We start from the raw sequence: 57,397 nt of genomic DNA on the forward strand, positions 1-57,397 counted from the left end.
GTCGCCCTTGGCGGTGAGCATGATGATCGGGATCTGGTTGTTCGCCTCGCGCAGGCGCTTGCACGCCGAGAGGCCGTCTTCGCCGGGCATCATCAGGTCGAGCACCACCAGCTGGAACAGCTCGCGGGCCAGCAGGCGGTCCATCTGCTCGGTGTTCTCCACGGCGCGCACGCGGTAGCCCTGCTCGTCGAGGAAGCGCTCCAGCAGGCGGCGCAGGCGGGCGTCGTCGTCGACGATGAGGATCTTTTCACCTTCGGGCAGGGTGGACGGGTTCGACATAGAAACTCCAGGTTCGGGTCAGGCCGGCAATTATCGCCCAGCCTCGGTTGGCCACGGATTGTCCATTGTTAGCAGATTTTTCCCCGACCGACCGCCCTCTCGCGCGATTTTGCCTGGGTATAATGCGGCGCTTTTGCGGCGGGGCGTTGTCATAGACGCCTGCCGGACGCCCGAGCGAGCCGGCCGGCGCTAGCGCCACACCCCGTATTCTCGTTGGTTTCACCAGGTGGATTCATGGACAGCATCAACACCCGTATCGCCGAAGAGCTCTCCGCACTGCCCTCCGGCCGTGTTCAACCGCAGCAGGTGGCCGCCGCCGTGGCCCTGCTCGACGAAGGCAGCACTGTCCCCTTCATCGCCCGTTACCGCAAAGAAGTGACCGGCAGCCTCGACGACACCCAGCTGCGCCTGCTGGAAGAGCGCCTGCGCTACCTGCGCGAGCTGGACGAGCGCCGCGCCAGCATCCTCGCCAGCATCGAGGAGCAGGGCAAGCTGACCCCCGAGCTGGCCCGCGAGATCAAGCTGGCCGACACCAAGACGCGCCTGGAAGACCTCTACCTGCCGTACAAGCAGAAGCGCCGCACCAAGGGCCAGATCGCCCTGGAGGCCGGCCTGGGCGAGCTGGCCGACGCGCTGTTCGCCGACCCGACGCTGACCCCGGAGACCGAAGCCGCGCGTTTCGTCGACGCCGAGAAGGGCTTCGCCGACATAAAGGCCGTGCTCGAAGGCGCCAAGTACATCCTCATGGAGCGCTTCGCCGAGGACGCCACCCTGCTCGACCGCCTGCGCGTGTTCCTCAAGGACAACGCCACCCTCACCGCCCGCCTGGTGCCGGGCAAAGAAACCGAAGGCGCCAAGTTCAGCGACTACTTCGAGCACGACGAGCCCTTCAAGGGCGCGCCCTCGCACCGCGCCCTGGCGATCTTCCGCGGGCGCAACGAAGGCGTGCTGAGCGTGGCGCTGAAGGTCGGCGAGGAGCTGCCGGGCACCAGCCACCCGTGCGAAGCGATGATCGCCGAGCGCTTCGGCATCTCCAACCAGGGCCGCGCCGCCGACAAGTGGCTGGGCGAGGTGGTGCGCTGGACCTGGAAGGTCAAGCTCTACACCCACCTGGAGACCGACCTGCTGGGCGAGCTGCGCGAAGGCGCCGACGCCGAGGCGATCAACGTCTTCGCCCGCAACCTGCACGACCTGCTGCTGGCCGCCCCGGCCGGCCCGCGCGCCACCCTGGGCCTGGACCCTGGCCTGCGCACCGGCGTGAAGGTGGCCGTGGTCGACGCCACCGGCAAGCTGCTGGACACCGCCACCGTCTACCCCCACGCGCCGAAGAACCAGTGGGACCAGACCATCGCCGTGCTCGCCGCGCTGTGCGCCAAGCACCAGGTCGAGCTGATCGCCATCGGCAACGGCACCGCCAGCCGCGAGACCGACAAGCTGGCCGCCGAGCTGATCAGGAAATACCCGGCGCTCAAGTGCACCAAGATCATGGTCAGCGAGGCCGGCGCCTCGGTGTACTCGGCCTCCGAGCTGGCCGCCCGGGAATTCCCCGACCTCGACGTGTCGCTGCGCGGCGCCGTCTCCATCGCCCGCCGCCTGCAGGACCCGCTGGCCGAGCTGGTGAAGATCGAGCCCAAGTCCATCGGCGTCGGCCAGTACCAGCATGACGTGTCCCAGCTGCAGCTGGCGCGCAGCCTGGACGCGGTGGTGGAAGACTGCGTGAACGCCGTGGGCGTGGACGTCAACACCGCCTCCGCCGCCCTGTTGGCGCGCATCTCCGGCCTCAACAGCACCCTGGCGCAGAACATCGTGGCGCACCGCGACGCCAACGGCGCCTTCAAGTCCCGCGACGACCTGAAGAAGGTCAGCCGCCTGGGCGAGAAGACCTTCGAGCAGGCCGCCGGCTTCCTCCGCGTGATGAACGGCGACAACCCGCTGGACGCCTCCGCGGTGCACCCGGAGACCTACCCGCTGGTGCAGCGCATCGCCGCCGACACCGGCCGCGACATCCGCTCGCTGATCGGCGACTCGGCCTTCCTCAAGCGCCTGGACCCGAAGAAGTTCACCGACGAGCAGTTCGGCCTGCCCACCGTCACCGACATCCTCAAGGAACTCGACAAGCCCGGCCGCGACCCGCGCCCGGAGTTCAAGACCGCCGAGTTCCAGGACGGCGTCGAGAGCCTCAAGGACCTCAAGCCGGGCATGGTGCTCGAAGGCGTGGTGACCAACGTCACCAACTTCGGTGCCTTCGTCGACATCGGCGTGCACCAGGACGGCCTGGTGCACATCTCGGCGCTGTCGGAGAAGTTCGTCAAGGACCCGTACGAAGTGGTCAAGGCCGGCGACATCGTCAAGGTCAAGGTCATGGAAGTGGACATCCCGCGCAACCGCGTCGGCCTGTCCATGCGCATGGGCGACACCCCCGGCGAGAAGGTCGAGGGCCCGCGCGGCGGCGGCCGTGGCAACGGCGGCCAGCGTGGCGAGCGCAGCGCCCCGCGGCAGCAGGAGAAGGCCCCGGCGAACAACGCCATGGCCGCGCTGTTCGCCAATGCCAAGCAACTGAAGAAGAAGTAGGGAAGCCCCATGAGCGAGATGCCCAGCCGCGACGTCATGATCAGCGCCTTCAGCGAGAACATCGGCCTTGAGCCGGTGCGCCTGGGCGATGGCGAGGCCGAAGTGAGCCTGAAGATGGCCGAGCACCTGCGCAACCGCGGCAATGTGATGCACGGCGGGGCGATCTTCTCGCTGATGGACGTGACCATGGGCCTGGCCTGCTCCAGCGCCCATGGCTTCGACCGCCAGAGCGTCACCCTGGAATGCAAGATCAACTACATACGCGCAGTCGCCGAGGGCGAGGTGCGCTGCGTGGCCAAGGTCCTGCACGCCGGGCGCCGCACGCTGGTGGTGGAGGCCGACGTGCTCCAGGGCGACAAGCTGGTCGCCAAGGGACAAGGCACCTTCGCCCAGCTGTAAGCCCGAGCCCCTTTCCTGCTCTATCCTGACCATCGGCAGCCCGCGCGCCACGCGGGCTCCGGTGAGTCGCAGCCCGCCAGGCGACAACGCCGGCCGCCCACCCCCTTGTAGACCGCCCGGTCCACCCCCATAGTGGGGCGACTGCCGCGTGAAGGACATCAAATTGAGCGACCTACTCTCCCGCCGCCTGGCGCTGCTCGGCGACGCTGCCAACCTGCCCCTGCTCAGCCAGTGTCTGCACGGCATCGAGCGCGAGTGCCTGCGCGTCGACGGCAATGGCCGCCTGGCCCTGAGCCCGCACCCCAAGGCCCTGGGCTCGGCCCTGACCAACCCGCAGATCACCACCGACTATTCCGAGGCGCTGCTGGAGTTCATCACCCCCACCAGCACCGGCGTCGAGCAGACCCTGGCGTCCCTGGAGAGCATCCACCGTTTCGCCAGCCAGCGCCTGGACGGCGAGCTGCTGTGGAGCCCATCGATGCCCTGCGAGCTGCCCGACGAAGAGAGCATCCCGATCGCGCGCTACGGCAGCTCCAACATCGGCCGCCTCAAGTACGTCTACCGCAAGGGCCTGGCGCTGCGCTACGGCAAGACCATGCAGTGCATCGCCGGCATCCACTACAACTTCTCCCTGCCCGAGGGGTTGTGGCAGTTGCTGCAGCGCCACGAGGACGGCGGCATGGCGCTGCGCGACTTCCAGTCGGCGCACTACATCGCCCTGATCCGCAACTTCCGCCGCTACAGCTGGCTGCTGATGTACCTGTTCGGCGCCTCGCCGGCGCTGGACGCCGGTTTCCTGCGCGGCCGCCCGCACCAGTTGCAGCAGTTCGACGAGCACACCCTGTACCTGCCCTGGGCCACCAGCCTGCGCATGAGCGACCTGGGCTACCAGAACAACGCCCAGGCCGGCCTGACGCCCTGCTACAACGACCTCGAAAGCTACGTCGAGAGCCTGCGCAGCGCGGTGGGCACGCCCTACCCGCCCTACCAGAAGATCGGCACCAAGCAGGACGGCGAGTGGGTGCAGCTGAACACCAACGTGCTGCAGATCGAGAACGAGTACTACTCCAGCATCCGCCCGAAGCGCGTGACCTACAGCGGCGAGCGGCCGATCCAGGCCCTGGAGTCGCGCGGCGTGCAGTACGTCGAGGCGCGCTGCCTGGACATCAACCCCTTCCTGCCGCTGGGCATCGACGCCGCCGAGGGCCGCTTCCTCGACGCCTTCCTGCTCTACTGCGCGTTGCAGGACAGCCCGCTGCTGGCCGACGGCGAATGCGGCGCGGCCACCAGCAACTTCCTCAAGGTGGTCAAGGAAGGCCGCCGCCCGGGGCTGCACCTGCAGCGCGGCGGGCAGACCGTGCCGTTGCAGGTCTGGGCCAGCGAACTGCTGGAACGCATCGCGCCCATCGCCGAACTGCTCGACCGCGCCACCGGCGGCGACTCCCACGCGCAGAGCCTGGCGCAGCAGCGCGAGAAGGTGGCCGATCCGGAGCGCACGCCGTCCGCGCAGGTCCTGGCGGAAATGCGCGAGCGCGGCGAAAGCTTCACCGCCTTCGCCCTGCGCAAGAGCCGCGAACACGCGGAAACCCTCGCCCGACCGCTGCCGGCCATCGAGCAGGAAGCCTTCGAGGCCATGGCGAAGATCTCCCTGGCCGAACAAGAGGAACTGGAACGCCAGCCGGAAGGGGATTTCGACACCTTCGTGGCGGCCTACCAGGCGAGCATCCTCGGGGTGATCGGCGTTTAAGCCCCCGCAGGAGCGGACCTTGTCCGCGATAGCCGGACGCCCCGGCGCGATTCGCGGATAAGATCCGCTCCTACGCCGCCCCACCCATACCATTCCCCTGTAGGAGCGCGCCCTGCGCGCGAAATCGCGGGCAGGGCCCGCGCCTACAGGTTGTGCCGGGAAGCACGGTATTCCTCCCCCGTAGGAGCGGACCTTGTCCGCGATAGCCGGACGTATCGGCGCGATTCGCGGATAAGATCCGCTACGCCGCCCCACCCGCACCATTCCCTGTAGGAGCGCGCCCTGCGCGCGATTCGCGGGCAGGGCCCGCGCCTACAGGTTGTGCCGGGAAGCACGGTATTCCTCCCCCGTAGCGGACCTTGTCCGCGATCGCCGGACGTCCCGGCGCGATTCGCGGATGGGATCCGCTCCTACGCCGCCCCACCCACACCATTCCCCTGTAGGAGCGCGCCCTGCGCGCGAAATCGCGGGCAGGGCCCGCTCCTACAGGTTGTACCGGGAGGCACGATATTCCTCCCCCGTAGGATCGGACCTTGTCCGCGATAGCCGGACATCCCGGCGCGATTCGCGGATAAGATCCGCTCCTACGCCGCCCCACCCGCACCATTCCCCTGTAGGAGCGCGCCCTGCGCGCGATTCGCGGGCAGGGCCCGCTCCTACAGGTTGCGATATTCCTCCCCCGTAGCGGACCTTGTCCGCGATAGCCGGACGCCCCGGCGCGATTCGCGGATAAGATCTCCTACGCCGCCCCGCCCACACCATTCCCCTGTAGGAGCGCGCCCTGCGCGCGAAATCGCGGGCAGGGCCCGCTCCTACAGGTTGTGCCGGGAAGCACGGTATTCCTCCCCCGTAGGAGCGGACCTTGTCCGCGATAGCCGGAACCACCGGCGCGATTCGCGGATAAGATCCGCTCCTACGAAAGGCAGAGGGCGCTGAACTACAGGCTCTTCTCGAACACCTGCGAATTGCGCTGGTAGTTGTACAGCGACGCCCGCGCCGCCGGCAGGCGTTCGACGCTGCTGGGCTGGAAGCCGCGCTCGCGGAACCAGTGGGCGGTGCGGGTGGTGAGCACGTAGAGGGTCTTCACGCCCAGGGCCCGGGCGCGCTTCTCGATGCGCTCCAGCAACTGGTCGCCGCGCCCGCCGTGGCGGTATTCCGGGTTGACCGCCAGGCAGGCCAGCTCGGCGGCGTCGGAATCGGCGATCGGGTACAGCGCCGCGCAGGCGATGATCAGGCCCTCGCGCTCGACGATGCTGAACTGCTCGATCTCGCGCTCCAGCACCTCGCGCGAGCGGCGCACCAGGATGCCCTGCTCTTCCAGCGGGCGGATCAGCTCCAGCAGGCCGCCGACGTCCTCGATGCCTGCCTCGCGCAGTTGCTCGAACTGCTCCTGGGCCACCAGGGTGCCGTTGCCGGTGCGGGTGAACAGCTCGCTGAGCAGCGCGCCGTCCTCGGTGTAGCTGACGATGTGGCTGCGCCGCACCCCGGCGCGGCAGGCCTGGGCGGCGGCGTCGAGCAGCTCGGCCTGGTAGCTGTTGCCCAGGCGCTGCAGGTGCGCCGGCACCTGTTGCGGGCGCAGTTCGCGGACCAGCTTGCCGTCCTCGTCGAGCAGGCCGCGCTCGCCGCCGAACAGGATCAGCTTGTCGGCGTCCAGCTCGATGGCCGCGCGCATGGCCACGTCCTCGCAGGCGAGGTTGAAGATTTCCCCGGTGGGCGAGTAGCCCAGCGGCGAGAGCAGCACGATGGAGCGCTCGTCGAGCAGGCGACCGATGCCCTTGCGGTCGATGCGCCGCACCTCGCCGGTGTGGTGGTAGTCGATGCCCTCGACCACGCCGATCGGCCGCGCCGTGACCAGGTTGCCCGCGGCCACGCGCAGGCGCGCGCCCTGCATGGGCGAGGCGGCCATGTCCATGGACAGCCGCGCCTCGATGGCGATGCGCAGGCTGCCCACGGCGTCGATCACACATTCCAGGGTGGGCGCGTCGGTCACCCGCAGGTCGCGGTGGAAGCGCGGCGCCAGGCCGCGCTGGGCCAGGCGCGCCTCGATCTGCGGGCGCGAGCCGTGGACCAGCACCAGGCGCACGCCCAGGCTGTGCAGCAGCACCAGGTCGTGGACGATGTTGCCGAAGTTCGGGTCTTCCACACCCTCGCCGGGCAGCATGACCACGAAGGTGCAGTCCCGGTGGGCGTTGATGTAGGGAGAAGCGTGACGTAACCAGGTGACGTAGTCTTGCATTGTCCAGGTGGCCTGTGAGCGGGCGATGAAGGGTCGTCGAGTGCGAAGGGCCGCAGGGGCGGCGGGAGCGGCGGTTATCGTCGTCGCATGCACATCGACGGGTTTCTCCTCTTCAGGGCGGTTACAGGCAGTAATGCTGGATCAAGCCGCGCAGCAGTTCCACGGTCGGCGGGATGCGCGCGAGTTCCAGATGTTCGTCCGGCTGGTGGGCGCAGGCGATGTCGCCGGGGCCCAGGACCAGGGTCTGGCAACCAAGCTGCTGAAGATACGGTGCTTCGGTGCCAAAGGCTACCGCTTCCGCCGAATGCCCGCTGAGGCGCTCGGCCAGGCGCACCAGCTCGCTGTCCGCGGCCTGCTCGAAGGGCGGCACGGCGGGGAACAGCGGCTGGTAGTCCAGGCGCACCGCGAAGCGCTCGGCCAGGGGCGCCAGGCGCTCATTGATGGCCCGGCGCAGGGCCTGCGGATCCATCCCCGGCAGCGGCCGCAGGTCGAACTCCAGGGCGCACTGGCCGCAGATGCGGTTGGGGTTGTCGCCGCCGTGGATGCAGCCCAGGTTCAACGTCGGCTGCGGCACGCCGAACTGCGGGTTGTTGAATTCCTTCTGCCACTGCGCGCGCAGCGCCAGCAGCTCGCCGATGGCCGCGTGCATGGCCTCCAGGGCGCTGTGGCCGAGGCTCGGGTCGGAGGAATGGCCGCTCTGCCCGAGGATGTCGATGCGCTCCATCATCACCCCCTTGTGCAGGCGGATCGGCCGCAACCCGGTGGGCTCGCCGATCACCGCGGCGCGCCCCAGCGGCCGGCCAGCCTCGGCCAGGGCGCGGGCGCCGGCCATGGAGCTTTCCTCGTCGCAGGTGGCGAGGATCAGCAATGGCTGGCGCAGGGGCTTGTCCAGCAGCGGCAGCAGCGCCTCGATGGCGATGGCGAAGAAGCCCTTCATGTCGCAGCTGCCCAGGCCGTACCAGCGCCCGTCGCGCTCGTCCAGGCGCAGCGGGTCGCTTTTCCACAACGACTCGTCGTAGGGCACGGTGTCGGTGTGCCCGGCCAGCACCAGGCCGCCGGGGCCGCTGCCCAGGCTCGCCAGCAGGTTGAACTTGCCCGGGGCGATCTCCTGCAATTCGCAGGCGAAGCCCAGGTCGCCCAGCCAGGTGGCCAGCAGCTCCACCACCGGGCGGTTGGACTGGTCCAGGGCGGGCTGGGTACAGCTCACCGACGGCAGGGCGAGCAACTGGGCGAAACGGTCTTTCAGGCTCGGCAGGGGCATGGGCGTCTCCGGAAGCGTTGTACCCATCATGGCCCAGGATGGCGTGCAATTGAACCGCCGCTGTCGCGTGGAACAGCGGCGCGGCGACGCGGTCCTGTACACTAGCGGGCTTCGACGAACGCTCCCGCGCCAAGCCCTGCGGGCCCGTCTACCCTTTTCCTTCCCGGACTCCGCCATGCAGAAAGAAACCGAAATCAAGCTGCGCGCCAGCCGCCAGACCCTCGAGGCGCTGCGCGACCACCCGCTGCTGAAGAAGCGCAACAAGTCCGGCTGGCAGCAGAGCGAGCTGTACAACCAGTACTACGACACCCCCGGCCGCGACCTGGCCCGGGCCAAGGTGGCGCTGCGCCTGCGCCGCGACGGCGAGCAGTACATCCAGACGCTGAAGAGCCGCGGCCACAGCGTCGCCGGGCTGTCCGAGCGCAACGAGTGGGACTGGTACCTGGACAAGCCCGAGCTGGACCTGGGCAAGCTCGACGACTCCTGCTGGCCGGCGGCCCTGGCCGACCTCGACAAGCAGCAGCTGCAGCCGATCTTCAGCACCGACTTCACTCGCCAGCGCGCCGAGATCGCCTGGGGCCGCGGCAAGACCAAGGTGGCGATCGAAGCCGCCCTCGACCTGGGCAAGGTCGTCGCCGACCAGCAGGAAGAGGAAATCTGCGAGCTGGAGCTGGAACTGCGCCAGGGCGAACCCGCCGCGCTGCTGGAACTGGCCGCCGAGCTGGCCGCCGACCTGCCGCTGATGCCCTGCGACATCAGCAAGGCCGAGCGCGGCTACCGGCTGTTCGACCCGGCCAGCTACACGGTGCACCCGGACACCCAGAAGCTGCTGGCGGAAACCCCGCTGGACGGCGCCTTCGCCGCCATCGCCTGGTCGCTGCTGGGCAGCAGCCAGCGCCTGGCCGAGCAGTACCGCTTCAACGGCCACTGGCGCCTGCTGCAGGAGTGGCTGCAGCAGTTGGTGGACCTGCGCGCCCTGCTCGGCAGCCTCGGCCAGGCCGCGCCGCGCGCCAGCAGCCGCGAGTTGCGCACCGCGCTGGACGCGCTGATCGGCGATTGGCGCCCGCGCATCGAACAGGGCGAAGCTGACGAAGCCGCGCGCCAGCAGGCGCCGGAAGCCTTCCGCGCCGAACTCGGCCAGACGCGCTGGGGCCTGTTCTCGCTGCAGGCCTCGCGCTGGCTGCTGGCCCGCGCCTGGCAGGAAGGCCGCAACGAGCGCGGCAACCGCCAGGGCGCCGCGGCCCTGGGCAAGTGGCTGCCGCGCCTGCTCGCCGAGGAGGCCGAGGGCCTGCCCCTGGCCCGCGCCCAGCAGCAGCCGGAACTGCTCGCCGAACAACTGCCGCGCCTGCAACGCCTGCTGGTGTGGCTGCGTCTGGCCCGCGGCGTGCTCGACCTGCCCGAGGCCGACCGCCTGTACGGCGAGCTGGCCAAGCTGGAACAGGCCCTGCACCGGCGCGACAGCGCGGACCTGGATGCCCTTGCCGCCCAGGCCCATACTGTGCTGACCCTCAAGCCTTGGAAGGCGCTTTTGAAATAAGCTGGGGAACCCGACGGCGCGGGCCGGACTCAGACCAGCTCCACCCGCAGCCGTCCGCGGCACACACGAACGCAGGGAGTCCGAATGTCCGTCTTCGCTTCGCCCGCCCAGGATCGCTGGCTTGACCTGGCCGATATCCTCCACGAGCTGGTCGCCCAGGGCCGCGTCGCGCAGAACGACGCCGAACAGTGCCTGGCGATCCGCCGCAGCGCGGTGAAGAACCAGCAGCACCCCCTGGAATTCCTCGCCGCCCAGCAGGTGCCGGACCAGCACCGCCCCGGCCGCCACCTGGACCTCGACGCCCTGGTGCACTGGCTGGCCGAGTATTCCGGCCAGCCCTACCTGCGCATCGACCCGCTGAAGATCGACGTCGCCGCGGTCACCCCGCTGATGTCCTACGCCTTCGCCCAGCGCCACAAGATCCTCGCCGTGGCCGTGGCGCCGGACAGCGTCACCATCGCCAGCGCCCAGCCCTTCGTGCACAGCTGGGAAGGCAACCTGACCCACGTGCTCAAGCGCCCGATCAAGCGCGTGGTGTGCAACCCGCAGGACATCCAGCGCTTCACCACCGAGTTCTACCGCCTGGCCAAGTCGGTCAGCGGCGCCTCCGCCCAGGACATGAAGACCAGCGGCGTGGGCAACTTCGAGCAACTGCTCAACCTGGGCGCCAGCGACCAGGAGCCGGACGCCAACGACGCGCACATCGTCACCATCGTCGACTGGCTGTTCCAGTACGCCTTCCAGCAGCGCGCCAGCGACATCCACATCGAGCCGCGGCGCGAGCAGGGCACGGTGCGCTTCCGCATCGACGGCGTGCTGCACAACGTCTACCAGTTCCCGCCGCAGGTCACCATGGCGGTGGTCAGCCGCCTGAAGTCCCTCGGCCGCATGAACGTCGCCGAGAAGCGCAAGCCCCAGGACGGCCGGGTGAAGACCAAGACCCCGGACGGCGCCGAGGTGGAACTGCGCCTGTCGACCCTGCCCACCGCCTTCGGCGAGAAGATGGTGATGCGGATCTTCGACCCCGAGGTGCTGCTCAAGAGCTTCGACCAGCTGGGCTTCTCCCCCGAGGACCTGCGCCGCTGGCAGAGCATGACCAACCAGCCCAACGGCATCATCCTGGTCACCGGGCCCACCGGCTCGGGCAAGACCACCACCCTGTACACCACGCTCAAGCAACTGGCCACGGACGAGGTGAACGTCTGCACCATCGAGGACCCGATCGAGATGATCGAGCCCTCGTTCAACCAGATGCAGGTGCAGCACAACATCGACCTGACCTTCGCCAGCGGCGTGCGCGCCCTGCTGCGGCAGGACCCGGACATCATCATGGTCGGCGAGATCCGCGACCTGGAGACCGCCGAGATGGCCATCCAGGCGGCGCTGACCGGCCACCTGGTGCTCTCCACCCTGCACACCAACGACTCGCCCACGGCCATCACCCGCCTGCTGGAACTGGGCGTGCCCTACTACCTGATCCGCGCCACCGTGCTCGGCGTCATGGCCCAACGCCTGGTGCGCACCCTGTGCCCGCACTGCAAGGCGCCGCTGGAGCTGGAGGAGAGCGACTGGCAGGAGCTGACGCGCCCCTGGAACGCCCCGCTGCCCACCGGCGCGCAGCAGGCGGTGGGCTGCCTGGAATGCCGCGACACCGGCTACCGCGGCCGCGCCGGGGTGTACGAGATCATGCTGCTGACCGACAGCCTGAAGGAACAGATCACCGCCGACACCGACCTCATCCCGCTGCGCCGCCAGGCCTTCAAGGAAGGCATGCGCAGCCTGCGCCTGTCCGGCGCGCAGAAGGTCGCCGCGGGCCTGACCACCATCGAGGAAGTGCTGCGGGTGACGCCGCAGAGCGAGCAGAAATAGGAAATCTCCGAGCCCGACAGGGCTCGCGGGATGACACGGGAAAGGGTTAGCTTTTCCCGCCGCCCCGCTCCTTTGGGAGCCGGGCGCCACGGAAGTCCCAATCGACCAAGGAGTGCAGCAAATGGAAACCGGCAGTGTCCTGATCCTCTTCGTCATCCTCGCGGTGGCGATCGTGTTCATGGGCTTCAAGGTGGTGCCCCAGGGCAACGAGTGGACGGTGGAACGCTTCGGCCGCTACACCGGCACCCTCAAGCCGGGGCTGAACATCATCGTCCCGGTGATGGACCGCATCGGGCAGAAGATCAACATGATGGAGCGGGTGCTGGACATCCCCCCGCAGGAGGCCATCAGCGCCGACAACGCCATCGTGCAGATCGACGCGGTGTGCTTCTACCAGGTGGTCGACGCGGCGCGCGCGGCCTACGAGGTCAGCGGCCTGGAGAACGCCATCCGCAACCTGGTGATGACCAACATCCGCACCGTGCTCGGCTCCATGGAGCTGGACCACATGCTCAGCCAGCGCGACGCCATCAACGAGCGCCTGCTGCGCACCGTCGACGAGGCCACCGCGCCCTGGGGCCTGAAGGTCACCCGCATCGAGATCAAGGACATCAGCCCGCCGGCCGACCTGGTGGAAGCCATGGCCAGCCAGATGAAGGCCGAGCGCCTCAAGCGCGCGCAGATCCTCGATGCCGAGGGCAAGCGCGCCGCGGAAATCCTCACCGCCGAGGGCGAGAAGCAGGCGCAGATCCTCAAGGCCGAGGGCCAGCGCCAGGCCGCCTTCCTCGAAGCCGAGGCCCGCGAGCGCCAGGCCGAAGCCGAGGCGCGGGCGACCCAGGTGGTCTCCGAGGCCATCGCCAGCGGCAACGTGCAGGCGGTGAACTACTTCGTCGCGCAGAAATACGTCGACGCCCTCGGCCAGCTGGCCGCCTCGAACAACAGCAAGATAGTGCTGATGCCGCTGGAGGCCAGCCAGGTGATAGGCGCGGTGGGCGGCATCGGCGAGATCGTCAAGGCCACCTTCGGCGATGGCGCCCCGGGCGCCAAGGGCCGGGGCTGAGCCATGTGGGGCTATCTGCAACACCTGAGCTTCTGGGACTGGCTGGCCTTCGGCACCCTGCTGCTGATCCTCGAGGTGTTCGGCGCCGGCGGCTACCTGCTGTGGATCGGCATCGCCGCCGCGGCCACCGGCGTGCTCGCCTTCTTCGCCCCGGCCCTGGCCTGGACCTGGCAGTTCCTCGCCTTCGGCATCCTGGCGCTGCTCACCGTGGTGTTCTGGTGGCGCTACCAGCACCGCGCGGGCGCCGGCGAAGCCGCCAGCGGCCTGAACCGCCGCGGCAGCGAGCTGGTCGGACGGCAGTTCGCCCTGCACGACGCCATCATCGGCGGCCGCGGCAAGATCCGCGTCGGCGACAGCCTGTGGCTGGTCAGCGGCCCCGACCTGCCGGCCGGCGCCCAGGTGAAGGTCACCGGGCAGGATGGCGCGGTGCTGTTGGTCGAGCCGGCCTGAGGTAACGCGGCAGGTCGGCCGGGCGTTTCGGCCGACCCCGAAGCGCGCGCCAAACGGCGGATAACCTCATAGGTGTCTGCGCCCCGGCGACGGTGGGCAAGGCCCCGGGCAAGGCCTAAGATGGGCGCCTCTATCCCATGGAATGGATGTCCCCCGACGATGCTGCGCCTGCTCAAAGACGAGAAATTCCTCCTCCTCGCCCTGCTCCTGGCGGTGCTGGTCTACCCCCTGGAACACAGCCTGCTCGAAGGCGGCAAGGCCCTGGCCGGGGTGGCCGCCACTGTCCTGCTGGCCTCGATCATCAGCGTCTCGCTGCGCGTGGCGCACCATGCCGAGATTCTTGCGGAGAAGGTCGGCGAGCCCTACGGCACCATGATCCTGACCCTCGCCGCGGTGCTGGTGGAGGTGGTCATCCTGGCCATCATGATGGGCCACAACCACTCCCCCACCCTGGCCCGCGACACCATCTACGCCGCGGTGATGCTGGACATGAACGGCATCCTCGGCCTGGCCGCGCTGCTCGGCGGCCTGAAGCACGGCGAGCAGTCGTACAACGACGACTCGGGCAAGACCTACGTGACCATGATCCTCACCGCGGTGGGCATCTCCATGGTGGTCCCGGAGCTGATCCCGGCGGCGCAGTGGAAGCTCTACTCGCTGTTCACCATCGGCTGCATGGTCATGCTCTACGGCCTGTTCCTGCGCATGCAGACCGGCCAGCACAGCTACTTCTTCGCCTACAACTACGCGGTGCACGGCGAGCAGCAGCACGGCCACGAGGCCCACGGCAGCACGCGCCAGTCCATGGCCCTGCTGGTGGCCGGGGTGGTGCTCATCGGCGCGCTGGCCGAGGTCATGTCCAAGGCCCTGGACGTCAGCCTGGAAGGCAGCGGCGTGCCGCCGATCGTCCCGGCGCTGCTGGTGGCGGCCATCTCCGCCAGTCCGGAAATCCTCACCGCGCTGCGCGCCGCGCTGGCCAACCGCATGCAGCCGGTGGTCAATATCGCCCTGGGCGCCTCGCTGTCCACGGTGATCCTCACCGTGCCGGTGATCGAGGCCCTGGCGCTGTTCAAGGGCCAGCCGATCCAGATGGCGATGACGCCGCTGCAGACCGGCATGATGTTCATCACCCTGATAGTGGCGGGCTTCAACCTGCACGACGGCAAGACCAACGCCATCGAGGGCATGACTCACTTCGTGCTCTTCGCCACCTTCCTGATGCTGTCGTTCATGGGATTGTGACCATGCTGAAGATCTACCTCGCCGGCCCCGATGTGTTCCGCCCCGACGCCGCCGGGCACGGCGCGCAGCTCAAGGCGCTGTGCGCGGAATACGGGTTCGAGGGGCTGTTCCCGCTGGACGTCCAGGTGCCGGCGGCAATCACCGAGCCGCACCAGCAGGCGATCTGGATCTACCGCGCCAACCTGCGCCTGATCGCCGAGGCCGACTGCGTGCTGGCCAACCTGGCGTCGTTCCGCGGCAGCGAGCCGGACAGCGGCACCTGCTTCGAGGTCGGCTACGCCGCGGCCCTGGGCAAGCCGCTGTACGGCTACCTGCCGGACGCCGGCAGCTACGCCGAGCGCATGCGCCGCAAGTACCCGGAATGGCTCGGCCAGCAGCCCGGCCGCGACCGCGACGGCAACGTCCTGGAAGCCTTCGGCCTGCCGCTGAACCTGATGCTGGCGGTGCCCACCCAGATCGTCTCCGGCGGCCCGCGCGAAGCCCTGGAGCTGCTGCGCCAGGACCTGCAGCCGGCGGAATAGCGCGCGCTGCGCGCGATTCGCGGGCAGGGCCCGCTCCTACGCGACTGCGCCGAGGCGCTTTTTCGTAGGATGGCGTTGAGCGAAGCGATACCCATCACCGTGACCGCATGGGTTTCGCAAGCTCAACCCATCCTACGAAAAGCCGTGCATCCTGGAACCGTAGGAGCGGACTCCGTCCGCGATCGGCCGGGCCCGTGCGCGGCGATCGCGGATGAATCCGCGCCTACAAAAGCCGAGGTGGCTCAGACCTTCTTCACGAACTCCGACTTCAGCTTCATGGCGCCGATGCCGTCGATCTTGCAGTCGATGTCGTGGTCGCCGTCCACCAGGCGGATGTTCTTCACCTTGGTGCCGACCTTGACCACCAGGGACGAGCCCTTGACCTTCAGGTCCTTGATCACGCTGACGGTGTCGCCGTCCTGCAGCACGTTGCCGACGGCGTCCTTGATCACCTTGGCATCGCCCTCGCCTTCGACGGCGGCATCGGCCGACCATTCATGGGCGCATTCCGGGCAGACCAGCAGCGCGCCGTCCTCGTAGGTGTATTCGGAATTGCATTTGGGGCAGGGTGGCAGGCTCATGGTCTCTATCACTGACGGTGGGAAAAGACCGTGCATTATATAAGGATTTGCCCGCCTCAGGGGTGCAATTGCTGCAGGTAGGCCGCCAGCGCCTCGATATCCCCGGCCTGCAGCTGCGACGCCACCGCCAGCATGGTCGAGCCGGCGCGGCGCGGATCCTTGTCGCGGTAGGCCTCCAGCGTCCGCTGCAGGTAGGTCGCCGGCTGCCCGGCGATACGCGGCACGCCCTGCTGGCCGAGCCCCTGCGGGCCATGGCAGGCCACGCAGACCTGCCCGAACAGCGCCTCGCCCCTGGCGCGCAGCGCATCGTCCACCGCGCCCTGGCGCGGCAGCACCTGCTGCTGGCTGTAGTACACGGCGATGTTCACCCGCTCGTCGAGGCTCAGCATCCGGGCCGCCTGGTTCATCACGAAGTCGCTGCGCTGCCCGCTGGCGTAGCGCTCGAAGGCAGTGAACAGGTAGCCCGGGGCCTGCGCGGCCAGGTTCGGGATGTAGTCGCGCCGGCTGTTGCCGTCGTCGCCGTGGCAGTTGCGGCACAGCACGATGCGCTCGTGGCCGGCGGCATAGGCCTGCTCGCGCTTGGCGGGGTCGGCCATGATGGCGTCGAAGCGCGCCTGGGCGGCCTCGTCGCCCAGGGCGGTACAACTGACGGTCAACAGCAGAGCAATCGCGAAACGCATCGCCTCCTCCCCGGAACTCGGCCTGCGGCCTGCCGTTTATAGGCGTGCGCGCGGCGAAGGGCCTGGATGCAGGTCAATGAAGCGGCGAGCCGGCCGCGCCGGAAGGTGATGGCTTTCGCAAAGGCAAAAAAAGGGGGAGCATCGTGCTCCCCCGGGGACTGAACCTTGAGACCCGTCTGTCCGTCGGTCAGCCTTCAATCTCGATCAGCACCTCGCCCGGGTTGACGCGGTCACCCTTGGCTACGTGGATCGCCTTGACGGTGCCGGCGATGGGCGCCTGCACCTCGGTTTCCATCTTCATGGCTTCGGTGATCAGCACGGCCTGGCCGGCCTTCACGCTGTCGCCTTCCTTCACCAGCACGTCGACGATGTTGCCCGGCATGGTGGTGCTGACGTCGCCCGGCGCGCTGGCGTGCTTGCGCTTGTTGCCGCCGCCGCCGATGAACTCGTTGAGCGGCTCGAACACCACTTCCTCGGGCATGCCGTCGATGGACAGGTAGAAGTGGCGCTTGCCGTCGGTCTTAACGCCAACGCCGGTGATGTCCACGCGGTAGCTCTCGCCGTGCACGTCGACCACGAACTCGGTCGGCACGCCTTCGCCGCCGGCCGCGGCCACGCCGTTGCCGGTGGGGATCGGCAGCAGTTCCTCGGGCTTCAGCGCGCCGGCCTCGCGTTCCTCGAGGAACTTGCGGCCGATGTCCGGGAACATGGCGTAGGTCAGCACGTCCTCTTCGGACTTGGCCAGCGCGCCGATCTCGCCGCGCAGCTTGTCCAGCTCGGGCTTGATCAGGTCGGCCGGGCGCACGTCGATGACTTCCTCGTTGCCGATGGCCTGGCGCCGTAGTTGCTCGTTGATCTGCCCCGGGGCCTTGCCGTAGCGGCCCTGCAGGTACAGCTTCACCTCGTTGGTGATGGTCTTGTAGCGCTCGCCGGCCAGCACGTTGAAGAACGCCTGGGTGCCGACGATCTGCGAGGTCGGGGTGACCAGGGGCGGGAAGCCCAGATCCTCGCGCACCCGCGGGATCTCTTCGAGCACTTCGGCCATGCGGTTGAGGGCGCCCTGCTCCTTCAGCTGGTTGGCCAGGTTGGAGATCATGCCGCCGGGCACCTGGTTGACCTGCACGCGGGTGTCCACGCCGGTGAATTCGCTTTCGAACTGGTGGTACTTCTTGCGCACGGCGTGGAAGTACATGCCGACTTCCTGGATCAGCTCCAGGTCCAGGCCGGTGTCGTAGGGGGTGTTGCGCAGCGCCGCGACCATCGACTCGGTGCCCGGGTGGCTGGTGCCCCAGGCCATGCTGGAGATGGCGGTGTCGATGCGGTCGGCGCCGTTCTCCACGGCCTTGAGCTGGCACATGCTGGCCACGCCGGCGGTGTCGTGGGAGTGCACCACCACTTCCAGGGGCAGGGCGTCCTTCAGAGCCTTGACCAGGTCGCCGGTGGCGTAGGGGGTCAGCAGGCCGGCCATGTCCTTGATGGCGATGGAGTCCACGCCCATGGCCGCCATGGCCTTGGCCTGGGCGACGAAGGCGTCGATGGTGTGCACCGGGCTGGTGGTGTAGCAGATGGTGCCCTGGGCGTGCTTGCCGGCGGCCTTCACCGCCTCGATGGAGACGCGCAGGTTACGCACGTCGTTCATCGCGTCGAAGATGCGGAACACGTCGATGCCGTTGACCGCGGCCTTGGCCACGAAGGCGCGCACCACGTCGTCGCTGTAGTGGCGGTAGCCCAGCAGGTTCTGCCCGCGCAGGAGCATCTGCAGGCGGGTGTTGGGCAGCGCGGCCTTGAGCTTGCGCAGGCGCTCCCACGGGTCTTCCTTGAGGAAGCGCACGCAGGCGTCGAAGGTGGCGCCGCCCCAGACTTCCAGCGACCAGTAGCCGACCTTGTCGAGCTTGTCGCAGATCGGCAGCATGTCCTCGGTGCGCATGCGGGTGGCCAGCAGCGACTGGTGCGCGTCGCGCAGGATGGTATCGGTAACGGAAATTTTCTTGCTCATGTTCTGAATCCTTCCCCTACAGGCCAGCGTGGGCGGCAATGGCGGTAGCGATGGCGATGGCCAGGTGCGACGGGTTGCGCTTGATCGAGTACTGGGTCAGCTCCGGGTGGCTTTCGACGAAGCTGGTGTTGAACTGGGCGCTGCGGAACTCCGGGTTCTTGAGGATTTCCTGGTAGTAGGGCGCGGTGGTCTTCACGCCTTGCACGCGCATGTCGTCCAGGGCGCGCAGGCCGCGGTCCAGGGCCTCTTCCCAGGTCAGTGCCCAGACGATCAGCTTCAGGCACATGGAGTCGTAGTACGGCGGGATGGTGTAGCCGGTGTAGATCGCCGTATCGGTGCGCACGCCGGGGCCGCCGGGCGCGTAGTAGCGGGTGATCTTGCCGAACGAGGGCAGGAAGTTGTTCTTCGGGTCCTCGGCGTTGATGCGGAATTGCAGGGCATAGCCGCGGTGCTGGATGTCTTCCTGCTTGACCGAGAGCGGCAGGCCGGAGGCCACGCGGATCTGCTCGCGGACGATGTCGATGCCGGTGATTTCCTCGGTGATGGTGTGCTCCACCTGCACCCGGGTGTTCATCTCCATGAAGTACACCTCGCCATCGGCGAGCAGGAACTCCACGGTGCCGGCGTTCTCGTAGCCCACGGCCTTGGCCGCGCGCACCGCCAGGTCGCCGATGTAGGCGCGCTGCTCGGGGGTCAGCTGCGGGCTGGGGGCGATCTCGATGAGCTTCTGGTTGCGGCGCTGGATCGAGCAGTCGCGCTCGAACAGGTGCACGGTGTTGCCGAAGGAGTCGGCGAGGATCTGCGCCTCGATGTGCTTCGGGTTGACGATGCACTTCTCGAGGAAGACTTCCGCGCTGCCGAAGGCCTTGGTGGCCTCGGAGATGACGCGGGGGAAGTTCTGCTCCAGCTCCTCGCGGCTGTTGCAGCGGCGGATGCCGCGGCCGCCGCCGCCGGAGGTGGCCTTGAGCATCACCGGGTAGCCGATGCGCTCGGCCTCGGACAGCGCCTCGGCGAGGTCGGCGACGTTGCCCTCGGTGCCCGGGGTGCAGGGCACGTCGGCGGCGATCATGCTGCGCCGCGCCTCGGTCTTGTCGCCCATGCGGCGGATCACTTCCGCCGACGGGCCGATGAACTTGATGCCGCGCTCGGCGCAGATTTCCGCAAGCTCGGCGTTCTCGGAGAGGAAGCCGTAGCCCGGGTGCAGGGCGTCGCAGCCGGTTTCCACCGCCAGGTTCACCAGGGCGCGCGGGTTGAGGTAGCCGGCCAGCGGGTCGGCGCCGATGCTGTGCGCCTCGTCGGCGCGCTTCACGTGCAGGGCGTGGCGGTCGGCGTCGGAGTAGACGGCCACCGAACGGATGCCCATCTCGGCGCAGGCACGCACGATGCGGACAGCGATCTCCCCACGGTTGGCGATCAGGATTTTCTTGATCACTTGCGGTTTCCCTCGACCGGGGCTCGTGGACCCGGCACTTGAACCAATCGGCAATCCGCCGCGGAGCGATCCACGGCGGTTCGGCGCAATGCCGGAGCAGGGTTCCGGCGTTTTTTTACCCTACGCGGGATCGAGGATTACCCAAAATCAATATTTATTGGGATAGCCATAATTTTTGACTTATAGTCGAGCGAACTGACCCGTGCGGGAGCCGGTGCGAATGCGTAAGTCCTTGATGCGAATGACACTTCGCCAACTGCAGGTGTTCCGTGCGGTGTGCGAGAGCCGTTCCTACAGCCGCGCCGCGGAGGAAATGGCGCTGACCCAGCCGGCGGTCAGCCTGCAGATCCGCCAACTGGAGGAGCTGGTCGGCCAGCCGCTGTTCGAGTACATCGGCAAGAAGCTCTACCAGACCGACGCCGCCGACGCCCTGCTGCGCGCCAGCACCGACATCTTCCAGCGCCTGGAAGTGCTGGACATGCAGCTCTCCGACCTCAAGGGCTCGCTGCAGGGCCAGCTGCGCCTGGCGGTGGAGTCCAGCGCCAAGTACATCACCCCGCACCTGTTCGCCGCCTTCCAGAAGCAGCACCCGGACGTCAGCCTGCACCTGACCGTGGTCAACCGCGCCCAGGTGATCAAGCGCCTGTCGGACAACCGCGACGACCTGGTGATCATGTCCCTGGTGCCGCAGGACATGGCCCTGGAATTCCTGCCCTTCCTGAACAACCCGATAGTCGCGGTGGCGCCGCCCGACCACCCGCTGTGCAGCGCCGCCAAGCTGTCGCTGAAGGACCTGGAATCCTGGCCGCTGCTGATTCGCGAGCCCGGTTCGGGCACGCGCAAGGCCTGCGAGGAACACTTCCAGCAGAAGCGCGCGCACTTCCCGCAGACGCTGGAATTCGCCTCGCTGGAAGGCTCACGGGAAGGGGTATTGGCCGGCCTCGGCCTGGCCCTGCTGCCGCGCCACGCGGTGAGCCGCGAACTGCGCGCCGGGCTGCTGCGCGAACTGCCGGTGGAGGAACTGCCGCTCTACCGCAGCTGGTGCCTGGTGCACGCCCGCGGCAAGCGCCTGAGCCCGGTGGCCCAGGCGTTCGTCGCCTTCATCCGCGAGGAGCGCGCGCTGATCAGCCAGCTGGCCGAGCGTTTTTCACTAACCCCCGCGCCGAATTGAGATAATTCGCGGCGATCAGGTCGGGATAGTCGGACATCTCGCGGTCGAGGCGCTGCGCCTCCAGGCGCTCCTCGATGGCCCGGCGGAACTGCATGCGGCGCTGATCCTCGAGCTTGCGGCGGGTCTTGCTGTCCAGGTGCTGGGTGTTGTCGATATGGCGTTGCATCTCGCATCTCCCAAGGCCGAAGGGCTGGAGACGCCAGGATGCTGACGACGGATGACAATTTGAGGGCGCGGCGGTGAAGCCGCGGTGACGCCGACGAGTGGTCGGCGCCGGCTCAGGACGTCTCTTCCGGCCGCGGCTCCTCGTGGCTCTTCACCACCTTGGGCGACAGGCGCAGGCTGCGCAGGCTGCGCTTGACGCTCTTGAGGTGGTTGACCAGGTCCGGGCCGCGGGCCATGGCCACGCCCATGGCCAGCACGTCGATCACCACCAGGTGGGCGATGCGCGAGGTCAGCGGGGTGTAGATGTCGGTGTCTTCGTGGACGTCCACCGCCAGGTTCACCGTGGCCAGGTCGGCCAGCGGGGTCTGGCTGGGGCACAGGGTGATGAGGGTCGCGCCGGCCTCGCGGACCAGGTTGGCGGTCACCAGCAGGTCCTTGGAGCGGCCGGACTGCGAGATGCAGATGGCCACGTCGCTGGGCTTGAGGGTCACCGCCGACATCGCCTGCATGTGCGGGTCGGAATAGGCCGCGGCCGAGAGCAGCAGGCGGAAGAACTTGTGCTGGGCGTCGGCGGCCACCGCGCCGGAGGCGCCGAAGCCGTAGAACTCCACGCGCTGGGCGTGGGCGATGGCGGCGATGGCGCGCTCCAGGGCGTGGGTGTCGAGCTTCTCGCGCACTTCCATCAGCGAGTGCAGGGTGGTGTCGAAGATCTTCAGGCTGAAGTCGGTGACCGAGTCGCTTTCGCTGATCGCGAACTGGCCGAAGCTGGCGCCGGCGGCCAGGCTCTGCGCCAGCTTCAGCTTGAGGTCCTGGAAGCCGGTGCAGCCGATGGCGCGGCAGAAGCGCACGATGGTCGGCTCGCTGACGCCCACCCCGTGGGCGAGGTCGGCCATGGAGCTGTGCATGACCGAGGCGGGGTCCTGCATCACGTGATCGGCGACCTTGAGTTCCGACTTGCGAAGCAGATGACGCGACTGGGCAATGTGCTGCAACAGGTTCACTGGGCTGGACTCGGCTATGATCGGCGGAAGGGATGTAGTCTGCTTGTAGTTATACTACAAGTCAGGTGGTCACGCCCAGGCAATAAGTGGTGGAGCAGTACCTGATGATGTCCGAAACTTCCGCATTTCCCCTTTCCTGCGACATTCTGGTGTTCGGTGGCACCGGCGACCTGGCGCTGCACAAGCTGCTGCCGGCGCTCTACCACCTGCACCGCGAGGAGCGCCTGCCGGCCGACACCCGCATCCTCGCCCTGGCCCGCAGCCAGCGCTCGCAGGAGGCCTACCTGGCGCTGGCCGAGCGGCACTGCCGGGCGCAGGTGGCGCGGGCCGACTTCAGCGTCGCCGACTGGCAGAGCTTCGCCACGCGCCTGGACTACCTGGCCATGGACGCCGCGCAGAGCGCCGACTTCAGCCGCCTGCGCCAGCGCCTGAAGTTCGGCCACGAGCGCGTGCTGGTGCACTACCTGGCCACCGCCCCGGACCTCTTCGCGCCCATCGCGCAGAACCTCAAGGTCGCAGGCCTGGCCGGGCCGAACACGCGCATCGTGCTGGAGAAGCCGCTGGGCCATTCGCTGGAGTCGGCGCGGGCGATCAACCAGGCCATCGGCCAGGTGTTCGACGAGTCGCGGGTGTTCCGCATCGATCACTACCTGGGCAAGGAGACGGTGCAGAACCTGCTGGCCCTGCGCTTCGCCAACACCCTGTTCGAGCCGCTGTGGCGCAGCGCCTACGTCGACCACGTGCAGATCAGCGTCAACGAGACCCTCGGCGTGGAGAACCGCGGCGCTTACTACGACCACGCCGGGGCCATGCGCGACATGGTGCAGAACCACCTGCTGCAGCTGCTGTGTCTGGTGGCCATGGAGGTGCCGGTGCACTTCGACGCCGAGTCGGTGCGCGACGAGAAGCTGAAGATCCTCCAGGCCCTGCGCCCGATCGGCGGCCTCGACGTGCAGGACCGCACCGTGCGCGGCCAGTACGGCGCCGGGCGGATCGGCGGCCAGGAGGTGCCGGCCTACTGGTTCGAGAAGAACGTGGACAACGACAGCGACACCGAGACCTTCGTCGCCCTGCGCGCCGAGATCGACAACTGGCGCTGGGCCGGCGTGCCCTTCTACCTGCGCACCGGCAAGCGCATGGCGAAGAAGTGCTCGGAGATCGTCATCCAGTTCAAGCCGGTGCCCCACGCCCTGATCGGCGACGGCAGCGGCCCGGCCAACCGCCTGTGGATAAGGTTGCAGCCGGAGGAGCGCATCAGCCTGCAGCTGATGACCAAGACCCCCGGCAAGGGCATGCGCCTGGAACCGGCCGAGCTGGACCTGAACCTGGCGCAGACCGCCAGCCCCGGCAAGCGCCGCTGGGACGCCTACGAACGCCTGCTGCTGGACGTGATCCAGGGCGACTCGACGCTGTTCATGCGCCGCGACGAGGTGGAGGCCGCCTGGCGCTGGATAGACCCGATCATCGCCGGCTGGCAGGAGCACTACCAGCGCCCGCGGCCCTACCCCGCCGGAAGCAATGGCCCGGAGCAGGCGCAGATGCTGCTGGAGCTGCAGGGGCGGCGGTGGTTGGAGTGAGGTTGAGCTTTTTGTGTAGGAGCGAGCTTGCTCGCGAACGGGGCTTCGCCGGCAATTTCGGTGCTTGACCTGGAGAGCGCCCTCTCCCTAACCCTCTCCCTGAAGGGAGAGGGGACTGTCCGTGCCAAGCGTCATACCGGCGCTCGCCTGCAGCCTCGGCGTTGCAATGAGCTTCGACATTACGCTTCACGCCATACGGCCCCCTCTCCCTTCAGGGCGGGGCGCGCAGCCGAGGGCTGGGGAGAGGGAGCGGAGTCAATCCAAAGCTCCGCTGCAGCCAGGAAACCCCATTCGCGAGCAAGCTCACTCCTACGAAAAGCCCCACCAACATTGACCCCGCTCAGGGCACCAAACCCCCGCCCCCGCTAGAGTGTGGCGTTTTATCCACAACCGTCCCCACGCCATGCTCCAAGCCCCCGAACTGCTCTCCCCCGCCGGCTCACTGAAAGCCATGCGCCACGCCTTCGCCTATGGCGCCGATGCCGTCTATGCCGGGCAACCGCGCTACAGCCTGCGGGTGCGCAACAACGAATTCGACCTGGCCAACCTGGCCGTCGGCATCGCCGAGGCCCATGCCCTGGGCAAGCGTTTCTACCTGGTGGTGAACATCGCCCCGCACAACGCCAAGCTGAAAACCTTCCTGGCCGACCTGGAACCGGTGCTGGCCCTGGGGCCGGATGCGCTGATCATGTCCGACCCGGGGATGATCATGCTGGTGCGTCAGCATTTCCCCGCGGCGAACATCCACCTCTCGGTGCAGGCCAACGCGGTGAACTGGGCCAGCGTGGCCTTCTGGCGCGACCAGGGCCTGAGCCGGGTGATCCTGTCCCGCGAGCTGTCGCTGGAGGAGATCGGCGAGATCCGCGAGAAGGTCCCGGACATGGAGCTGGAGGTGTTCGTCCACGGCGCCCTGTGCATGGCCTACTCCGGGCGCTGCCTGCTGTCGGGCTACATCAACCGCCGCGACCCCAACCAGGGCACCTGCACCAACGCCTGCCGCTGGCAGTACCAGGCGCACCCGGCGCGGGAGGACGAACTGGGCCAACTGGTGCGCGAGCCGACCCTCGGCGAAGGCGCGCCCAGCGACGCGGTGTTCCTGCTGGAAGAAGGCAACCGCCCCGGCGAATTGATGGAGGCCCACGAGGACGAGCACGGCACCTACATCATGAACTCCAAGGACCTGCGCGCCATCCAGCACGTGCAGCGCCTGGCCGAGATGGGCGTGCACTCGCTGAAGATCGAGGGCCGCACCAAGTCGCACTACTACGTGGCGCGCACCGCCCAGGCCTACCGCAAGGCCATCGACGACGCCGTGGCCGGCCGGCCCTTCGACCGTGGCCTGATGGACGAGCTGGAGTCCCTGGCCCACCGCGGCTACACCGAGGGTTTCCTGCGCCGCCATGTGCATGACGAGTATCAGAACTACCAGTACGGCAGCTCGCGGGCGGAGCGCCAGCAGTTTGTCGGGGAGTTCACTGGCGCCCGCCGTGGCGACCTCGCCGAGGTAAGGGTGAAGAACCGCTTCGCGGTGGGTGACAGCCTCGAACTCATGACGCCGGGTGGGAACCGTACGCTGCGGCTGGAACGTCTGGAGAATGCTCGTGGTGAAGCCATCGAGGTGGCGCCGGGCGATGGGCACGTCGTGTATCTGCCGGTGCCGGAGGAGGTGGGGCTGGATTATGGGTTGCTGATGCGGGATCTGGTGGAGCGGCCGGTGAAGGCGGGGTGTGGGGGGAGTTGTGGTTGCGGAGGTTTTTCGTAGGAACGAGGGGGACGCCTAGTTCTTGCTCGCGAACGGGGGCTTCGCCGGCAATCTCGGCGCTTGACCTGAAGAGCGCCCTCTCCCTAACCCTCTCCCTGAAGGGAGAGGGGACTGTTCGGCGTGCTTGGGTATTCCTGAGTCAGCCGGCAACACCGAAGGTTTCCGACTGAAACCATCACTTCTCTCGGCACGGACTAGCCCCCTCTCCCTTCAGGGAGAGGGCTGGGGAGAGGGAAAAGAGTCAACCCGAAACACTGCAGCCACCGACAAACTCCGTTCGCGAGCAAGCTCGCTCCTACAAAATCCCCCCGACCACCAACTCACGGATTCTGCAAAAACACCACATACCCCCGGAACCACGGGCTGCGCTCCAGATACTCCGGCGCCTGCCACTGCCCGTACTGCGCCAGGCCGATGCGGAACGGCAGCTGCAGGCGCGCCACCCTGGGCAGGTAGCGCTGGTAGTCGGGAATCGTCCGGCGCCCCTGGTAGGTCTGCACCACCACCTCGTCCACCACGTCCTTGAGTTCATTGATGGTCGCCGGCTCCGCGTTGCTGCTCCAGTCCAGCAGGCCGGTGATGCTCAGGCGGTATTCGATCGGCAGGCGCCGGCGGAAGTCGCGCAGGAAGGCCACGTATTCGTGGAGGTAGCGGGTGCGGGCGTCGAAGTCGATCTGCACGCCCAGCAGCGGGTTGCCGGCGCGCTGCCAGCGGCGCAGCTGGGCCAGCAGGGTGGCGTAGCTGTCCTCGCTCCAGCGCAGGCTGTGGGCGCGGTAGACCAGCCACACCTGGCCCGTGCGCAGGCGCGGCATGGCGATGCCCTGAGCGTGCAGGCGCGCCGGTTGTTCGGGGGCGCCGCGCGGGGCGCTGACCTGGCCTTGCAGCACGTACAGCGTGCGCGCCTGGCGCAGCACCGGCTGGGCCTGCACGCCGCCCCACAGCCAGAAGGCGTCGTAGTCGGCGGCGTCCACCACCCCGGCGCGGGCCGTAGCGCTCCACAGCAGCAGGCCCAGCGCCAGGCTCTTCGCGGCCAGGCCCATGGCGGGGCTACCAGTAGTACTTCAGCGATTTCGCCCAGGGCGTATCGGCGTACTGCGTCTTCAGCGTGCGGAACCAACGCTTGCGCTGCGCCGGGGCGATGTCCTGCTTGCCGCAGCCGTTGTAGCCGCTGGGCGCGTAGCAGTTGATCGCGCGGTACAGCGCGTAGGCCTTGTCGTCGCTGCCGGCCTGGTCGTCGGCGATCACCTTCAGGTAGCCGTCCAGGCGCGAGTAGGGCTCGCCTTCGAACAGCGACGGGCTGCCGCCCAGTTCGCGCACGCCGGGCTGGTTGTCCAGCGGGAAGCTGTCGAGGTTGTTGCGCAGGATGAACTCGCCGAAGCAGTTCAGCGCCTGCGGCGGCTGCGGCTCCTGCTGCAGGGCCAGGGCGAGGTCGCGGATGGCCGGGCAGTCGTAGCCGGAACTGCCCTTGCCGCCCGGCCACTGGAACAGGCTCAGCGGCTGCCCGCCGCCATAGACGAAGCCGAGGCTGGCGCTCAGCGGCTTGGTCGAGGGCTCGGCCGGCAGCAGCGCGAGGTCGTTGACGAAGTTGCCGTAGCGGCCGTGCAGCAGGTCCTTGTACAGCAGGGTGAAGAGCGCGGTGTCGCGCTCCTCGGCCGGCGCCGTCTCGGACTTCACCTGCTGGCGCAGCAGCTCGGGGCCGGCGATGTGGCGCAGCAGCAGCTCGCGGATGGCCGGGGTGCGCACCGGCGAGTTCTCCGCATAGACCTTCACCAGGCGGTCGCTGCGCTCGTAGTTGAAGGCCAGCGCCAGTTCCAGCTGCTCGCGCTGCAGCGGCTGGCGGGCCAGCGGCAGCAGCTGCAGCCAGAGCTTCTCCGCGCCCAGCCAGTCGTTGCCGGCCTCCAGGGCGAAGCCGCGCAGGGTCTGCTGGCTGAAGGCGAGGTAGTCGAGCTTCTGCGGCAGGGCCTTCGGCAGCTGTTCGGCCGCCTTGGCCGGCTGTTCCTCGACGTACAGCTGCCAGGCGGCCAGCAGGTAGTCGTGCAGCCCCGGCAGCTCGGCGAACAGCGGCTTCTGCGCCTGCAGCCCGGGCAGGTCGAGGGCGCGGCCCTCGCCGGCTTCGTGGTGGCGCATCTGCATCAGGTCGAGCACCACCAGCAGGCGCGGGTCCTTGACCTCGGCCGGGTGCGCGCTGACCAGCAGCTTGTTGTCCACCTCGGCGATCAGCTGGGCCTGGTCGGCGTTGCCCTGGGCCGCTTCCGGCTGGGCGAACAGCCAGGCGTACTCCGCGGCCAGACGCCCGGGGTCGTTCATCAGCCAGTACACGCGGCGCATCAGGCCCTTGGCCGAGGTGGCGTAGCGGCCCTGTGGATAAGCCTGCAGGTAGGCCTTGAAGTCGCTCTCGGCGACCTTCAACGCGGCCTGGTCGACCTTGCGCAGGTCGGGGTAGCCCATGTCGTCGAAGGCGTTCTGCTGCGCCTGGTTGAGCTGGCTGCGGCCAAGCATGTAGCGCGCCGTCTCGCGCAGCCACGGCAGCCGGCTGTCGTGCAGGGCCTGGAAGCTCTTGCGCGCGGCCGGGAAGTGGCCGCTGTAGAAGGCGGCGACGCCCTGCAGGTAGCCGGCGAAATCGCGCCCGGCGGGGGAATCCACGTCCTTGGGCAGCAGACCGGCGAGCTGCGCGTCGTCCCACTGGCAGCCCTGCAACAGGGCCAGGCGCGCCCGCGCCAGGCCCTGCCGCTCGGCGGGCGGCAGGTCGGCGGCCAGCAGCTGGGCGAGGAAGTCCTGGGCGGTGGCCGGGTTGTTGCTGCGGCAGCGGCTGCCCTCGCCGCTGGCGAAGCGCTCGCCCTCGGCCGGCACCGCGTCCGCCGGCAGGCCGATGCGCACCGCCAGCTCCGCCAGGGGCGCCGCCGGCTTGGCCGCGGCGGCCGCTGCGGGCTCCACGGTCATGGGTTCGTCGAACAGGCGCGTCAGCGGGAAGGGCACCAGGCCGTAGCCCAGCTGCTGCTCGTCATCGGACAGCGCCTTGACCGGCAGGCTGGCGCGGCCGGCATCGGCCAGCAGCAGCTGCAGGTTGACCCGGCTGTCGTTGCCGGGGCTGAGGAACGGCAGGCTGTTGCACACGTCCAGGGTGTCGCGCTTGAGGTTCCAGCTCGGGTAGCAGGAATCGTCGCTGCTGGCGTAGGCCTGCTGCGCGGCAAGCACGCCGAAGGTGAGGGCCAGGAGGGGGAGTCCACGCGGGCGCATGCAAGGTCCTTGTCCGTTGGGGCCCGCGCCTTGGCGCGGGGAATTCGCTCTTTGGGCTGGAATCTTACCTCGGCGCACAGGCACTTGCCGCATTCACACAGGCGCCGTAGGAAAAACCAGACGGCGCGCTGCGGCAGATTGTCCAGCTGCGCCGCTATTTGCTGCGGCGCAAAGAAGGTTTTCGCCCAAGGGGTTTCCCTGTGGACAACGCAATCTCGTCCATTAGGAGAAGTACCCATGGCTGACCTGGAAAAAACGCCTTTCTCGCGCCGTAGCCTGCTCGCCGGAGCCGTCGCGCTCGGCGTCGCCGGCTCGGTCCTCGGCAGCGGTCTGGCCTTCGCCAAGGAGTCGGCGCCGCTGCAGACCGGGCCGGCGCCGGACCTGTCGAAGCTGGCCAGGAGCAAGGTCGAGCTGCTCGCCCCGCCCTTCGTCCATGCCCACGAACAGCGCACCAGCGCCAAGCCGCGGGTGGTGGAGTTCCGCATGGTCATCCAGGAGAAGGACCTGATCATCGACGACGACGAAACCCACGTCCACGCCATGACCTTCGATGGCTCGGTGCCCGGCCCGCTGATGGTGGTGCACCAGGACGACTACGTCGAACTCACCCTGGTCAACCCGGCCAGCAACAGCATGGCCCACAACATCGACTTCCACGCCGCCACCGGCGCCCTGGGCGGCGGCTCGCTGACCATCGTCAACCCCGGCGAGCAGGTCAAGCTGCGCTTCAAGGCCACCCGCCCCGGCGTGTTCGTCTACCACTGCGCGCCCGGCGGGATGATGATCCCCTGGCACGTGGTCTCGGGCATGAACGGCGCGATCATGGTGCTGCCGCGCGACGGCCTGAAGGACCGCGACGGCCGCCCGCTGAAGTACGACAAGGTGTTCTACATCGGCGAGCAGGACTTCTACGTGCCGCGCGACAAGGACGGCAAGTTCAAGCGCTACGCCACGCCCGCCGAGAGCTTCAACGACACCATGCAGACCATGAAGGGGCTGATCCCCAGCCACGTGGTGTTCAACGGCCGGGTCGGCGCCCTGACCGGCAAGAACGCGCTGACCGCCAAGGTCGGCGAGACCGTGCTGATCGTCCACTCCCAGGCCAACCGCGACACCCGCCCGCACCTGATCGGCGGCCACGGCGACCACGTCTGGGCCACCGGCAAGTTCGGCAACCCGCCGGAGGAAGGCCTGGAGACCTGGTTCATCCCCGGCGGCGCCGCCGGCGCGGCGCTGTACACCTTCCGCCAGCCGGGCCTGTACGCCTACCTCAACCACAACCTGATCGAGGGCGTGGCCCTGGGCGCCACCGCGCACTTCCAGGTCGAGGGGCAATGGGACTCCGACCTGATGAGCCAGGTCGAACCGCCCTCGCCCATCAAGTGACGCCACCGGCCGGCCCGCGAGGGCCGGCCCCGCCACGAGGGAACGCCGATGCGCAAGGCGCTGATCATCGCCCTTCCGCTGCTGCTGGTGGCCATCGCCCTGGGCGCCTGGCTGCCGCGCAGCGACCCGAGCCTGGCGCCGGAGACCGTCAGCCTGACGCCGCGGGAATACCGCTTCCGCCCCGCCGGCGACTACTGGCGCGACGCCCGCCCGGTGGACGCGCCGCTGCGCAGCGAACGCCTGGTTCCGCGCTTCGCGGTGATGAAATACCAGGTCAGCCGGGCCGAATACGCCCGCTGCGTGGACGCCGGCGCCTGCCTGGCGCTGGACGGCCAGGCCGCCACACCCGGCGCCGACCTGCCGCTCACCGGCGCCAGCCTGCTGGACGCGCAGCTCTATGCCGAGTGGCTGTCCAAGCGCACCGGCCAGCGCTGGCGCCTGCCCAGCGATGAGGAATGGGCGTTCTTCGCCGGCTCGCGCTGGGCCGACGACGCCCTGCGCATCGACGACGACGGCCGCAACCCGGCGCGCCGCTGGCTGGCGCGCTACCGCTTCGAGGCCGCGGCGGCCAGCGAAGGCCCGGCCCGGGCACAGCCGCGCGGCAGCCATGGTCTCAACGAACTGGGCGTGGCAGACCTTGCGGGCAACGTCTGGGAGTGGACGCAGAGCTGCCACACGCGGATCAGCCTGGATGCCGATGGCGCGGAAAAGAGCCGCGTCGAGGCCTGCTCGATCCGCATCGCCGAGGGCCGCCACCGCGCCGCCATCAACGAATTCGTCCGCGACGCCCGCGGCGGCGGCTGCAGCGCCGGGCAACCGCCGGACAACCTGGGTTTCCGCCTGGTCAGAGAGCTGCCTTGACTTGATCCCACTCAAGTTTCGCCACCCCGCGAAACGGGTATGCTGCGGCGGGCCCCAGGGAATCCCGAGCGTGAGCGACAAGCCGACGATCAACCGCGCCTGGCTGGCGAACCTGCCACCCTTTGCCAACTGCACCCGCGAGGAACAGGACGACATCCTCCGCCCAGCCAGCGTGCTGCCGCTGCACTGCGGCGCCACGGTGTTCGAGCAGGGCGAGCCGGCCGAGCACTTCTATCTGCTGGTGCACGGCCGCCTGAAGGCCACCCAGCTGACCTGCGACGGCCAGCGCGTGCTGGTGCGCCTGGTCAACCCCGGCGACCTGTTCGGCTTCGTCCGCGCCCTGGGCCGCGAGGACTACCCCGCCAGCGCGACCGCCACCCAGGAAAGTCTGGCGCTGGCCTGGCCCACCGCGCTGTGGGAACCGCTGCTGGCGCGCCACCCCGGCTTCGCCCTGAACACCGTGCAGGCCATCGGCGTGCGCCTGCAGGAAGCCCACGTGCGCTTCTGCGAACTGGCCACCGAGGAAGTCGAACGCCGCGTCGCCCACGCCGTGCTGCGCCTGGTGCGCAGCAGCGGCCGGGCGGAATCCGAAGGCGTGCGCATCGACTTCCCGGTCAGCCGCCAGGACATCGCCGAGATGACCGGCACCACCCTGCACACCGTCTCGCGCATCCTCTGCGCCTGGGAAGGCCGCGGCCTGGTGCGCAGCGGCCGGCAGAAGCTGCTGGTGCGCAACCCGCAGCAGCTGCTGCACATCGCCGAGGGCGACGACGAACGGGAAACCGCGCACTGCGACGCTTGACCGCAATCAAGGAGCCCGGAGCACCGCCCTTCCTAGACTGGCGCCTGCCTACCGCACCGACTCCCGAGGCCCGCCGCCATGCACGACAACCTGACCGAACGCACCCTCAGCGACCTGGCCTGCAGCCTGCCCGGCAGCACCAGCCTGTTGCGCGACTACAAGCTGGACTTCTGCTGCGCCGGCCAGCGCAGCCTGCGCGAAGCCGCCAGCGAACTGGGCCTGGACGCCGAGCGCATCGCCAGCGAACTGCGCGCCCTGCGCCCGGCCAGCGAAGAGCGCGACTGGCGCCAGGCGAGCAACGCCGAACTGATCGAGCACATCCTCGAACGCTACCACCAGCGCCACCGCCAGCAGTTCCCCGCGCTGCTGCCGCTGGCCCAGCGCGTGGAGCGCACCCACGCCGCGCACCCGCACTGCCCCCACGGCCTGGTGGCGCTGCTGGAACGGATGCAGGAAGAACTCGAGTCGCACATGTGCAAGGAAGAGCACATCCTGTTCCCCTGGCTGAACCAGGGCGTGCCGCTGCTGCACGTGCAGGGGCCGATCGGGGTGATGCGCCACGAGCACGACGAACACGCCCAGTCCCTGGCCGCGCTGGCCGAGCTGACCGACGACCTGACCGCCCCGGCCAACGCCTGCACCACCTGGCGCGCGCTCTACGCCGGGCTGGAGGAGCTGCGCCGCGATCTGATGCAGCACATCCACCTGGAGAACAACCTGCTGTTCGTCGGCGCCAACCGGCCGCAATGACCATTCATCGGCCGGAGGCCGGCGTGACAGCATGCCTCACCCCCCAACCCGCGCATGGCGAGCATACTGGGCGGATGTCCCCTGCCCAGGAAAGCTCCGCCATGCAGTCCCAGCGCGTCCACCAGCAGATCCTGCGCGGGCATCACCTGTTCGATGCCCTCGACGAGGCGCAGCTGGAACAGCTGCTCGCCACCTGCCAGCTGCTCAACCTCGACAAGGGCGACAAGCTGTTCCACCAGGGCGAGCCGGCGCATGCGTTCTTCTTCGTGATATCCGGCGCGGTGAAGATCTTCCGGCTGACCCCGGAGGGCCAGGAGAAGGTGCTGGAAGTGGTGGTCGGCCGGCAGACCTTCGCCGAGGCCATGATGTTCATGGACACCCCCGACTACGTCGCCTCGGCCCAGGCGCTGGAGCCGACGCAGGTCTACCGCTTCGCCAACCGCACCTACCTGGAGCTGCTGCACAGCAACCCGCAGCTGCCCTTCGCCCTGCTCGGCACCCTGTGCATCCGCCTGCACCGGCGGATCAACGAGATCGAGACGCTGTCGCTGAAGAACTCCACCCACCGGGTGGTGCGCTACCTGCTGACGCTGCTCAACCGCCACGGCGACGCCGACCTGCGCTTCGACCTGCCGATGGCCAAGCAACTGGTGGCCGGGCACCTGTCGATCCAGCCGGAAACCTTCTCCCGCGTGCTGCGCCGGCTGATCGACGAACGCATCATCGACCTGCAGGGCCGCACCGTGCAGGTCCTCGACCCGCTGCGCCTGGAGCAGTTCGAATAGGCATGCGCCAGTGCCTGTATTGCCAGCAGGCCAGTCCCGACGACCAGGCCGACTGCCCGCACTGCGGCATGCCGCTGCCGGCCGAACAGGCGCTGGCCAGGCAGAGGCGGCTGCGTCGGTTCCGGGTTTTCTGCGTCATCCTCGCGCTGTTCTGCGTGGCCATGGCGGTCTGGTTGCCGCGCTAGGCGTCCCGAAACCGGCCTGCCGGCCGGATCGCGGATGAATCCGCTCCTACAGGCGGGCTCGAAGCCCCGTAGGATGGGTTGAGCGGAGCGATACCCATCGCCACGACCGCATGGGTTTCGCAAGCTCAACCCATCCTACGAAAAGCACTCCGGCGCAGCCGGCAAGACGCTTGCTCCTACGCTGTTTCCGGGTTCGCACTGCGCCGAGGTGCTTTTCGTAGGAGCGAGCTTGCTCGCGAACGGGGTTTCCGGCGACGCAGGTGTTGGGCTCAAGAGCACCCTCTCCCCAACCCTCTCCCGCAAGCGGGAGAGGGGGCTGTCCTGAGCGGCCGGTAAATCGGTCGCGAACGGGTCTCGCTGCGGGGGTTGGTTCGCGAGCAAGAACTGGGCACCCCCCTCGCTCCTACAAAGGGCTGTCCACCGCCTCACTCGCCACGTCGTTCCCCTGTAGGAGCGCGCCCTGCGCGCGATTCGCGGGCAGGGCCTGCTCCTACAATGGCGCACGGCCTCACTCGCGGCGGCGGGTCAGCTGGCGGTACAGCTGCGGCAGGCGCAGCGGCAGCTGGGCCGGGTCGTGCAGCATCTGGTAGCCCTGGTGGCCGAACAGGTGCGGCAGGTAGTCCGCCGCCTCTCGGTCGATGGTCAGGCAGAACGGCAGCACCCCGGCGCGGCGGGCTTCCAGCACCGCCTGGCGGGTGTCCTCGATGCCGTAGCGGCCCTCGTAGCAATCCAGGTCGTTGGGCTTGCCGTCGGTGAGGATCAGCAGCAGGCGCTGGCGCTCGCCGCGTTCGAGCAGCAGTTGCGTGGCCCGGCGGATCGCCGCGCCCATGCGTGTGTAGTAGCCGGGGCGCAAGGCGCGGATACGGCCGCGCACGGCGTCGCCGTGGCGTTCCTCGAAGCTCTTCAGCTGGGTCAGGCGCACGTGGTGCCGGCGCAGCGAGGAAAAGCCGTATAGCGCGAAACGGTCGCCCACCGCCTGCAATGCTTCGCCGAACAGCAGCAGGCTGTCGCCGATCAGGTCGATGACGCGGTGGCGGTCGTCCAGGTGCGCGTCGGTGGACATCGACAGGTCGGCCAGCAGCAGGCAGGCCAGGTCGCGGCGGGTTTGCCGGCGTTCGAGGAACAGGCCGGTCTCGGCGCAGGCGCCCAGGCGCCGCTCGACGCTGAAGTCCAGCCAGGCCTGCAGGTCCGGCTCGCTGCCCTGGGGCTGTCGGCGCAGCCACTGCGGTTGCTGGCGCAGGCCCTCGAACTGGCGGCGCAGGCGCCGGGCGATGGGCGCCAATGCGTCCGGCAAGGGCGCCGGCGCGGCATCGCGCGGCAGCATCGGTTGCAGGCAGACGTGGTCGGGCTGCAGGCACCCGCGCCGGTAGTCCCACTCCGGCAGGCGGATGCCCTCGCCCAGCGGCAGGTCGTCGTATTCGGCCGCCGGCAGGTCCAGGTCCAGGCGCAGGCCGCCGCCCTTGCGCTGGCGTTGCCGGGACAGGCTCAGGTGGTCGAGGTCCTCGGCCACCCGCGCGGCGTCCAGGTCCTCGCTGTCGTCGCCGGCGCGGTCCAGCTCGACGTGCTCGGACCAGCTGAACAGGTTCTCCAGGCGGAACAGCAGCAGGCCGCCGCGCCCCGGGTCCTGTTCGGTGCGCTCGCCACGCTTGCGGGCGATGCCGTTGCGGGCGTCGCCCGCCGGCCTGCCCTGCTCGTCGCCGTCGACCAGTTCGGTGCGCTGCGGTGCCGCCAACTGCTGCGGTGGATACAGCCATAACGGCAGCGGCCAGGGCGCGCGCTCGCTGCGCGGCAGGCGGAGGACGCTGCCCGGCTCGCGCAGGGCCTGGCGCAGCGCGCGCTCCAGCACCGCCTCGGCCGGCGGCAGCTGGGCCGGGTCCGGGCGCAGCGGCAGCAGCGCCTCCACCAGGCGTTCATAGCGCGGGCGCAGCAGCGGGTAGCGCTGCAACACGGCGAGGGTCCAGGCCTGGTTGTCGCCGGCCCAGTGCCGCAGCGGCTGGCTGTGCGCCGCGAGCAGCGCCAGCCAGCGGTAGAGTTCACGATTCAGTTGCGCATCCGGGTAGACCGCCAGGCTGGGCGGCAGGCGCAGGGAGTCGGCGTCGAACCAGGCCACCGGCAGTTGCTGGCAGGTGCCGGCCACCTGTTGCAACAGGCTGCGGCGCACCAGCAGTTCGCGCGGGCTGGCCGCCTCCACGCCGACGCCGGCCTCGCCGCCGGTGCCGCGGAACAGCAGCAGCAGGCTGCGGCGGACCTCGTCCAGGCTCACCGCCGCGTCCTCGAAGGTCGGGCTCGCGCGGCGGGTGATGAAGCGGTGCCAGGCGCGGCCGAAGCCTTCCTCCAGTTCCAGGTGAATGGTCATCGCGGCCTCGCGAAAAAAGGGCCCGCTGCCAGGCAGACGGGCCCCGGGGGAGGGAACTCAACCGGCCTGTTGCGCCACGCCCACCGCGATGCGGCCGCGCTGGCGGAAGCTCAGCAGGTAGCAGATCAGCCCGATGAGGAAGCCGAAGCCGGCGTACAGGCGCAACCAGAAGAACACCTTCAGTTGCTCCACCGTGGCCATGAACGGCATGGCCGCGCCGTCGGCCGGCATCCGCTGCAGCCACACCTGCACCACGCCGGCGGCGGTCAGCAGCAGGGTGATCAGCAGCATGGAGATGGTCATCAGCCAGAAGGCCCAGATCTCCAGGCTCTGCGCCCGGGCGTCGGCCGCCTCGCCGATCCCGCGCAGGCGCGGCATGGCGTAGCTGATCAGGGTGATCACGATCATCACGTAGGCGCCGTAGAACGCCAGGTGGCCGTGGGCCGCGGTCAGCTGGGTGCCGTGGGTGTAGTAGTTCACCGGGGCCAGGGTGTGCAGGAAGCCCCACACGCCGGCGCCGAGGAACGCGGTCACCGTAGTGCCCAGGGCCCAGAGCGAGGCGGCCTTGTTCGGGTGCTCGCGGCGACGGCGGCGCACCATGTTGAAGGCGAACAGCACCATGGCGAAGAACGGCAGCGGCTCAAGGGCCGAGAAGATCGAGCCGAGCCACAGCCACACGCCCGGCGCGCCGATCCAGAAGTAGTGGTGGCCGGTGCCGATGATGCCGGTGATCAGGGCCATGGCGATGATCACGTAGAGCCACTTCTCCACCACTTCGCGGTCGACGCCGGTGACCTTGATCAGCACGAAGGCCAGCATCGAGCCCATGATCAGCTCCCACACGCCTTCCACCCACAGGTGCACCACCCACCACCAGTAGTACTTGTCGCGGGCCAGGTTCTCCGGGTTGTAGAAGGAGAACAGGAAGAACACCGCCAGGCCCACCAGGCCGGTCATCATCACCACGCTGACCACCGTCTTGCGGCCCTTCAGCAAGGTCATGCCGATGTTGTAGAGGAAGCCCAGGGCGACCACGACTATGCCCAGCTTGGTGATGGTCGGCTGTTCGAGGAACTCCCGGCCCATGGTCGGCAGCAGCTCGTTGTGGGTCAGCCTGGCCAGCCCCGCGTAGGGCACCAGCAGGTAGCCGAGGATGGTCAGCACGCCGGCGATGGCGAACACCCAGAACAGCACGATCGCCAGTTTCGGGCTGTGCAGTTCGCGGTCGGCCTCCTCCGGCACCAGGTAGTAGGCCGCGCCCATGAAGCCGAACAGCAGCCAGACGATCAGCAGGTTGGTGTGCACCATGCGCGCGACGTTGAACGGGATGGCCGGGAACAGGAAGTCGCCGACCACGTACTGCATGCCCATGACCAGGCCGAAGACGATCTGCCCGACGAACAGCATCAGGGCGAACACGAAGTACGGCTTGGCCACCGCTTGCGAAGCGAATTTCAGATGGGGATTGCCCGGGTTCATGCTCAACCCTCCTTGTTCGGCGGCCATTTGTTGGTATCGATCTTCGAGGTCCAGCGCAGGAAGGCCGCCAGGTCCGTCACCTCCTGGTCGCTGAGGTGGAACTGCGGCATCTGCCGGCGTCCGGGGATGCCCAGCGGCTGCATCTTCATCCAGGCGGCGAGGAAGCTGTCGAAGGCGGCGTCACCGCCGCGGCGGCCGATCACGTTGCCCAGCTCCGGCGCGAAGTAGGCGCCCTCGCCGAGCAGCGAATGGCAGCCGACGCAGTTGTTCTGCTCCCACACCAGCTTGCCGCGCACCACCGACTCGGTCAGCTCGGCCTGGTTGGTGCGTTTGGGGAAGGTGGTTTCGGAGTGATAGGTCAGGGCGAGAAACACCAGGAAGAAGAAAACGCCTCCCCCCAGGTATATGTTCCTCGCCATGCCCTTGGTGAAGGTGTCTGACATGGGGTCCTCCTCGGTCTCGATTTGCGGCCATTCTAGGAAGGCCCCCGGGCCGATCCGCTTGATGGCGATCAAGAAAGACCAATGCTTCCTGTCAGGTATTTATTTTCAGGTAAATCAGTAGCTTGCGTGGACGGCCAGGAGGAGCACGGCGAGCGCCAGCGGCCAGCCGAGCAGCAGCCGGCGCCACAGCGCCGGGCCGTGGCCCAGCTCCATGAAGCGCAGCACGATGAGCCAGGCCTTGCCCAGCGCCAGCAGCAGGATGCTCGCCACCGGCAGCAGCGCGCTGGCGGCGTGGTTGCCGAGCCAGATGCCGGCCAGCGCCAGCGGCACCAGCAACGCCCAGGCCAGGGCCAGCGACCTCATGGCAGCGGCGCCAGCACGTAGACCAGCGGGAACAGCATCACCCACACCAGGTCGACCATGTGCCAGTACAGCGCCCCGGACTCCAGCCCGCCGAGGGCGCCCTGGGCATAGGCGCCGCGCAGGCAGCGCAGGGCCATCCAGCCGAGGATCACCAGGCCCAGCCAGACGTGCAGGAAGTGGAAGCCGGTGACCAGCCAGAACAGGGTGAAGAAGGTGCTGTGCTCCAGGTCCAGCCCGCGCTGCGCCAGGTGCAGGTATTCGCCGGCCTTCAGCCAGACGTGCAGCAGCCCCAGCGCCAGCGCCGCCAGCAGCAGGAAGCCGGCGCGGCGCTGGTGGCCGCGGCGCACCAGCTCCACCGCGGCGGCGGCGAGGAAGCCGGCGGTCAGCAGGCTCAGCGTCAGGGCCAGGCCCAGGGACAGGTCCAGCGCCGCGCGGCCGGCGCGGAAGCCCTCGGCATCCAGGCGCTGGGCCACGGCGAAGACCAGGATGAGGATGGCGAAGACGCTCAGCTCGGCGAGGATGAACAGCCACATCGCCAGGTCGCCCGGCAGGCGCCGGGTGCCGGCCAGGGCCTCAGGCGAAGTGGACATCGACCAGGTCCATCAGCGCGGCGACGGTGCCCTCGTCGTCGGACAGCGGCTCGGCCAGCCCGGCGCGGCAGGCTTCGCGCGGCGCCAGCCCGGCGTGGATCAGCCGCGCGGTGAGCACCAGCAGGCGCGTCGAGCAGACTTCCTCCAGCTCCTGCCGCCCCAGGCGGCGCAGGGCCACGCCCAGTTGCGCCAGGCGCTGGGCCAGCTCGCGGTCGACGTTGGCCTCGCGGGCGATGATGCCCGCCTCCACCTCCGCCGCCGGGTAGTCGAAGCGCAGCGCCACGAAGCGCTGGCGGGTGCTCGGCTTCATGCCCTTGAGCAGGTTCTGGTAGCCGGGGTTGTAGGACACCACCAGCATGAAGCCGGGCGGCGCCACCAGCGATTCGCCGGTGCGCTCGATGAACAGCTCGCGGCGGTCGTCCGCCAGCGGGTGCAGCACCACCACCGTGTCCTGGCGCGCCTCGACCACCTCGTCGAGGTAGCAGATGCCGCCCTCGCGCACCGCGCGGGTCAGCGGGCCGTCCTGCCACCAGGTGCCGTCGCTGCCGATCAGGTGGCGGCCGACCAGGTCCGCCGCCGACAGGTCGTCGTGGCAGGCCACGGTGTACAGCGGCCGGCCCAGACGCTGCGCCATGTGCTGGACGAAGCGCGTCTTGCCGCAGCCGGTGGGGCCCTTGATCAGCACCGGCATGCCTTGCGCCGCGGCTTCGCCGAACAGCGTCACCTCGTTGCCGCTGGGCTGATAGAAGAGCGGAAGTTCCTGGGCGGGTGCGTTCATGAGCGGGGGTTCTCCATCGGGTTCCACGGCTTGGCACGCTAGCCAGCGCGACGATCCGCCTCAAGCGCCGCGCCGGAAGTTCTTGATCCCCATCAAGCGTTTGCGCCACGGGCCCCTCCTAGAATCGCAGCCACCGCCGGGGGGGACGCCGGCACCTGGATCCGGCGCTGCGGCGCCAAGCCTGCGAGGAAAGAGAACCATGAACAAAGCAATGGCCGTACTGCTGGCCGCCGGGTTGCTGGCACAGGCGCCAGCCTTCGCCAGCAGCGCCGAGGACCTGTTCAAGGCCAAGGCCTGCGTGGCCTGCCACACGCTGGACAAGAAACTGGTGGGCCCGGCCTTCCATGACGTGGCGAAGAAGTACGGCGACCAGTCCGACGGCGTGGCCCACGTGATGCACAGCATCCGCAAGGGCAGCCAGGGCGTCTGGGGCGCGATGCCGATGCCGCCCAACGCCGTCAGCGAGGATGAGGCCAAGACCCTTGCCGAGTGGATAGTCACGCTCAAGTAGTAGTTGTTGCGCAGGGGAGGAAACCCGATGGCCGCCGACCAGGATGCCCACTGTAGTACGGAGCCCGACGCCGGCCGCAAAGGCGCCGTCCGGTGCCTCCATCTGCTGCTGGGCTGGCTGTTGCTACTGGTCGGCCTGGCCGCCCAAGGCGCCGAACTCAGCGACCTGGAGCGCACGCGCATCACCCAGGTGTTCCCCGGCGTAGAACGCATCGGCGATGCCGAGGGCGAGTTCGGCGTGCGCCGCCTGTTCAAGGGCGACGAGCTGCTCGGCTACGCCTTCCAGAGCATCCGCGTCACCCAGATGCCGGCCTATTCCGGCAAGCCGATCAACCTGCAGGTGATCCTCGATCCCCATGCGGTGATCCGCGACGCCTATGTGCTGGAACACCATGAGCCGATCCTGCTGATCGGCATTCCCGTCGAGAAACTGCACGCCTTCACCGCCGGCTATGCCGGCGTGCGGGCCGACCAGCGCGTGGTGGTGGGGCGCTCCAGCGACGCCCGGACGACCACCATCGATGCCGTCGCCGGCGCCACTGTCACAGTCATGGTGGTCAACGAGATCGTCATGCGCGCCGCCCATACCGTGGCGGTGTCCCTGGGGCTGATCGAGGACGGCGGCAGCGTGCGGCCCAAGCCCGCGCAGGTGCGCCTGGACGCCTTCCAGCCGGCGACCTGGGCCGAGCTGACCGGCAACGGCGCGATCCGCCGCCTGCAACTGAACCGCGGGCAGATTGACGACGCCTTCAAGGGCACCGAGGCCGCCAGCGTCGGCGCGGCCGATGCGGCGCACCGGGCGGACGACTTCATCGACCTCTACACCGCCCTGCTCAACCCGCCGAGCATCGGCCGCAACCTGCTGGGCGAACGCCAGTACCAGGAGCTGATGGGCTCGCTGAAGCCCGGCGAATACGCCATCGCCGTGCTGGGCAACGGCCAGTATTCGTTCAAGGGCTCCGGCTACGTGCGCGGCGGCATCTTCGACCGGGTGCAGCTGCGCCAGTTCGGCGACATCCTCAGCTTCCGCGACCTCGACTACCAGCGCCTGTCCGACGTCTACGCCGAGGGTATGCCGGCCTTCGCCGAGATGGCCGTCTTCATCGTCCGCGCCCAGCACCGCTTCGACCCCGGCACGCCGTGGAACCTGGAGCTGCTGGTGCGCCGCCAGACCGGCCCGGTGGCCAGCCTGTTCACCAGCTTCGCCCTGCCCTACCAGACGCCCGAGGCCTATCTGCTGCGGCCGCAGCCCAGCGCCGAGGAACTGGCGGCCCTGGAAGAGGCCAAGCGCCCCCTGTGGCTGCGCATCTGGTACCAGAAGAGCTTCCAGATCGGTGTGCTGCTCGGCGCCCTGGCGCTGCTCGCCACCATCCTCTTCCTGCAGGACGCCCTGACCCGCCGGCCGCACCTGCTGCACTGGGTGCGCCGCGGCTACCTGGCCTTCACCCTGGTGTTCATCGGCTGGTACTGCCTGGGCCAGCTGTCGGTGGTCAACGTGCTGACCTTCGTCCACGCGCTGTTCGAAGGCTTCCGCTGGGAACTGTTCCTCAGCGACCCCATCCTGTTCATCCTCTGGACCTTCACCGCCGCCAGCGTGCTGCTCTGGGGACGCGGCGTGTTCTGCGGCTGGCTGTGCCCGTTCGGCGCCCTGCAGGAGCTGCTCAACGAGGCCGCGCGCAAGCTGCGGGTGCCGCAGTTCGAGTTGCCCTTCGCGGTCCACGAGCGGCTCTGGGCGATCAAGTACATCATCCTGCTGGCGCTGTTCGGCCTGTCCCTCGAATCGCTCGCCACCGCCGAGCGCGCCGCCGAGGTGGAGCCGTTCAAGACCGCCATCACCCTGGGCTTCGCCCGCCAGTGGGGCTTCGTCGCCTACGCCGGCGGCCTGCTGCTGGTCAACCTGTTCACCCGCAAGGTCTATTGCCGCTACCTCTGCCCGCTCGGCGCGGCCCTGGCCATCCCCGGCAAGGCGCGCCTGTTCGACTGGCTCAAGCGGCGCAAGGAATGCGGCCAGCCCTGCCAACTGTGCGCCCGCGAGTGCGAGATCCAGGCCATTCACCCGGACGGCCGGATCAACGCCAACGAGTGCCACTACTGCCTCGACTGCCAGCTCACCTACCACGACCAGAACAAGTGCCCACCGCTGGTGAACAAGCGCAAGAAACGTAGCAAGCCGGAACCGGCGGACGACGGCGAGCGGATTGCCGTGCGCCAACTCTGAAGCGCCAATTCTGAATAGCAACTTGGGAGGAACGGACATGAACGAGAAGAAACACCCGCAGCCCGAAGACGCCAGCGGCTTCAGCCGCCGCGACTTCCTCGGCGCCTCGGCGGTCACCGGCGCCGCGGCGCTGGTCGGCGCCAGCGCCCTGGGCGGCGCGGTGATCCCGCGCGAGGCCTGGGCCGATACGGTCAAGGCGGCGCAGGCCAAGGCCCACGTCGGCCCCGGCGAGCTGGACGAGTACTACGGTTTCTGGAGCGGCGGCCACTCCGGCGAGGTTCGGGTGATCGGCGTCCCGTCGATGCGCGAGCTGATGCGCATCCCGGTGTTCAACGTCGACTCGGCCACCGGCTGGGGCCTGACCAACGAGAGCAAGCACATCCTCGGCGACAGCGCGCGCTTCCACAACGGCGACTGCCACCACCCGCACATCTCCATGACCGACGGCAAGTACGACGGCAAGTACCTGTTCATCAACGACAAGGCCAACAGCCGCGTCGCGCGTATCCGCCTGGACATCATGAAGTGCGACAGGATCGTCACCATCCCCAACGTCCAGGCCATCCACGGCCTGCGCCTGCAGAAGGTGCCGCACACCAAGTACGTGTTCTGCAACGCCGAGTTCATCATTCCTCACCCCAACGACGGCTCCAGCTTCGACCCCGGCGCGGACAACGCCTTCACCATGTACAACGCCATCGACGCCGAGACCATGGAGGTGGCCTGGCAGGTGATAGTCGACGGCAACCTCGACAACACCGACATGGACTACACCGGCCGCTTCGCCGCCTCCACCTGCTACAACTCGGAGAAGGCGGTGGACCTGGCCGGCATGATGCGCAACGAGCGCGACTGGGTGGTGGTGTTCGACATCCCGCGCATCGAGGCCGAGATCAAGGCCAAGCGCTTCGTCACCCTGGGCGACTCCAAGGTCCCGGTGGTCGACGGCCGCCGCAAGGACGGCAAGGACAGCGTGGTGACGCGCTACATCCCGGTGCCGAAGAACCCCCACGGCCTGAACACCTCGCCGGACGGCAAGTACTTCATCGCCAACGGCAAGCTGTCGCCGACCTGCAGCATGATCGCCATCGACAAACTGCCGGACCTCTTCGCCGGCAAGCTCAAGGACCCGCGCGAGGTCGTAGTCGCCGAGCCGGAGCTGGGCCTGGGCCCGCTGCACACCACCTTCGACGGCCGCGGCAACGCCTACACCACGCTGTTCATCGACAGCCAGCTGGTGAAGTGGAACCTGGAGGACGCGGTGCGCGCCTACAAGGGCGAGAAGGTCGACTACATCCGCCAGAAGCTCGACGTGCACTACCAGCCGGGGCACAACCACGCCTCGCTCTGCGAGACCCGCGAGGCCGACGGCAAGTGGGTGGTGGTGCTGAGCAAGTTCTCCAAGGACCGCTTCCTGCTCACCGGCCCGCTGCACCCGGAGAACGACCAGCTGATCGACATCTCCGGCGACGAGATGCAACTGGTCCACGACGGCCCCACCTTCGCCGAGCCGCACGACTGCATCCTCGCCCGCCGCGACCAGATCAAGCCGCGCAAGATCTGGTCGCGCGACGACCCCTTCTTCGCCCCGACCGTGGCCCGGGCGAAGAAGGACGGCATCGACCTGCTCAAGGACAACAAGGTCATCCGCGACGGCAAGCAGGTGCGCGTGTACATGACTTCCATGGCGCCTACCTACGGGATCACCGAGTTCACCGTGAAGCAGGGCGACGAGGTCACGGTGACCATCACCAACCTCGACGAGATCGAGGACGTGACCCACGGCTTCGTCATGGTCAACCACGGCGTGAGCATGGAGATCAGCCCGCAGCAGACCTCGTCCATCACCTTCGTCGCCGACAGGCCCGGGGTGCACTGGTACTACTGCAGCTGGTTCTGCCATGCCCTGCACATGGAAATGGTCGGCCGCATGCTGGTGGAAAAGGCCTGATACGGGCCGCTGGCGCTGCCGGGCTCGGGGGCCCGGCAGCCGCCACCTGCAAACGCCCCCGGAGGATGCTTCCGCGTGCCCACTTCCCGCGCCTGCCTCGCCCTGCTGCTGACGCTGGCCAGCCCCGCGCTGGCCGCGCTGCAGCCGATCGACGAGCTGCCCCTGCGCGCGGCCGGCGACGGGCTGTGGACGCTGGCGGCCGGCACCTACGCCGGCCGCTTCCTCATCGACCGGCCCATGCGCCTGCGCTGTGAAGACGGCGCCACTTTCGACGGCCAGGGCGAGGGCAGCACCCTCACCGTGCGCAGCGCCGACGTCAGCGTCGAAGGCTGCCGGGTGCGCAACTGGGGCCGCAACCTGACCGACATGGACTCGGCGATCTTCGTCGAGAAGCGCGCCCGCGGCGTGGTCCTGCGCAACAACCGGCTGCAGGGCCCGGGCTTCGGCATCTGGCTCGACGCCAGCGAAGACGCCCAGGTGCTGGACAACCGCATCGAGGGCGATGCGCGGCTGCGTTCCCAGGACCGCGGCAACGGCATCCACCTCTATGCGGTGCGCAACGCCCTGGTGCGCGGCAACCGGGTGCGCCACACCCGCGACGGCATCTACATCGACACCGCCAACGGCAGCGCCATCGAGCACAACCGCCTGGAAGACCTGCGCTACGGCGTGCACTACATGTTCACCAACGACAGCCGGGTGATCGGCAACCTGACCCGCCGCACCCGCACCGGCTACGCGCTGATGCAGAGCCGCAAGCTCAGCGTGATCGGCAACCGCTCGGTGGACGACGAGAACTACGGCATCCTGATGAACTACATCACCTACTCGACCCTCGCCGGCAACCGCGTCGAGGGCGTGCGCAGCGGCAGCGGCGTGACCGGCGAAGGCATGATCGCCGGCGCCGAGGGCAAGGCCCTGTTCATCTACAACTCGCTGTACAACCGCATCGAGGGCAACCGCCTGGCCGGCAGCGCCCTGGGCATCCACCTGACCGCGGGCTCGGAGGACAACCGCATCGCCGGCAACGCCTTCGTCGGCAACCGCCGGCAGGTGCTCTACGTGGCCAACCGCACCCAGGAATGGTCGGCCGACGGCCGCGGCAACTACTGGAGCGACTACCTGGGCTGGGACCGCGACGACGACGGCCTGGGCGACGTCTTCTACGAGCCCAACGACAACGTCGACCGCCTGCTGTGGCTGTACCCGCAGGTGCGCCTGCTGCTCGCCAGCCCATCCATCGAACTGCTGCGCTGGGTGCAGCGCGCCTTCCCGGTGACGCGTTCGCCGGGGGTGCGCGACAGCCACCCGCTGATGCGCGAACCGCAAGCGGAGGCGAGCCCATGAAGCTGCTGCAAATAGAAGGCGCGAGCCTGCGCTACGGCGCCTTCACCGCCCTGCACGGGCTCGACCTGGACCTGGCCGCCGGCGAGGTGCTCGGCCTGCTCGGCCACAACGGTGCCGGCAAGACCACCAGCATCAAGCTGATGCTCGGCCTGCTGCGCCCCGACGAAGGCCAGGTGCGGGTGTTCGGGCGCGCCGCCGACGACCCCGCGGTGCGCCGCCAGCTCGGTTTCCTCCCGGAGAACGTCACCTTCTACCCGCAGCTGACCGGCCGCGAAACCCTGCGCCACTTCGCCCGCCTGAAGGGCGCGGCACCCGCCGAGGTGGACGCGCTGCTGGAACAGGTGGGCCTGGCCCAGGCCGCCGACCGGCGCCTGAAGACCTACTCCAAGGGCATGCGCCAGCGCCTCGGCCTGGCCCAGGCGATCCTCGGCCGGCCGCGCCTGCTGCTGCTCGACGAACCCAGCGTGGGCCTCGACCCGGTGGCCACCGTCGAGCTCTACCGTCTACTCGACCGTCTGCGCAACCAGGGCACCGGGGTCATCCTCTGCTCCCACGTGCTGCCCGGCGTCGAATCCCACATCGACCGCGCCGCCATCCTCGCCCACGGCCGCCTGCTGACCTGCGGCAGCCTCGCCGAGCTGCGCCGCGAGGCCGGCCTGCCGACGCGCATCCGCATCGCCGGCCCGCGCAACGAACACTGGCTGGCCCACTGGCGCAACAGCGGCTACGCCGTGCGCGCCCTGGATGGCGGGCGCATCGAGCTGCTGGCCGACGAAACGCGGCAGCGCCGGCTGCTGCAGGCGCTGCTGGAAGAACAACCCCAGGGCCTGGAGGTGCTGCCGCCATCCCTGGAGGACCTCTACCTGCACCACATGCAGGACGCCGCGCGCGCCTGCGGAGAAACAGCATGACGCCGGTCTGGCACATCGCCCGCAAGGAACTGGCCGACGGCCTGCGCAACCGCTGGCTGCTGGCGATCAGCCTGCTGTTCGCCCTGCTCGCCGTGGGCATCGCCTGGTTCGGCGCGGCCACCGCCGGGCAGGTGGGCTTCACCTCGATCCCGGCGACCATGGCCAGCCTCGCAAGCCTGGCCACCATCCTCATGCCGCTGATCGCCCTGCTGCTGGCCTACGACGCCATCGTCGGCGAGGAGGAAGGCGGCACCCTGCTGCTCCTGCTGGCCTACCCGCTGAGCCGCGGCCAGCTGCTGCTGGGCAAGTTCCTCGGCCACGGGCTGATCCTCGCCCTGGCCACCCTGCTCGGCTTCGCCGCCGCCGCGCTGTCCATCGCCGTGCTGGTGGCGGACATCCAGCTGTCGCAGCTGCTGTGGGCCTTCGCCCGCTTCATCCTGTCCTCCACCCTGCTCGGCTGGGCCTTCCTGGCCATGGCCTACGCGCTGAGCAGCCGCGTGAGCGAGAAGTCCACCGCCGCCGGCCTGGCGCTGGGCCTGTGGTTCTTCTTCGTGCTGCTCTTCGATCTCGCCCTGCTGGCCCTGCTGGTGCTCGGCAAGGGCCGCATCAGCCCCGAACTGCTGCCCTGGCTGCTGCTGCTCAACCCCACCGACATCTACCGCCTGATCAACCTCTCCGGCCTCGGCCCGGAGATCGACGGCGTACTGGTCCTGGGCCGCGACCTGCCGGTGCCCGGCGCCGTGCTCTGGCTGGCCCTGGCGGCCTGGACGCCGGCGGCGCTGGCCCTGGCCTACCGCCTGTTCCGGCGCCGCCCGGCCTGAACCCCCACTCCAAGGAGCCCCCGATGCCGCTGCCCCGCCTCTATCTCGCCGCCGCCCTGTTCAGCCTGCTGCTCGCCGGTTGCGGCGACAGCCACCAGGACGCCGCCGACCTCGCCCCGGTGCCCTTCCACAACGGCGACGAATGCCACGTCTGCGGCATGCTCATCGACGGCTTCCCTGGGCCCAAGGGCGAGGCCGTGAGCGCCGGCAAGGTGCGCAAGTTCTGCTCCACCGCCGAGCTGCTCGGCTGGTGGCTGCAACCGGAGAACCGCCACGACGGCCAGCGCCTGTACGTGCACGACATGGCCCGCAGCGACTGGAACCACCCGGACGACCGCCACCTGATCGACGCCACCAGCGCCTACTACGTGGTGGGCATCCAGCGCCCCGGGGCGATGGGCGCCACCCTCGCCTCCTTCGGCAACCAGGCCGACGCCGAGCGCCTGGCCAAGGCCGAAGGCGGCCGCGTGCTGCGCTTCAGCGAGATCGACCAGGCCGTGCTGCAGGGCGTGAGCGGCGACCACGCGCACCGCTGAGCGTCCCGGGGCCTGTGCCCGTTTCGTTCGCGGCCGTGAACGAAACGGGGGCAGGCCCTAGCCCGGCCGCTGGCCGTGGGCCTCGAGGAAGGCGGTGAAGGCCGCCGGCGCCAGCGGCGGGCTGATCAGGTAGCCCTGGATCTCGTCGCAGCGGTGCTGGCGCAGGAAGTCCAGCTGCTCCTGGCGCTCCACGCCCTCGGCCACCACCTTCAGCTCCAGGCTGTGGACCATGGCGATGATGGCGCGGGTGATGGCGGCGTCCTCGCCCTGGGCGGACAGGTCGCGGATGAAGGTCTGGTCGATCTTCACGTAGTCCACCGGGAAGCGCTTGAGGTAGCTGAGCGAGGAATAGCCGGTGCCGAAGTCGTCGATGGCCAGCTTCACGCCCATCTCGCGCAGCTGGCGGAAGGTGGTGCTGACGCTCTCGACGTTCTCCAGCAGCTGGCTCTCGGTGATCTCCAGCTCCAGCAGCCGCGGCTCCAGGCCGGTTTCGTCGAGCACGGTGCGCACCAGGCTGACCAGGTTGCCCTGGCGCAGCTGGTGCACCGAGAGGTTCACCGACACCCGCAGCTCGGCCAGGCCGCGGGCCTGCCAGGTGCGCCCCTGGTGGCAGGCGCGGCGCAGCACGAACTCGCCGATGGCGCCGATCAGCCCGGTTTCCTCGGCCAGGGGAATGAAGTCGCCGGGCGGGATCATGCCCTGCAGCGGGTGGCGCCAGCGCACCAGGGCCTCGGCGCTGTCCAGGCGGCCGTTGGCTAGGTTCAGCTTGGGCTGGTAGTGCACCTCCAGCTGGCCGTCCTCGACGGCCTTGCGCAGCTGCACTTCCAGCTGCAGGCGCTCCAGGGTGCAGGCCTGGAGGTTGTCGGTGAAGAACTGGAAGGTGTTGCCGCCCAGGTGCTTGGCATGCTGCATGGCCATGTTCGCCTGGCTCATCAGCGCGGAAATCTCCCGCGCGTTCTCCGGCAGCAGGCTGATGCCCAGGGAGGCGCTGAGCATCAGCTCCTCGCCGGCGACGCTCATGGGCATGCGCAGGCGCGTGAGCAGGCGGCTGGACAGGCGCGCCAGGGCCGAGAGGCTGGAATAGGAATCCACCAGCACGGCGAACTCGTCGGCCGACAGCCGGGCGATGGTGTCCGCCTCCGGCACCGCCTGGGTCAGGCGCCGGGCGATCTGCCGCAGCAGCTGGTCGCCGACCTCGTGGCCGAGGCTGTCGTTGAGCAGCTTGAAGCGGTCCAGGTCGATCAGCAGCAGGGCCAGGCTGCGCCCGCTGTGCCGCGCGCGCTGGCCGGCATCGTGCAGGCGCTGCTTGAACAGGCCGCGGTTGGCCAGGCCGGTGAGCTCGTCGTAGTGCGACAGGTAGCGCAGGCGCTCCTCGGCGTCGCGGCGCGCGGTGAGGTCGGCGAAGAAGCCCACCACGTGGGACAACTGGCCGCGGTTGTCGCGCACCATGTTCAGCTGCAGCCATTGCGGGTAGGGCTCGCCGTTCTTGCGCGTCTCCAGCAGCTCGCCCTGCCAGCTGCCGGCGCGCTCCAGCTCCTCGCGGATCAGCAGGTACTGGCGGCGCGTCTCGGGGTTGCCGGAAAGGCTCGCGGCGACCTGGCCAATCACCTCCTCCGGACGGTGCCCGGTGACGCGGCTGAAGGCCTGGTTGACCGCCAGCAGGCGGTAGTCGGCATCGAGGATGACGATACCCTCGCTGGCCGCCTCGAACACGGTGGCGGCCAGGCGCTGCTCCTCCTCGCGGCGCTTGCGCGCGCTGACGTCGCAGCGGGTGCCGACCATCCGCGTGACCTTGCCGCGGGCGTCGCGGGCCATCACCCGGCCGCGGTCCTCGACCCACACCCAGTGGCCGTCGGCGTGGCGCACGCGGTATTCGACGCGGTAGCCGTCGGTGCGCCCGCGCAGGTGGTCGGCCAGGGCCCGGCGCAGCAGCGGAACGTCGTCCGGGTGCAACAGCGGGCGCAGGTCGGCGCGCATGCTGCGCACCGCGTCCTGGTCCAGGCCGAAGATTTCCCGCAGGCGCGAGTGGTGCACCTCGTCGGTGCGCAGGTTCCAGTCCCACAGCCCCAGCTCGCTGGCCTCCAGGGCCATGGCCAGGCGCGCCTGGCTGTCGCTCAGCTCGACGCTGCCGGCCTCGACCCGCACCTGCAGCTGGTCGCGCGCCTCGCGCAGGGCGCGTTCGGCGCTGCGGCGCTGCTCGACCTCGCGGCCCAGGTCCTGGTTGAGGGCTTCCGCGCGGCCCTTGGCCTGCTCCAGGTGGTCTACCAGCGCAAGGGTCTGGAAGCGCCGCAGCAGGCTGCCCTGGACCAGCCGGTTGACCTGCCAGGCCACCACCAGCAGGGCCGACAGCAGGATCGAGCCGAGCAGCCCCCAGCCCTGCTGCAGATCGCTGCCCCGGAGCAGCAGGTAGCCGATGGACGGCAGCAGGCAGGGCAAGGCGAAAGTCAGGAAGGCCGGCAGGCTCACCGCGTAGGCGACGCTGGCGGAAAGAATGGCCGCGGCGATCAGGCCGAACACCAGGGCCTGCTGCAGGAAGGCGTCGGGCGGCACCAGGGCGATGGCGGCGAAGGCCAGGGTCAGCCCCGAGGCGCCGGCGCCGAAGAGGAACGCCCGCTGCCAGTGCGCCTCGGCCTGGCGCTGCGGCTCGGCGTTGTGGAAGGCGGCGACCTGGATCAGCCGCATCACCGCCAGCAGCACCAGCCACACCAGCCAGCCGGACAGCAGCAGGCCGTCCTGGCTGTGCCAGAGCAGGCCGGCGCAGGCCAGGCCGTTGAGCAGCATGAGCAGGGTCGGCACCCGCGAGCCCTGGTAGAGCAGGCGGGTGCGCTCGATGGCCAGTTCGTGGGCGTATTGCTGGCGGATCTCGGCCTGGCTGAAAGGCGCGGCCGAGGTATCCAGGTATGCGGTCATAGGCGGCTTTTTCTTGTAGTGGTCGGCCTTGGCGTGGCCCGAGCATAACCGAGGCGGCAGGGTCGCCCAAGCTCGGGAAAGCGGCAATATGCCAGCAAATCGCTGAACTTTCGTCGGGCAGGTGCCGGACGGCGCTTTGGTTTGCCGGGCTTTCCCCGCCATCGGTAGAATGCCGCCCCATGAACGACGACCTCTCCCTCCTGCTCAACTCCCTCAACGACCCGCAGCGCCAGGCCGTGGCCGCGCCGCTGGGCCACCAGCGCGTGCTCGCCGGCGCCGGCTCGGGCAAGACCCGCGTGCTGGTGCACCGCATCGCCTGGCTGATCCAGGTGGAGCACGCCTCGCCCCACAGCATCCTGGCGGTGACCTTCACCAACAAGGCGGCGGCGGAGATGCGCGCGCGCATCGAGCAGTTGCTGGGGATCAACCCGGCGGGCATGTGGGTCGGCACCTTCCACGGCCTGGCCCACCGCCTGCTGCGCGCCCACTGGCGCGAGGCCGGGCTGCCCGAGGGCTTCCAGATCCTCGACAGCGACGACCAGCTGCGCCTGGTCAAGCGCGTGGTGCGCGAGCTGGGCCTGGACGAGCAGCGCTGGCCGCCGCGCCAGGCGCAATGGTTCATCAACGCGCAGAAGGACGAGGGCAACCGCCCGCAGAACATCCAGGCCAGCGGCGACCTCTACCTGGCCACCATGGTCAGCGTCTACCAGGCCTACGAAGAGGCCTGCGCCCGCGCCGGGGTGGTCGACTTCGCCGAGCTGCTGCTCCGCTCGCTGGACCTGTGGCGCAACGACCCCGGCCTGCTGGCGCACTACCAGCGGCGCTTCCGGCACATCCTGGTGGACGAGTTCCAGGACACCAACGCCGTGCAGTACGCCTGGCTGCGCCTGCTGGCCAAGGGCGGCGAGAGCCTGATGGTGGTGGGCGACGACGACCAGTCGATCTACGGCTGGCGCGGCGCCAAGATCGAGAACATCCAGCAGTTCGCCGACGACTTCGCCGGCACCGAGGACATCCGCCTGGAGCAGAACTACCGCTCCACCGCCACCATCCTCAAGGCCGCCAACGCCCTGATCGCCAACAACCACGGGCGCCTGGGCAAGGAACTCTGGACCGACGGGGTGGATGGCGAGCCCATCACCCTCTACGCCGGCTTCAACGAGCACGACGAGGCCCGCTACATCGTCGAGACCATCGAGGACGCCCTGCGCAAGGACGGCCTCAAGCGCAGCGAGATCGCCATCCTCTACCGCTCCAACGCGCAGTCGCGGGTGCTGGAAGAGGCCCTGCTGCGGGAGAAGATCCCCTACCGCATCTACGGCGGCCAGCGCTTCTTCGAACGCGCCGAGATCAAGAACGCCCTGGCCTACCTGCGGCTGATCCGCCTGCGCGACGACGACGCCGCGCTGGAGCGGGTGGTCAACATCCCGCCGCGCGGCATCGGCGAGAAGACCGTCGAAGCCATCCGCAACGCCGCGCGGCTCAACGGCACCTCCATGTGGCGCGCGATCAACGACGTGATCGCCGCCAAAGCCGTGACCGGCCGCGCCGCCAGCGCGCTCAACGGCTTCCTCGAGACCGTCGATCTGCTGGCCCAGCAGGTCGAGGGCATGCCGCTGCACCAGATGACCCAGAAGGTCATCGAACAGTCCGGGCTGATCAGCTACCACAAGGAAGAAAAGGGCGAGAAGGGCCAGGCCCGGGTGGAGAACCTGGAAGAACTGGTCAGCGCCGCCCGCGCCTTCGAGAACCCCGAGGACGAGGACATCCCGCCGCTGGTGGCCTTCCTCGACCACACCGCGCTGGAGGCCGGCGACACCCAGGCCGACGCCTTCGAGGACAGCGTGCAGCTGATGACCCTGCACAGCGCCAAGGGCCTGGAGTTCCCCCTGGTGTTCCTGGCCGGCATGGAAGAGGGCCTGTTCCCGCACAAGATGAGCCTGGAGGAACCCGGCCGCCTGGAAGAGGAACGCCGCCTGGCCTACGTCGGCATCACCCGCGCCATGCAGCGCCTGGTGCTGACCTACGCCGAGACGCGCCGCCTGTACGGCAGCGAGACCTACAACAAGGTCTCGCGCTTCGTCCGCGAAATCCCGCCGGGCCTGATCCAGGAAGTGCGCCTGTCCAACTCGGTGAGCCGGCCGCTGTCCGGCAACCAGCGCAGCGGCAGCCTGTTCAGCGGCGCCGGCGTGCCGGAAACCCCCTTCGCCCTCGGCCAGTCGGTACGCCACCCGCTGTTCGGCGACGGCGTGATCCTCAACTTCGAAGGCTCCGGCGCCCAGGCCCGCGTGCAGGTGAACTTCGACAGCGAAGGCAGCAAGTGGCTGATGCTCGGCTACGCCAAGCTGGAGGCGGTGTAGAGCCACCTCCCCCAACGCCAGGCATCACCTGTAGGAGCGGACTCCGTCCGCGATTTCGCGCGCAGGGCGCGCTCCTACAGGGGAGTGGCGTGGGTGGCGCAGCATAGGAGCGGATCTCATCCGCGAATCGCGCCGAGACATCCGGCTATCGCGGACAAGGTCCGCTCCTACGCTATCCCCATACCTGTAGGAGCGGGCCCTGCCCGCGAATCGCGCGCAGGGCGCGCTCCTACAGGGGAGTGGCGCGGGTGGCGCAGCGTAGCGGATCTCATCCGCGAATCGCGCCGGAACATCCGGCTATCGCGGACAGAGTCCGCTCCTACACCATCCGGCAAGTCCCGTAGGATGGGTTGAGCGAAGCGATACCCATCACCACCGCGACCGCATGGGTTTCGCAAGCTCAACCCATCCTACGAAAGCCCCTCGGCGCGGTTTCGTGGGGCGTATAGTTCGACCGCATCGCCCCGGCACGCTCAATGCCCGCCCTTGCCCTGCTCCAGGGTTTCCAGCAGGGCGATCTGCATCCGCGAATGCAGGCGGATGAACCAGCGCCAGCCCACCGCCAGCGCCAGCGCGGCCACCAGGCCCACCACCAGCAGCAGCTCCCCCGGCGGCAGGATGCTCGAGCTGAGCGCCGCCAGCAGCAGCATCATGCCGCCCAGGGACAGCAACGGGATCATCTCGGCGATCACCCGGCGCACCCGCGCGGTGTGGCGCCCGGCGCTCTCGGCCTTGACGCCCATTTCCGCCAGCAGCATGGCCAGCGCCTTGAGCTTGCGGTAGGCGGCGATCAGGAATGGCAGCGACAGCAGCAGCGCGGCGCCCCAGATCAGCGCCTTGTGCAGCGCCTCGTGCTCGACCCAGTTGGCCAGCCACTCGGCGATCCGCCCGGCGAAGAACGCCAGGCCGAAGAAGATGGCGATCACCAGCACCAGGTTCACCCCCACCTGCAGCAGGATGCGCCGGATCATCCCGGCCAGCACCGCCTTGTCGCCGCGCGGGCGGATGCTGCGCAGCCACTCGCCGTACAGGCCGAACACCCGCACCATGGGCGAAGGCAGGGTGCGCCCCAGGTACAGCGCCAGGGGGTCGGCGGAGCGGATCAGGTAGGGCGTCAGCAGGGTGGTGATGGCCGACACGCCGACCACCACCGGGTAGAGGAAGTCGCTGGTCACCCCCAGGCTCATGCCCAGGGCGGCGATGATGAAGGAGAACTCGCCGATCTGCGACAGGCCCATGCCCACGCGCATCGAGGTGCGCCCGTCGTTGCCGGCGATGTAGGCGCCGGTGCCGCAGGACACCAGCTTGCCCAGCACCACCACCAGGGTGATGACCAGGATCGGCGCGGCGTAGTCCACCAGCACCCGCGGGTCGATGGTCAGGCCGATGGCGACGAAGAAGATGGCGCTGAACATGTCGCGCACCGGCTCCATCAGCCGTTCGATCTGCACCAGCTGGCGCGACTCGGCCATGATCGCGCCGATCAGGAAGGCGCCCAGCACCACGCTGTATTCCAGCTTGATCACCAGCAGGCAGAAGCCGAAGCACAGGCCGAGCACCGTCACCAGCAGCATCTCGTTGCTCTCGAACTTCGCCACGTAGGCCAGCAGGCGCGGCACCAGCAGGATGCCGACGACCAGCGCGACGACCATGAACAGGCTCAGCTTGCCCACCGTGGAGACCACCTGGTCGGCCTCCACCGTGCCGCTCACGGCGATGCCCGAGAACAGCGCGATGATGCCGATGCCGAGGATGTCCTCGATGATCAGCACGCCGAAGATCAGTTGGGCGAAGCGCTCGTTCTTCAGCTTCAGGTCGCCCAGCACCTTGATGATGATGGTGGTCGAGGACATCGCCAGGATGGCGCCGAGGAACAGCGAGTCCATGGTGTTCCAGTCGAACAGCCGGCCGATCTCGAAGCCGGCCCAGATCATCAGGGTGATCTCCAGGAAAGCCGCGAGGAAAGCCGTGGCGCCGACCTGGAACAGCTTGCGCAGGGAAAACTCCAGGCCCAGGCAGAACATCAGAAAGATCACCCCCAGCTCGGCGAGGGTCTTGATGGTCTGCTCGTCGTGCACCAGGCCGAAGGGCGGCGTGTGCGGGCCGATGATCACCCCGGCGATGATGTAGCCGAGCACCACCGGCTGCTTGAAGCGGTGGCAGAGGATGGTGACGAAACCGGCGATCAGCATGATCACCGCCAGGTCCTGGATGAAGTCGATAGCGTGCATGGCGGCGGTCCTCGCGCGATGTGGCAGTGGGGGGATCGCGCGGCCAGCGGCCCCGCTAGGGCGCCAGCCTATCAAACGGCCAGCGTCTTCGAGGCCGCTGAAAAACCCGGTTACAGACCTTCGCAACCCTTCTGGCCCAAGACCTGGCGCGGCGCAGGGGCAATAGCCGGAAACAAAATCCGGCTGGTTCCTGGCGGCCATGCTCGGCAACATGACGCGCGTCGTATTCCAACCAAGAGAATGACCCCAATGAAGCGCTTTCTCAGCCTTGCCATGGCCTTCTGTGTCGCCGTGACGCTCAGCCTCGACGTCAATGCCGCCAAACGTTTCGGCGGCGGCAAGAGCATGGGCTCGGCGCCGAGCCACCAGACCCGCCAGGTGCAACCGAACACCGCCCCGAACACCCCCAACGCCGCCGCTCCCGCAGCCGGTGCGGCGGCAGGTGCTGCCGCCGCTGGCGGTGCGTCGCGTTGGCTCGGCCCGCTGGCCGGGATCGCCGCCGGTGGCCTGCTGGCCTCCATGTTCATGGGCGACGGCTTCCAGGGCATGCAGTTCCTCGACATCCTGATCATCGCGCTGATCGCCTTCATCGCCTTCCGCTTCATCGCTTCCCGTCGCCGCCAGCAGGCCCAGGGCCAGCCGGCGATGGCCGGCCATGCGCCGCAGCAGCGCGAGATGCCGACCGCCCAGCCGTCGCCGTTCGGCGCCAGCGCCCGCCCGGCCGCGGCCGCTCCGGCGATCAACGCGCCGAGCTGGTTCGACGAGCAGCGCTTCATCGGCGCCGCCCGCGAGCACTTCCTGTCCCTGCAACAGCACTGGGACGCCAACGAGATGGACAAGATCGCCGAGTTCGTCACCCCGCAGATGCTGCAGTGGCTGAAGCAGGAACGCGCCGAACTGGGCGACGGCTACCAGTCCACCTACATCGACAACCTGCAGGTGCAACTGGAAGGCGTCGACGACCAGGCCGACAAGACCATCGCCACCCTGACCTTCAGCGGCCTCTCCAAGACCTCGCGCTTCGACCAGGGCGAGACCTTCAGCGAAAGCTGGCGCATGGAACGCGCCCAGGGCCAGGACCAGCCCTGGCTGCTGGCTGGTATCCGCCAGAACGGCTGATGGCTTCTGCCGTAGGGCTGTTCGCTTAAGCAAGAAAGAACGCCGTTTCCCTCTACCGGGAAACGGCGTTTTCGTATCCGGGAGTGCCACCGGGGCGTCCGGCTTAATCGGTGAGTCCAATCGCGGACAGAGTCCGCTCCTACGGCGGGAGGAATACCGTGTCTCCCAGCAACCTGTAAGCGGGCCCTGCCCGCGATTTCGCGCGCAGGGCGCGCTCCTACAGGGGAATGGCGCGGGTGGGCAGCGTAAGCGGATCTCATCCGCGAATCGCGCCGGAGGTTCCGGCCATCGCGGACAAGGTCCGCTCCTACCCCTCCGGCAAACACGAGACCCGTAGGATGGTGTTGAGCGAAGCGATACCCATCAGCGCAACCGCATGGGTTTCGCAAGCTCAACCCATCCTACGAAAAGCGCTCCGGCGCAAGACGGTTGCTCCTACGCCCGCGCTTCCTGGAACCGTAGGACTCTGTCCGCGATTCGGACTTCCAGAGAAACCTCCGCACTCAGGAGGTCATGCGACATGAATGTCGCGAGAGCCCCGATGGCTGCAGGGACGTACCCTCGACGGGAGACACCTGGTCCGGGCCTCCGTGGCGGGGAATTCGCGAGGGTAGCCCGGAACCACCCCAATGGCGCCTGACTGACACCCCGCTCAGGACAGCCCCCACCCCAATCCCTTCCACTCGTCCGCCAAACACCCCCAACGTGAACTTGCGCCCAGGCCCGGCTACTACTGTATAAAGCGCCCCAGTCAATCGAGAGGCCCCTGCCGTGGAAGACGTCATCGACCAATTGCGTGAACTCAACGAGCCCGTCCCTGTCCCCCTGGAGCTGCCGGACGAGGAACTGCTGGTGGAGATCGAGGAAGAGCTGCTGATCGGCCTTCCGTCGGAATTCCGCGAGTTCCTCCTGAAGGTCAGCGACGTGGTCT

At 68.7% G+C, this 57,397-nt stretch carries 47 protein-coding genes (2 of these 47 only partly in view); 28 read left to right on the top strand and 19 right to left on the bottom strand.

Features of this window, described 5'->3' with window-relative positions:
- Window positions 1–279: the 5' end (the start) of an osmolarity response regulator transcription factor OmpR gene (gene ompR, locus PM1_RS28980; RefSeq protein WP_009614957.1), read on the bottom strand. Its footprint begins 465 nt before the window's first position; 279 of the gene's 744 nt are visible here — the first part of the coding sequence; it begins with the start codon at window positions 277–279; its stop codon lies off the left edge, out of view.
- A 234-nt stretch (window positions 280–513) separates the two neighbouring features.
- On the opposite strand from ompR, the gene PM1_RS28985 reads away from it, so the two are divergent.
- The 3 genes from PM1_RS28985 to gshA all read left to right on the top strand — a co-directional run bounded on the left by PM1_RS28985 (window position 514) and on the right by gshA (window position 4,996).
- Window positions 514–2,850, top strand: a complete 2,337-nt coding sequence (locus PM1_RS28985; RefSeq protein WP_009614956.1) for a Tex family protein — start codon at window positions 514–516, stop codon at window positions 2,848–2,850.
- A gap of 9 nt (window positions 2,851–2,859) precedes the next feature.
- Entirely contained in the window at window positions 2,860–3,249 is a 390-nt protein-coding gene (locus PM1_RS28990) for a PaaI family thioesterase (protein ID WP_009614954.1), read from the top strand.
- 163 nt (window positions 3,250–3,412) lie between these two features.
- Complete coding sequence (gene gshA, locus PM1_RS28995; RefSeq protein ID WP_009614952.1) at window positions 3,413–4,996, top strand: glutamate--cysteine ligase; 1,584 nt, start codon at window positions 3,413–3,415, stop codon at window positions 4,994–4,996.
- 937 nt (window positions 4,997–5,933) lie between these two features.
- On the opposite strand, the gene argA is transcribed toward gshA, so the two are convergent.
- Window positions 5,934–7,232, bottom strand: a complete 1,299-nt coding sequence (argA, locus tag PM1_RS29000; RefSeq protein WP_009614950.1) for an amino-acid N-acetyltransferase — start codon at window positions 7,230–7,232, stop codon at window positions 5,934–5,936.
- 121 nt (window positions 7,233–7,353) lie between these two features.
- Entirely contained in the window at window positions 7,354–8,493 is a 1,140-nt protein-coding gene (argE, locus tag PM1_RS29005; protein ID WP_009614948.1) for an acetylornithine deacetylase, read from the bottom strand.
- Between the two features lie 175 nt (window positions 8,494–8,668).
- On the opposite strand from argE, the gene PM1_RS29010 reads away from it, so the two are divergent.
- From PM1_RS29010 to PM1_RS29035, 6 genes are all read left to right on the top strand, one after another.
- Window positions 8,669–10,030 (top strand): CYTH domain-containing protein, encoded by a 1,362-nt coding sequence (locus tag PM1_RS29010; RefSeq protein ID WP_009614946.1) that lies wholly within the window; start codon window positions 8,669–8,671, stop codon window positions 10,028–10,030.
- An 84-nt stretch (window positions 10,031–10,114) separates the two neighbouring features.
- Complete coding sequence (locus PM1_RS29015; protein ID WP_009614944.1) at window positions 10,115–11,899, top strand: GspE/PulE family protein; 1,785 nt, start codon at window positions 10,115–10,117, stop codon at window positions 11,897–11,899.
- A 121-nt stretch (window positions 11,900–12,020) separates the two neighbouring features.
- The gene (locus PM1_RS29020; RefSeq protein ID WP_009614942.1) at window positions 12,021–12,959 is read left to right on the top strand and encodes an SPFH domain-containing protein; all 939 of its coding nucleotides are present in this window, start codon (window positions 12,021–12,023) and stop codon (window positions 12,957–12,959) included.
- A gap of 3 nt (window positions 12,960–12,962) precedes the next feature.
- Window positions 12,963–13,409 (top strand): NfeD family protein, encoded by a 447-nt coding sequence (locus PM1_RS29025; RefSeq protein ID WP_009614940.1) that lies wholly within the window; start codon window positions 12,963–12,965, stop codon window positions 13,407–13,409.
- A 159-nt stretch (window positions 13,410–13,568) separates the two neighbouring features.
- On the top strand, window positions 13,569–14,651 hold the full coding sequence (locus PM1_RS29030; protein ID WP_009614938.1) for a calcium:proton antiporter: 1,083 nt from the start codon (window positions 13,569–13,571) through the stop codon (window positions 14,649–14,651).
- A gap of 2 nt (window positions 14,652–14,653) precedes the next feature.
- A complete protein-coding gene (locus PM1_RS29035; protein ID WP_009614936.1) occupies window positions 14,654–15,172 on the top strand; it encodes a nucleoside 2-deoxyribosyltransferase in 519 nt (172 codons plus the stop codon).
- 242 nt (window positions 15,173–15,414) lie between these two features.
- Here the strand turns inward: PM1_RS29035 and PM1_RS29040 are convergent, their stop codons facing one another.
- The 4 genes from PM1_RS29040 to PM1_RS29055 form a co-directional block, all read right to left on the bottom strand.
- Window positions 15,415–15,753, bottom strand: coding sequence for a zinc ribbon domain-containing protein YjdM (locus tag PM1_RS29040; RefSeq protein WP_009614934.1), 339 nt, complete (start codon window positions 15,751–15,753; stop codon window positions 15,415–15,417).
- Between the two features lie 56 nt (window positions 15,754–15,809).
- The gene (locus PM1_RS29045; protein ID WP_009614932.1) at window positions 15,810–16,433 is read right to left on the bottom strand and encodes a c-type cytochrome; all 624 of its coding nucleotides are present in this window, start codon (window positions 16,431–16,433) and stop codon (window positions 15,810–15,812) included.
- A gap of 187 nt (window positions 16,434–16,620) precedes the next feature.
- Complete coding sequence (gene oadA, locus PM1_RS29050; protein WP_009614930.1) at window positions 16,621–18,429, bottom strand: sodium-extruding oxaloacetate decarboxylase subunit alpha; 1,809 nt, start codon at window positions 18,427–18,429, stop codon at window positions 16,621–16,623.
- A 16-nt stretch (window positions 18,430–18,445) separates the two neighbouring features.
- A complete protein-coding gene (locus PM1_RS29055; protein ID WP_009614928.1) occupies window positions 18,446–19,861 on the bottom strand; it encodes an acetyl-CoA carboxylase biotin carboxylase subunit in 1,416 nt (471 codons plus the stop codon).
- A 235-nt stretch (window positions 19,862–20,096) separates the two neighbouring features.
- Here PM1_RS29055 and PM1_RS29060 point away from each other — a divergent pair, with 235 nt between their 5' ends.
- Window positions 20,097–21,032, top strand: coding sequence for a LysR family transcriptional regulator (locus tag PM1_RS29060; protein ID WP_099049017.1), 936 nt, complete (start codon window positions 20,097–20,099; stop codon window positions 21,030–21,032).
- Here PM1_RS29060 and PM1_RS29065 read toward each other — a convergent pair.
- Together PM1_RS29065 and hexR are read right to left on the bottom strand one after the other, a co-directional pair.
- Window positions 20,986–21,198, bottom strand: a complete 213-nt coding sequence (locus PM1_RS29065) for a PA3496 family putative envelope integrity protein (protein ID WP_009614925.1) — start codon at window positions 21,196–21,198, stop codon at window positions 20,986–20,988. The genes PM1_RS29060 and PM1_RS29065 overlap by 47 nt on opposite strands.
- 112 nt (window positions 21,199–21,310) lie before the next feature.
- The gene (gene hexR / locus PM1_RS29070) at window positions 21,311–22,198 is read right to left on the bottom strand and encodes a transcriptional regulator HexR (RefSeq protein WP_009614923.1); all 888 of its coding nucleotides are present in this window, start codon (window positions 22,196–22,198) and stop codon (window positions 21,311–21,313) included.
- Window positions 22,199–22,305: 107 nt separating this feature from the next.
- On the opposite strand from hexR, the gene zwf reads away from it, so the two are divergent.
- Both zwf and trhP read left to right on the top strand, forming a co-directional pair.
- Complete coding sequence (gene zwf / locus PM1_RS29075; RefSeq protein ID WP_225617219.1) at window positions 22,306–23,775, top strand: glucose-6-phosphate dehydrogenase; 1,470 nt, start codon at window positions 22,306–22,308, stop codon at window positions 23,773–23,775.
- A gap of 403 nt (window positions 23,776–24,178) precedes the next feature.
- Window positions 24,179–25,537, top strand: coding sequence for a prephenate-dependent tRNA uridine(34) hydroxylase TrhP (gene trhP / locus PM1_RS29080; RefSeq protein WP_009614915.1), 1,359 nt, complete (start codon window positions 24,179–24,181; stop codon window positions 25,535–25,537).
- Window positions 25,538–25,857: 320 nt separating this feature from the next.
- Here trhP and PM1_RS29085 read toward each other — a convergent pair whose 3' ends face one another.
- A complete protein-coding gene (locus PM1_RS29085) occupies window positions 25,858–26,577 on the bottom strand; it encodes a DUF3142 domain-containing protein (RefSeq protein ID WP_009614913.1) in 720 nt (239 codons plus the stop codon).
- Window positions 26,578–26,584: 7 nt separating this feature from the next.
- Complete coding sequence (locus tag PM1_RS29090) at window positions 26,585–28,774, bottom strand: outer membrane assembly lipoprotein YfiO (RefSeq protein WP_009614912.1); 2,190 nt, start codon at window positions 28,772–28,774, stop codon at window positions 26,585–26,587.
- A gap of 237 nt (window positions 28,775–29,011) precedes the next feature.
- Between PM1_RS29090 and nirK the strand changes: the two genes are divergently transcribed.
- From nirK to PM1_RS29120, 6 genes are all read left to right on the top strand, one after another.
- On the top strand, window positions 29,012–30,160 hold the full coding sequence (nirK, locus tag PM1_RS29095; RefSeq protein WP_009614910.1) for a copper-containing nitrite reductase: 1,149 nt from the start codon (window positions 29,012–29,014) through the stop codon (window positions 30,158–30,160).
- A 48-nt stretch (window positions 30,161–30,208) separates the two neighbouring features.
- Complete coding sequence (locus PM1_RS29100) at window positions 30,209–31,021, top strand: SUMF1/EgtB/PvdO family nonheme iron enzyme (protein WP_009614908.1); 813 nt, start codon at window positions 30,209–30,211, stop codon at window positions 31,019–31,021.
- Window positions 31,022–31,091: 70 nt separating this feature from the next.
- Entirely contained in the window at window positions 31,092–31,823 is a 732-nt protein-coding gene (locus PM1_RS29105) for a Crp/Fnr family transcriptional regulator (RefSeq protein WP_009614906.1), read from the top strand.
- Between the two features lie 78 nt (window positions 31,824–31,901).
- Window positions 31,902–32,573, top strand: a complete 672-nt coding sequence (ytfE, locus tag PM1_RS29110; protein WP_009614903.1) for an iron-sulfur cluster repair protein YtfE — start codon at window positions 31,902–31,904, stop codon at window positions 32,571–32,573.
- A 101-nt stretch (window positions 32,574–32,674) separates the two neighbouring features.
- The gene (locus PM1_RS29115) at window positions 32,675–33,358 is read left to right on the top strand and encodes a Crp/Fnr family transcriptional regulator (RefSeq protein ID WP_009614901.1); all 684 of its coding nucleotides are present in this window, start codon (window positions 32,675–32,677) and stop codon (window positions 33,356–33,358) included.
- 2 nt (window positions 33,359–33,360) lie between these two features.
- Window positions 33,361–33,543 (top strand): hypothetical protein, encoded by a 183-nt coding sequence (locus PM1_RS29120; protein ID WP_009614899.1) that lies wholly within the window; start codon window positions 33,361–33,363, stop codon window positions 33,541–33,543.
- A gap of 508 nt (window positions 33,544–34,051) precedes the next feature.
- On the opposite strand, the gene PM1_RS29125 is transcribed toward PM1_RS29120, so the two are convergent.
- From PM1_RS29125 to PM1_RS29150, 6 genes are all read right to left on the bottom strand, one after another.
- Window positions 34,052–35,899 carry a nitric oxide reductase activation protein NorD gene (locus tag PM1_RS29125; RefSeq protein ID WP_009614897.1) on the bottom strand — a complete coding sequence of 616 codons (1,848 nt, stop codon included), beginning with the start codon at window positions 35,897–35,899 and terminating at the stop codon, window positions 34,052–34,054.
- Between the two features lie 57 nt (window positions 35,900–35,956).
- Complete coding sequence (locus PM1_RS29130) at window positions 35,957–37,378, bottom strand: cbb3-type cytochrome c oxidase subunit I (RefSeq protein ID WP_009614895.1); 1,422 nt, start codon at window positions 37,376–37,378, stop codon at window positions 35,957–35,959.
- Window positions 37,379–37,380: 2 nt separating this feature from the next.
- Window positions 37,381–37,821, bottom strand: a complete 441-nt coding sequence (locus PM1_RS29135) for a c-type cytochrome (RefSeq protein ID WP_009614893.1) — start codon at window positions 37,819–37,821, stop codon at window positions 37,381–37,383.
- A gap of 114 nt (window positions 37,822–37,935) precedes the next feature.
- Window positions 37,936–38,184, bottom strand: coding sequence for a cytochrome C oxidase subunit IV family protein (locus tag PM1_RS29140; RefSeq protein ID WP_009614890.1), 249 nt, complete (start codon window positions 38,182–38,184; stop codon window positions 37,936–37,938).
- A complete protein-coding gene (locus PM1_RS29145) occupies window positions 38,181–38,774 on the bottom strand; it encodes a cytochrome c oxidase subunit 3 (RefSeq protein ID WP_009614889.1) in 594 nt (197 codons plus the stop codon). Before PM1_RS29145 ends, PM1_RS29140 begins: the two co-directional genes overlap by 4 nt.
- Window positions 38,758–39,552 carry a CbbQ/NirQ/NorQ/GpvN family protein gene (locus PM1_RS29150; RefSeq protein ID WP_009614887.1) on the bottom strand — a complete coding sequence of 265 codons (795 nt, stop codon included), beginning with the start codon at window positions 39,550–39,552 and terminating at the stop codon, window positions 38,758–38,760. The genes PM1_RS29145 and PM1_RS29150 overlap by 17 nt, the downstream gene beginning before the upstream one ends.
- A 199-nt stretch (window positions 39,553–39,751) precedes the next feature.
- Here PM1_RS29150 and PM1_RS29155 point away from each other — a divergent pair, with 199 nt between their 5' ends.
- The 7 genes from PM1_RS29155 to PM1_RS29185 all read left to right on the top strand — a co-directional run bounded on the left by PM1_RS29155 (window position 39,752) and on the right by PM1_RS29185 (window position 47,846).
- Window positions 39,752–40,063, top strand: a complete 312-nt coding sequence (locus PM1_RS29155) for a c-type cytochrome (RefSeq protein ID WP_009614885.1) — start codon at window positions 39,752–39,754, stop codon at window positions 40,061–40,063.
- Between the two features lie 117 nt (window positions 40,064–40,180).
- A complete protein-coding gene (gene nosR, locus PM1_RS29160; protein WP_043300465.1) occupies window positions 40,181–42,280 on the top strand; it encodes a transcriptional regulator NosR in 2,100 nt (699 codons plus the stop codon).
- 37 nt (window positions 42,281–42,317) lie between these two features.
- Complete coding sequence (nosZ, locus tag PM1_RS29165; protein WP_009614880.1) at window positions 42,318–44,231, top strand: TAT-dependent nitrous-oxide reductase; 1,914 nt, start codon at window positions 42,318–42,320, stop codon at window positions 44,229–44,231.
- A gap of 75 nt (window positions 44,232–44,306) precedes the next feature.
- Window positions 44,307–45,578, top strand: coding sequence for a nitrous oxide reductase family maturation protein NosD (locus tag PM1_RS29170; protein WP_009614878.1), 1,272 nt, complete (start codon window positions 44,307–44,309; stop codon window positions 45,576–45,578).
- Window positions 45,575–46,489 (top strand): ABC transporter ATP-binding protein, encoded by a 915-nt coding sequence (locus tag PM1_RS29175; RefSeq protein WP_009614876.1) that lies wholly within the window; start codon window positions 45,575–45,577, stop codon window positions 46,487–46,489. Before PM1_RS29170 ends, PM1_RS29175 begins: the two co-directional genes overlap by 4 nt.
- On the top strand, window positions 46,486–47,310 hold the full coding sequence (locus PM1_RS29180; RefSeq protein WP_009614874.1) for an ABC transporter permease: 825 nt from the start codon (window positions 46,486–46,488) through the stop codon (window positions 47,308–47,310). Before PM1_RS29175 ends, PM1_RS29180 begins: the two co-directional genes overlap by 4 nt.
- Window positions 47,311–47,333: 23 nt before the next feature.
- Window positions 47,334–47,846 carry a nitrous oxide reductase accessory protein NosL gene (locus tag PM1_RS29185; protein WP_009614872.1) on the top strand — a complete coding sequence of 171 codons (513 nt, stop codon included), beginning with the start codon at window positions 47,334–47,336 and terminating at the stop codon, window positions 47,844–47,846.
- A 57-nt stretch (window positions 47,847–47,903) separates the two neighbouring features.
- Here the strand turns inward: PM1_RS29185 and PM1_RS29190 are convergent, their stop codons facing one another.
- Window positions 47,904–50,756 (bottom strand): EAL domain-containing protein, encoded by a 2,853-nt coding sequence (locus tag PM1_RS29190; protein WP_009614870.1) that lies wholly within the window; start codon window positions 50,754–50,756, stop codon window positions 47,904–47,906.
- A 179-nt stretch (window positions 50,757–50,935) separates the two neighbouring features.
- On the opposite strand from PM1_RS29190, the gene uvrD reads away from it, so the two are divergent.
- The gene (gene uvrD, locus PM1_RS29195; RefSeq protein WP_009614868.1) at window positions 50,936–53,116 is read left to right on the top strand and encodes a DNA helicase II; all 2,181 of its coding nucleotides are present in this window, start codon (window positions 50,936–50,938) and stop codon (window positions 53,114–53,116) included.
- 473 nt (window positions 53,117–53,589) lie between these two features.
- Here uvrD and PM1_RS29200 read toward each other — a convergent pair whose 3' ends face one another.
- Window positions 53,590–55,347, bottom strand: coding sequence for a cation:proton antiporter (locus tag PM1_RS29200; RefSeq protein WP_009614866.1), 1,758 nt, complete (start codon window positions 55,345–55,347; stop codon window positions 53,590–53,592).
- A gap of 249 nt (window positions 55,348–55,596) precedes the next feature.
- On the opposite strand from PM1_RS29200, the gene PM1_RS29205 reads away from it, so the two are divergent.
- Window positions 55,597–56,466 (top strand): Tim44 domain-containing protein, encoded by an 870-nt coding sequence (locus tag PM1_RS29205; protein ID WP_009614864.1) that lies wholly within the window; start codon window positions 55,597–55,599, stop codon window positions 56,464–56,466.
- A 771-nt stretch (window positions 56,467–57,237) separates the two neighbouring features.
- Window positions 57,238–57,397, top strand: the 5' end (the start) of a protein-coding gene (locus PM1_RS29210) for an SMI1/KNR4 family protein (protein ID WP_009614862.1). It continues 242 nt past the right edge of the window; 160 of the gene's 402 nt are visible here — the first part of the coding sequence; it begins with the start codon at window positions 57,238–57,240; its stop codon lies beyond the right edge, outside the window.

Origin of the sequence: Pseudomonas sp. M1, assembly GCF_022760135.1 — a bacterium.
GTDB lineage: Bacteria > Pseudomonadota > Gammaproteobacteria > Pseudomonadales > Pseudomonadaceae > Pseudomonas > Pseudomonas citronellolis.

Excerpts from the sequence above, each read along its gene's own strand:
- PM1_RS28985 (WP_009614956.1), top strand. The coding sequence starts at position 514 with ATGGACAGCATCAACACCCGTATCGCCGAAGAGCTCTCCGCACTGCCC.
- PM1_RS28990 (WP_009614954.1), top strand. The coding sequence starts at position 2,860 with ATGAGCGAGATGCCCAGCCGCGACGTCATGATCAGCGCCTTCAGCGAG.
- argA (WP_009614950.1), bottom strand. The coding sequence starts at position 7,232 with ATGCAAGACTACGTCACCTGGTTACGTCACGCTTCTCCCTACATCAAC.
- argE (WP_009614948.1), bottom strand. The coding sequence starts at position 8,493 with ATGCCCCTGCCGAGCCTGAAAGACCGTTTCGCCCAGTTGCTCGCCCTG.
- PM1_RS29010 (WP_009614946.1), top strand. The coding sequence starts at position 8,669 with ATGCAGAAAGAAACCGAAATCAAGCTGCGCGCCAGCCGCCAGACCCTC.
- PM1_RS29015 (WP_009614944.1), top strand. The coding sequence starts at position 10,115 with ATGTCCGTCTTCGCTTCGCCCGCCCAGGATCGCTGGCTTGACCTGGCC.
- PM1_RS29020 (WP_009614942.1), top strand. The coding sequence starts at position 12,021 with ATGGAAACCGGCAGTGTCCTGATCCTCTTCGTCATCCTCGCGGTGGCG.
- PM1_RS29025 (WP_009614940.1), top strand. The coding sequence starts at position 12,963 with ATGTGGGGCTATCTGCAACACCTGAGCTTCTGGGACTGGCTGGCCTTC.
- PM1_RS29030 (WP_009614938.1), top strand. The coding sequence starts at position 13,569 with ATGCTGCGCCTGCTCAAAGACGAGAAATTCCTCCTCCTCGCCCTGCTC.
- PM1_RS29035 (WP_009614936.1), top strand. The coding sequence starts at position 14,654 with ATGCTGAAGATCTACCTCGCCGGCCCCGATGTGTTCCGCCCCGACGCC.
- PM1_RS29040 (WP_009614934.1), bottom strand. The coding sequence starts at position 15,753 with ATGAGCCTGCCACCCTGCCCCAAATGCAATTCCGAATACACCTACGAG.
- PM1_RS29045 (WP_009614932.1), bottom strand. The coding sequence starts at position 16,433 with ATGCGTTTCGCGATTGCTCTGCTGTTGACCGTCAGTTGTACCGCCCTG.
- oadA (WP_009614930.1), bottom strand. The coding sequence starts at position 18,429 with ATGAGCAAGAAAATTTCCGTTACCGATACCATCCTGCGCGACGCGCAC.
- PM1_RS29060 (WP_099049017.1), top strand. The coding sequence starts at position 20,097 with ATGCGAATGACACTTCGCCAACTGCAGGTGTTCCGTGCGGTGTGCGAG.
- PM1_RS29065 (WP_009614925.1), bottom strand. The coding sequence starts at position 21,198 with ATGCAACGCCATATCGACAACACCCAGCACCTGGACAGCAAGACCCGC.
- zwf (WP_225617219.1), top strand. The coding sequence starts at position 22,306 with ATGTCCGAAACTTCCGCATTTCCCCTTTCCTGCGACATTCTGGTGTTC.
- trhP (WP_009614915.1), top strand. The coding sequence starts at position 24,179 with ATGCTCCAAGCCCCCGAACTGCTCTCCCCCGCCGGCTCACTGAAAGCC.
- PM1_RS29085 (WP_009614913.1), bottom strand. The coding sequence starts at position 26,577 with ATGGGCCTGGCCGCGAAGAGCCTGGCGCTGGGCCTGCTGCTGTGGAGC.
- PM1_RS29090 (WP_009614912.1), bottom strand. The coding sequence starts at position 28,774 with ATGCGCCCGCGTGGACTCCCCCTCCTGGCCCTCACCTTCGGCGTGCTT.
- nirK (WP_009614910.1), top strand. The coding sequence starts at position 29,012 with ATGGCTGACCTGGAAAAAACGCCTTTCTCGCGCCGTAGCCTGCTCGCC.
- PM1_RS29100 (WP_009614908.1), top strand. The coding sequence starts at position 30,209 with ATGCGCAAGGCGCTGATCATCGCCCTTCCGCTGCTGCTGGTGGCCATC.
- ytfE (WP_009614903.1), top strand. The coding sequence starts at position 31,902 with ATGCACGACAACCTGACCGAACGCACCCTCAGCGACCTGGCCTGCAGC.
- PM1_RS29115 (WP_009614901.1), top strand. The coding sequence starts at position 32,675 with ATGCAGTCCCAGCGCGTCCACCAGCAGATCCTGCGCGGGCATCACCTG.
- PM1_RS29120 (WP_009614899.1), top strand. The coding sequence starts at position 33,361 with ATGCGCCAGTGCCTGTATTGCCAGCAGGCCAGTCCCGACGACCAGGCC.
- PM1_RS29125 (WP_009614897.1), bottom strand. The coding sequence starts at position 35,899 with ATGACCATTCACCTGGAACTGGAGGAAGGCTTCGGCCGCGCCTGGCAC.
- PM1_RS29130 (WP_009614895.1), bottom strand. The coding sequence starts at position 37,378 with ATGAACCCGGGCAATCCCCATCTGAAATTCGCTTCGCAAGCGGTGGCC.
- PM1_RS29135 (WP_009614893.1), bottom strand. The coding sequence starts at position 37,821 with ATGTCAGACACCTTCACCAAGGGCATGGCGAGGAACATATACCTGGGG.
- PM1_RS29140 (WP_009614890.1), bottom strand. The coding sequence starts at position 38,184 with ATGAGGTCGCTGGCCCTGGCCTGGGCGTTGCTGGTGCCGCTGGCGCTG.
- PM1_RS29145 (WP_009614889.1), bottom strand. The coding sequence starts at position 38,774 with ATGTCCACTTCGCCTGAGGCCCTGGCCGGCACCCGGCGCCTGCCGGGC.
- PM1_RS29150 (WP_009614887.1), bottom strand. The coding sequence starts at position 39,552 with ATGAACGCACCCGCCCAGGAACTTCCGCTCTTCTATCAGCCCAGCGGC.
- PM1_RS29155 (WP_009614885.1), top strand. The coding sequence starts at position 39,752 with ATGAACAAAGCAATGGCCGTACTGCTGGCCGCCGGGTTGCTGGCACAG.
- nosZ (WP_009614880.1), top strand. The coding sequence starts at position 42,318 with ATGAACGAGAAGAAACACCCGCAGCCCGAAGACGCCAGCGGCTTCAGC.
- PM1_RS29175 (WP_009614876.1), top strand. The coding sequence starts at position 45,575 with ATGAAGCTGCTGCAAATAGAAGGCGCGAGCCTGCGCTACGGCGCCTTC.
- PM1_RS29180 (WP_009614874.1), top strand. The coding sequence starts at position 46,486 with ATGACGCCGGTCTGGCACATCGCCCGCAAGGAACTGGCCGACGGCCTG.
- PM1_RS29185 (WP_009614872.1), top strand. The coding sequence starts at position 47,334 with ATGCCGCTGCCCCGCCTCTATCTCGCCGCCGCCCTGTTCAGCCTGCTG.
- PM1_RS29190 (WP_009614870.1), bottom strand. The coding sequence starts at position 50,756 with ATGACCGCATACCTGGATACCTCGGCCGCGCCTTTCAGCCAGGCCGAG.
- uvrD (WP_009614868.1), top strand. The coding sequence starts at position 50,936 with ATGAACGACGACCTCTCCCTCCTGCTCAACTCCCTCAACGACCCGCAG.
- PM1_RS29200 (WP_009614866.1), bottom strand. The coding sequence starts at position 55,347 with ATGCACGCTATCGACTTCATCCAGGACCTGGCGGTGATCATGCTGATC.
- PM1_RS29205 (WP_009614864.1), top strand. The coding sequence starts at position 55,597 with ATGAAGCGCTTTCTCAGCCTTGCCATGGCCTTCTGTGTCGCCGTGACG.